Source organism: Nocardia sp. NPDC050799, from assembly GCF_040654015.1.
Lineage (GTDB): Bacteria > Actinomycetota > Actinomycetes > Mycobacteriales > Mycobacteriaceae > Nocardia.
The window spans coordinates 55764-111353 of the sequence record NZ_JBFAHF010000012.1 but is presented as its reverse complement, the minus strand read 5'-3'; the positions used below and the strand labels follow the sequence as shown (position 1 = coordinate 111353).

Here is a 55590-nt window from a genome sequence, read left to right as displayed (position 1 = left end):
ATATCCCGCAGGATTTCCATGGCCGCCTCACCGGTTTCCCGGCGGTGCCGCGCGGCTACCCGCCCGCGAGATGGCGGAGCGCTGCGCGAGTCCGCTTCCGGTTTCGCCTGGGCCGGCGGGCGGTCGGCGGTGCGCGGCGGGACCGTCCGTGGGGGTATCTGGTTCTCCGAGGGTGCGGCAGAACCCGGCCGAGGGGAGCTGGGCGCGGTGGGACTCCAGGGAGTACCGGTAGCCGCACGCGAGGCCTCGGCCCGCGCCGCCGCCGGTTTCGACGAGCCCGGCCCTGTGGTGGGACCTGCGTCGATGCCCCAGAGTACGGAGATCCCCGGTGCGGACGCCCATGGCAGGGCGAGCGTGGGTGGCTGTTCGAGCGATTCCTCGCGCGACTCGGGCACGCGGTCGCCGGAGCGCGGCTCAGCGGATTCCCCCTGCGGCGGCTCGGCTTGCCCGCGACCGGCCGGCTCCGGTCCGGATCCCACCGGCTCCGGTCCGGATTGCACCGGCGGCGGTTGATCCGTGCCGTCGGCGGCCACGGTCGCCGCATCGTTCGTGGCGCGCGATTCCGGGTCGCCGGTCGGCGAATTCCCGGCCGGCCGGCCCGAGACGGGGGACTGCGGATCGGACGAGGCGACTCGATCCGGGGTGTTCGGAGCGAAAGTGCGGGCAGGGGGCGCCGTCGTAACCGGGACCGAACCGTTGGTGCCGGGCCGGGCCGGAGCCGCATCCCGCACCTGTGTTCCGCCGGTCCGATCCGCCTCCGTGAACGTTTCGGCGGCCGCGTGGAGACCGGCGCTCATCGCGCGGGCGCTGTTCACCAGGTCCTCGAAACCCGCCATACTCTGTTCGGTACTCGGTAGGTAGCCTTCGGCGAAGGCATTGCCGGGCTTGTCACCACCCCAGCACTCCCCCTCCTGGGCGAAGGCCGCCTTCAACTCGGTCACCATCCGAGCCGTTTCGGCGGCCACCTGGTCCAACTCCGCCGCGGAGGCATGCAGTGCGTCCGGATCGAGCCACAGCGGCTGACTCACTCGATCACCCTTCCGCGCGGCTCACCACAATTGCGACCAGTGTGCGGGAGCCGGGGTTGTCGCCGCATCTCGCGCTCTTCCTGATACTGGCAATACAGCACCACCTGCGCAGATGCACTCACCACCGGACCGCGCCGCAGAGCTGCCCGACGTTCGCGGTGCGGCGGGCGCGTCCCGAACACATCCGGTGACCGACCCGCCGCCGCGGCCCGCCCATGTACCCAACGGGGGTAGAGTAATCCACGACCGGCACGGAGCCGGTCGTGGACGCGATACTCGGGAACGGAGGTGTGCCGATGACCATCACCGCACCCGCCGGAACCGCGGCGGCCGGGCACAACCGCCGGAACCGCGGCGCCATGATCATGGTCGTCCTGGCCGCGCTGGCGTTGCTGTCGCCCCTGCTGCACTGCGACCTCGTCCCGGCGGCGGCAGCGCACGCCCGAGCGCACGAGGCCGTGGCCGCCGCCGGGCACCACGTGCACACCGGCGATCCGGCCGATAGCCACTGCACAGCCCACGCGGTTCACTGCGTATCCCAGGTTGTGCTCCCCGCGCGTATCCCCGATCCGTCCGTCCTCGTACCCGTGGTGACACTGACACTCACCACGGCGGTCGCGGTCGCGGTCGCGCCCTCCAACGCACGCTGGATCCGGGGACCCCCCACCGGTGCGCTCGCCGCCGGTGGCCGCGAGATCCTCACCCACTTCTGTATCGCCCGGCGCTGATCGGCCCGCGTCGGCCGGTTCCCACGGGGCCGGCCGGCGTCCGCTGCCGACCATCCGCCGCCGGGTCCGCGGGGACCCGATACAGAAAGCGACAGTCATGAACAACGTGGTCCTGCCCGAACGGGCGGTGCCGATCGCCGCCGGAATCGTTTCGACGCCCGGCACCGCCCTGACGCCTCCGGCCCTCGTCGGGAACACGCCGGTGCTGTGGGTGGGTGCCCCGCTGGCTCCCGCCGGGCATGGATTCTGGGCCAAACTCGAGGGCAGCAATCCCGGCGGGATGAAGGACCGGCCCGCCCTGCACATGGTGCGGCGCGCCCGGGAGCGCGGCGATCTCACGCCGGGGGCGCGGATCGTGGAGTCCACCAGCGGCACCCTGGGGCTGGGTCTGGCACTGGCCGGAGTGGCCTACCACCACCCGGTCACCCTGGTCACCGATCCCGGTCTGGAGCCGATCGTGGAACAGTTGCTGACGGCCTACGGGGCCACCGTCGATGTGGTACCCGCGCCGGACCCGGTCGGCGGCTGGCAGCAGGCCCGCCGCGACCGAGTGGCGCGGATACTGGCCGCGGAGCCTGCGGCGTGGTGCCCGGACCAGTACAACAATCCCGATAATGTGGCCGGGTACGAGTCGCTCGGCGTGGAACTGATCGAACAGCTGGGTGGCGTGGACGTGCTCGTCTGCGCGGTGGGCACCGGCGGTCATTCCGCGGGGGTGGCGCGGGTGCTGCGCCGGTTCGACCCGAACCTGAAACTCATCGGCGTGGACACCGTGTCCTCCACCATCTTCGGGCAACCGGCGGGGCCGCGACTCATGCGCGGGCTCGGATCCAGCATCTATCCCGCCAACGTCGACTACGCCGCGTTCGACGAAGTCCACTGGGTCGCCCCGGCCGAAGCCGTATGGGCCTGCCGGACCCTGGCCACCACCCATCACGCCACCGGCGGCTGGAGTGTCGGCGCGGTGGCGCTGGTCGCAGGCTGGGCGGCCGGACAGTTCGACGCGGACGTCCAGGTCGCCGCGATCTTCCCCGACGGCCCCCAACGCTATTTCGACACTGTCTTCAGCGACGAGTACTGCCGCGCACACGGTCTGCTCGGCGGGGCGCCACCGGCCGGGCCGGTCACGGTGTCCTCCCCGTTCGAGGCGGAGTTCCGGTCCTGGACCCGCTGTGCGACCGTGGTGGATCCGCGCGGGCGCACCGCGTTCGACGGAGTCCGCGCATGAACACTCTCACCACCTTCCGCAGCTTCGAAACCCCGGTGCGGCTGCTGATGATCAACCAGTTCGGCATCAACCTCGGCTTCTACATGCTGATGCCGTTTCTGGCCGGGTATCTGGCCGGCCCACTCGGGCTCGCCGCGTGGGCGGTGGGACTCGTGCTGGGGGTGCGTAATTTCTCCCAGCAGGGCATGTTCCTGATCGGCGGAACCCTGGCCGACCGGCTGGGTTACAAACCCCTGATCGTGGCCGGGTGTCTGCTGCGCACGGGCGGTTTCGCACTGCTGGTGTTCGCCACCGGCCTGCCCGCACTGCTGGTCGCCTCGGCCGCCACGGGGTTCGCCGGGGCACTGTTCAATCCGGCGGTCCGCGCCTACCTCGCCGCCGAATCCGGGTCGCGCCGGGTGGAGGCCTTCGCGCTGTTCAATATCTTCTACCAGGCCGGAATCCTCGCGGGTCCATTGGTCGGAGTCGCGCTGCTGACCCTCGATTTCCGGGTGGTCGCGGCCGCGGCCGCCCTGGTGTTCGCCGTGCTGACCGTGGCCCAACTGCTGGCGCTGCCCGCCGGACCCGCGCTGCCCGCACCGGCCCGGGTTCCGGTGCGGACGGCGTGGGCGGGTGTGCTGCGCAACCGGCGGTTCGTGGCGTTCTCGGTGGCGATGATCGGTTCCTACATCCTGTCTTTCCAGATGTATCTCGCGCTCCCGCTGCAGGCGGAGCTGATCACCGGAGACGGCGCGCAGTGGCTGGTCTCCGCACTGTTCGTGATCTCCGGGGTGATCGCGGTGGCCGGCCAATTGCGGATCACCGCCTGGTTCCGGAAGCGCTGGGGCACCGGACGCGCCCTGGTCGCGGGGATGACGATCCTGGCCGGCGCCTTCCTACCGCTCGCCCTGGTTCCCGTCCCGGCGCGATTCGGCACCTGGGCCGCGGTGGCCGCCCTGCTGGCCGCGGCGGCCCTGCTGGCCGTCGGGACCGCCGCGGTGTTCCCGTTCGAGATGGACACGGTCGTCACGCTGGCCGAAGACCGCCTGGTGGGCACCTACTACGGCTTCTACAACAGTGTGGTCGGGATCGGCATCCTGATCGGCAATCTCGCCACGGGCGCCGTGTTCGGAGCCGCGCGGGCGGCGGATGCCGAGGTGCTGATCTGGGTCGGGCTCGCCCTGATCGGAGCCGTCTCGGCCGTTGCCCTGGCCCGCCTCGGCCGGACCGGGGCCGACCGTGCCGGCACGGCGGAACCCACCACATCCGGCGGTGCCGGGGCGGCACTGGCAGAACCCGGCTCCCACATCTCCGGATCGGCCGCCCGCAGCACCTGAGTTCCCGGCCGAACCGAGGGAAGCTCTCGGCGGCGGGCCGATCAAGCGGGCGCTCGGCCGGGCGCGGCCAGATGGGTACCCGCATACGGGCCGGGGTCCGGGCGCAACGGCATCACCTCTCGCCTCGTCACGCTGAGCGGACGACCCGAGATCGACCACGGCAACGCGACCGGTTTGTCGGCAGCAGCCCCTGTGCCCGAATCGATACCTCGGCACGGTCCGAGGTGAGCATCGCCGAGCCGGGCGGAGTTCGGTGGCGGCAATCGGCCTTCATGGGCCGGGTGGGGTTCGGCCACCATCGCACTGGGGCTGCAAGGGTCACGGTTGCGGCACGGTTCCGGCTCCGCCACGCGGGCCCCGCCCCCGAGCGCCCACTGCAGCCATTGCCTCCCACCTGCGGTGATAGCTACGATCAATCAGCTCGCACGGGTGGGAACTCGACCGAACGGAGGCGAACATGAGGCCACAAGCGCGTCGCCGGGGCTCTCGACTTCTCGGTGCGATCATCGGGGGCATCGCCCTCTTCTTCGCAGTCGCGGCGCCGGCGTCCGCTCTCCCCCGGACCCAGCCGACCCCGGTCGCCGACAGCCCGAGCCCCCAGGCCGATCTGCACAGCTCTTGCGAAGACCCCGGCGGGGCCGGGCACCTCACCGGCGGTACAGCGGTCTACTGCTCGCCCATCTCGAACTCCGGCACCTTTGCGTGGTCGTACTACGCCGACCCCCTGCCGGTGGAGCCGAACAACCGCCCCTACACCTGTGACAACGCCAGTTGCGAGTACGAGGACGGATCCACCGTGCCGGGGCATCGGTGCGGAATACAGTGCGCCGAACCGCCCACCACCGGTGATCTGGCGCCCCACCTCGCGGCGCGCCCTTGAACGACTCCATCGCGCTGCTGTCCGGCCGGCCGAGCGTGGCGCCGAGCCTGCCGATCCCACCGGGCCGCCGGAGCGTGGACTGCTATCGTGAACGGGAAATCCTCGATTACAGAGAGATCGACCATGGTTGGTGAACTCGACATCTCCGGAGCCACCCGGCTCTGACGGCCACCAGTAGGGCGCATCGGGCGCCGCTGTAGTGGCCGTTCCGTCGTTCACTTTTCCTTCTTCGGGGCAGCGTTACGCGCCCGAACGGCAATCGAGGTCTCTCCTACATGTCCGAATCATTCATCGTCTGTTCGAACCTGTCGTTCTCCTGGCCGGACGACACCGTGGTGTTCACCGACCTGTCCTTCAGCGTGCCCGGCGGCCGCACCGGCCTGGTCGCGCCCAACGGTGCGGGTAAGAGCACGCTGCTCCGCTTGCTCGCGGGTGAGCTGACACCCGGGGCCGGCGGCGTGTCCGTCGAGGGCGTACTCGGTTATCTCCCGCAGACCCTGCCGCTCACCGGCGAGATGACGGTCGCCGAAACCCTGGGCATCGCACCGGTCCTGGCCGCGCTGAACGCCGTCGAGTCCGGGGACACCGCCGATGAGCATTTCACCACCATCGGCGCCGACTGGGATATCGAGGAACGCACCCGGGCCCAGCTGGAACGCCTCGGTCTGGGCGAGCTGACGCTGACCCGGCGGTTGCGCACCCTCAGCGGCGGTCAAGTGGTGTCGCTGGGTCTGGCGGCCCAGCTGCTGCGACGACCCGATGTATTGCTGCTCGACGAGCCGACCAACAACCTGGATCTCGCGGCCCGGCATCGGCTCTACGATCTGCTGGCCGACTGGAAAGGCTGCTTGCTGCTGGTGAGCCACGACCGGGCCCTGCTGGATCGAATGGATCGCATCGCCGAATTGCACGCGGGTGATATCCGCTTCTACGGCGGAAATTTCACCGAGTACGAGGAGTCGGTCCGCGCCGCGCGCGAGGTCGCGGAGAAGCACATCCGCAATGTCGAACAGGAGGTCAAGCGCGAGAAGCGGGAACTCCAGCAGGCCCGGGAGCGCGCCACCCGGCGGGCGAACAACGCGGCCCGGAATCTGGGTAACGCGGGGTTGCCGAAGATTTTCGCCGGAACCATGAAACGCAATGCCCAGGAGTCGGCCGGGCGCGCGAACGAAACCCACGCCGCCCGGGTCGACGCCGCGAAGAACCGGCTCGATTCGGCCGAGCGCGCGCTGCGCCCGGAGCAGCGGATCACCCTGCAGCTACCGGACACCGATGTCCCGGCCGGGCGCACCGTATTCGCCGGTGCAGGGATCCGCTACCGCTTCGGCGAGCAGGAGGTCTTCACCGGCGACGGCGCGGATCTGACGATTCGCGGGCCCGAACGGATCGCGCTGACCGGGCCGAACGGTGCGGGTAAATCCACCCTGCTGCGAATCGTGCACGGCGAACTGGCGCCGGAAAGCGGTTCGATCGCCCGGGCCGAGGGCCGGGTCGCCTATCTGTCGCAGCGGCTGGACCTGCTCGACCTCGATCGCACCGTCGCCGAGAACCTGGCCACGTTCGCCCCGAACCTGCCCACACCGCAGCGGCTGAACCTGCTGGCGCGGTTCCTGTTCCGTGGTTCCCGGGTCGATCTGCCGGTGGGCGCGCTCTCCGGCGGTGAACGGCTGCGCGCCACCCTGGCCTGCGTGCTGTTCGCGGAGCCGGCACCGCAGTTGCTGCTGCTGGACGAACCGACCAACAACCTCGACCTGGTCAGCGTCGGGCAGCTCGAAAGCGCGCTCGATGCCTACCGGGGCGCGTTCGTGGTCGTCAGCCACGACGAGCGGTTCCTCGCCGAGATCGGGGTGCAGCGCCGGCTGCGGTTGGCCGACGGCCGCCTGCACGAGGTCGCCGGGCCCGTGGCAGGCGACTGAGCCCCGATCCTCCCGCTCATCGCACCGAGCGGGAGATCCTGTTACACCACGATGCGCTCGAGGCTGCCCGATTCCATGGCCACCCACAGCGCGCCGTCCGGCCCGACCGCCACCCCGTGCGGTTCGGCGCCGGGTAGTTCGGTTTCGGTGATCACGCCGTCGGTGGTGATGCGGCCGAGCCGCGTCGCCGCCCATTCGGTGAACCACAGCGCCCCGTCCGGACCCGTGACGATGGCATGGGGGCGGGCCGCGCGGTCCGGAAGCGGGAACTCGGTGATCGTGCCGTCGGTCCCGATCCGGCCGACCTGCCCGCCGCCGATTTCGACGAACCACAGCGCGTCGTCGGGGCCCGCGGTGATGCCGACCGGCATGGCACCTTCGGTCGGTAGCGGGTACACGGCCGTGGCGCCGCTGCCGGGCTCGATCCGGCCGATCGCATTGCCCTGATTGAGGGTGTACCACAGCGCCCCGTCCGGGCCGGTGGTGATCATCGAGGGCATTCCCGACACGGCGAACCTGGTCAGCTCACCGTCCACGGTCAGCCGCCCGATGGCGTCGTTCTGCAATTCGGTGAACCACACGGCGCCGTCAGGGCCTGCGGTGATGCCGTACGGAGATCGCGCCGGGAACCAGGTCGCATCACCTTCCCCAGCGATGCGGCCGATCCGGTCACCGCGGAATTCGGTGAACCACATGGCGTCGCCGGGTCCCGGCACGATCACGGTCGGCTGTCCGTCGGAGGGGTCGAGTGGGAAGGTCCGGACCGCACCGTCGAGATATCGGCCGAGGGCGCCCTCGGCCGCCATGGTGAACCACAGGGCGCCGTCCGGGCCGGTACTCAGCCCGTACGGCGATCCGGAAACCCGAACCACTCGCACTCCTCCTCGTACTCCCGCCCGACTCGGCGCGAGTCGGGCGGTGCTCCCCGCGCGACTCGGCGTGGTGCCCGCCGGGCCGCGGGAGCGCGGTACGACGTATCAGGCGGAGGAGACCTGAGCCTGCCACATCCAGTGCAACTGTTCGAGCCGGGCCGCGATCGTGATGAACAGATCCTGGGTCACCGGGTCCGCTTTCTCGGTGCTGTCGATGCGCTCACGCAGGCGGCCGATGACCTTGCTGAGATTCTTGACGATGGAGTCGATGACATCGGTGTCCTGCTGCCAGCCGTCGGGGAACTCGAGGCCGGCGGCCTCCTTGGCGACGGTCGCGGCACGGCCGTCCGGGCTGACCCCGATGGAGGTCGCGCGTTCGGCGGCGTCGTCGGTGAACTCACGGGCCGCGGTCACCAGCTCGTCCAGCGCGAGGTGGACGGAGCGGAAATTACGGCCGAGGACGTTCCAGTGGGCCTGCTTGGCGATCAGCGATAAATCGATGAGGTCGACGACGGTGGCGCGCAAGGCCTCACCGGCGACGTGCTGCTGTTCCGGGTCGAGGGTGCTCTTGATGGGGACGTTCATCGTCGAATGCCTTTCTTCTCGTTCGCCGGACACGGGCCGACTACCCGGTCGTCCGCGGTCGAATCAGCCACCGGTACGGGTGTGCGCGATCCCACTGGACGGGGTGGGCGCCACGTTTCACCGCCATGGGCCCGGGTAGGTCGCGGGCCAGATCGCAATCCGCGTATACGGAAGGAGCAGGTATGGGCCGGCAGCACAATCTGACAGGGCGACGAGTCGCTGTTCTCGCCGCCGACGGGGTGGAGCAGGTGGAGCTCGTGCAGCCACGATCCGCGGTCGAGGACGCCGGGGCGAGCACCGTGCTGCTGTCGCTGAAACCCGGGCAGATCCAAGCCATGAACCACGATGTGGAGAAGGGCGACACCTTCGACGTGGACCGGGTCGTCGGCGAATGCAGCCCCGACGAATTCGACGCGCTGATTCTGCCGGGCGGTACCACCAACCCCGACAAACTTCGGCAGGACGAGTCGGCGGTGGCCTTCGTCCGGAATTTCTTCGCCACCGGTAAACCGGTCGGCGTCATCTGCCACGGCCCGTGGACGCTGGTGGAGGCGGATGTTGTGCGGGGCCGCACGCTCACGTCCTATCCGAGCGTCCGGACCGATATCCGCAATGCCGGCGGCGTGGTCGTCGACGAGGAAGTGGTGAACGACCACGGGCTGGTGTCCAGCCGCAACCCCGGCGACCTGCCCGCGTTCTGCGCGAAGATCGTAGAGGAGTTCGCGGAGGGGAAACATCCGGTGCATCCGGAGGGCGCGACGGCGTCCCGCTGACCGTCCGGCGCTGCCCGAACGTCGCGCGGTAGCACCGCCGCCGCTCCCTTCCCGACCGGACGAGGATGGTGGCCGACCCACATTCGGCCACCATCGGCCGGCCCGGCGGGGGAGCACTGTCCCGCCGGGCCGGCGTCCGGCTAGATCACCCCGTGCAGCGGCGGCGGACTGCCGTGCAGCAGGGCTCGGCCGAGGTGCTGGTATTTCCAGCGGACCGGGTCGTGCAGGGTGTGGGTCCGGGCATTACGCCAGAAATGGTGCAGGTTGAGGTCGTCGGCCGCGCTGCGGGTACCGCTCACCTCGAACAGGGCGCTGGACACCTCGGTGGCCGCGCGGTCGGCCAGGATCTTGGCCGTGGCGACGGCGAGCGAGGCCTCGGCGACCCGATCCGGCGCACCCAGCGCGGCGTCCACCGCCGCACCGGCGGCCACCAGCCCGGCCTCGGCCGCGCCGACCGCCACGGCCAGTTCCCCGAACCGCTGGATGAGTAGCGGATCATCGATCGCCCGGCGCACCTGCGCCTCGAACCAGGGCCGGCTCTTCTCCCGGGCGAAGCCGGCGGCGGCGGTGAGCGCACCCCGGGCGATACCCGCGTCGATCGCCGCGTGCAGCAGCTGCGCGGCGGCGCCGTAGGCGGTGGGCCGGTCCACGGCGGCGGTCCGGGCCACCAGCTGATCACGCTCCACCACCACGTTCTCGAACGACACCGTGCCGCTGCCGGTGGTGCGCTGACCGAATCCGTTCCAGTCGTCGGCGATCCGCACGCCCGGGGTGTCGGCGGGCAGGAACGCGACGTATTGGCCGCCCGGCAGCCCGGCAGCACCCTCGGGATCGTCCAGCCTGGTCAAAACGGCCAGGAAGTCGGCGAACAGGGAACCGGTGCAGTAGTACTTGACCCCGTCGATCCGGAACTGCTGCCCGCCCGCGAGCGGGCGCACGGTGGTGGCGATATCGGCGACGGTCGCGCCGCCGCGTTCGGACTGGGCGTTCGCGATCTGGGCGCCGTCCAGGACGCCACCCAGATAGCGCCGCTGCTGGTCGGCGGACCCGGCCAGTTTCAGCAGGTTCACATAGACGAAGTGACTGTGTGGAATCTGCGCGATATTCGGATCGGCGACCGCGAGCAGCCGCACCAGCTCCGCGACCTCGCTGGGCGGCAGATCGGCGCCGCCCAGGTCCGCGGGCACGGTCACCGCCAGCAGCCCGGCGGCCGCGAGTTTGCGCAGTTCGGCGAACGGCAGGGCGCGTTCCCGGTCGCGGTCCGCGGCACCCACCGCGAATTCGGCCGCCAGTTCCGCGGCGACGGCGCGCGCCCGCTCGGCCGAGGCGATCCGGGCGGCCCCGACTGCGGTCATCGCCCCGCCACCGCTGCGGGACGTCGCGCGGCCTCCAGTTCGCGGACCAGCGGCAGCACCTTGGCCCCGAAGTACTCGATCTCCTCCTGGAAGTGCAGGAATCCGCCCAGGATCAGGTCCACGCCCAGTTCACGGTAGGCGACGATCCGCTCGGCGATCTGTTCGGGCGTACCGATCAGCTTGGTCCGGAACCCGTCGTTGTACTGGACCAGATCCTCGAAACTCGAGTCCGCCCACATCCCCTTGCCGTCCCGGGTGGCGGCGCCGGCCTGCTGTACGGCGTCCCGGAAACCCTCGACCGCGGGCTTGTTGGCCTTGTCGATGATCTCGCGGAGGGTGTCATGGGCCTCACGCTCGGTATCGCGAGCGATGATGAATCCGTTCAGCCCGAACTTCACTTCCCGGTCGTGGGCCCGGGCGACCACCCGCAGATCGTCGAGCTGCTCGGTGACGCCGTCGAAGTCCTTGCCGTTGGAGAAGTACCAGTCCGCGTGGCGTCCGCCGTTGCGGCGGGCCGCGCTGGAGTTACCGCCCTGGAACAGTTCGGGGTTCGGTCGTTCGGGGGTGTTGAGCGGTTTGGGCTTGAGCGTGAAATCGCGGATGCGGTAGAAGTCGCCGCCGTAGTTCACGTTGTCCTCGGTCCAGATCTTGCGGATCACTTCCAGGAACTCCGCGCTGCGCCGGTAGCGCTCGTCGTGTTCGAGCCACGGCTCACCGAGTGCGGTGAACTCCCCCGCGAACCAGCCCGAGACCACATTGATGGCGAACCGCCCGCCCGACAGATGATCGGCGGTGGCACCGAATTTGGCGAGTACGGCGGGATGCCACAGACCGGGATGGACCGCGGCGATCACCTTCAGCCGTTCGGTGGCGCCGAGCAGCGCCAGGCTGAACGAGGTGGATTCGTGCTGGTACTCGGCGCCGTAGGAGGCGGTGTAGCGGACCTGGGAGAGCGCGTAGTCGAAGCCGTTGCGTTCGGCGGTCTGGGCGAGCTTCTTGTTGTACTCGAAATCCCAGCCGGTGCGCTGTTCGATGTCACTGGTCACCAGACCTCCACTGACATTGGGCACCCAGTAGGCGAACCGAACCTGGTCGCTGATCTTCTCAGTAGTCATGTGGAGCCTCCTCAGGCTGATTCATGCGGCCCGCGGAGGCCGCAGCGAAGGCGGAGGTATCGCCTCATCGGAACCTCCTCGGGCTGGTACATCCGGTCGGCGGAGGCCGCAGCGAAGGCGGAGGTATCGCCTCATCGCTGCTCCCGCTGCTCGCCGTCGGCATCTGTGGTCCGGACGCCGGGCACGGCAACCCTGAGCCGGCGCGAGTCCAGTTCACCAGCGCGGTTGTGGGCGGACGAGGTTTTGAATCGGCGGGAACCTATCCCACAGGTGCGCCCGGGCCCGGCGGCCGGGACAGCCCCGTGGACCCGCACCCGAGTACCGGCGACCCGTGTCCGGTACTCGGGCTCGCGGCCGGCGGCCCGGCGACCGATGGGCCGTCGAGTCGCCGGGGTCGGTGGGCCCGTCAGGCGGTGGCTGCGGCTCCGTCGTACTGCGACCTGCTGAATCGACCGGCGGGCCGGAACCGGCCCAGTACCTGGGCCGCGTCCTCCCCGGTGACCTGGGCGATGAGCTGGTGCGCGTCCGCCACCGAGTTCACCGGGCGCGCCGCTTGCGGGCGGTGCAGTGTGCCCACGAGCGCCGACGCGAAGCGGGGGTCGGCCGCGGCCGCGCTGAAGAACTGGCCGCCGATCTCGGCGAACTCGGGGTCACTGAGGAACAGCCGGGTGACCTTGGCGGCGTCCTCGGCGCGGGCGTCGAGGAATGCCTCGTACTGCGCGGTGATCCAGGCATCGTCGAAGGCGCCGTCGTGGGTGGCCGCCGCGGCGACCAGTCGTTGCGCCTGGATGAGCCCACTCTGCGCCCCCTGCCCGGCGATCGGGTCGTAGGCTACGGCGGTATCGCCGAGCGCCGCCACCGGATGCCCGCCCGCAGTATGCCCGACCCCACGCCGGAACAGCGGCCGCACCGCACCCTTGAGCCAGGAGTGCGGATCCTCGGAAAGCACCTTCGTGGCGAGCACCTCCGGCAGGTCCCAGTCGAGGTAGTCGCGGTAGAGGTCGGTGACGATCCGGTGTGCCGATTCCGCCGAATCGGCGGCCGCGAACCGCTTCTCCCAGTCGCCGCCCGGCCGTGCCCAGCCCAGGAACGCCCAGGTCGGCCCGGCGTCCTTGTGCAGGTACGGACCCCACCAGGCCTCGCCTTCCTCGGCGACGATGGAGAACCCGCTGCGGCCACCGCCGGCCGGACTGCGGTGGGCGAACACCGACTCGTCGTGCGGGAGACCGGTCACGGTAACGGTCAGCAGGCTGCGCTGGGGCGCGTCGTAGACGGTGCGGGTCTCGTCCACCTCGAACAGCTGGGACAGCCCGCCCCGACCGGTCGCCACCAGGGTGAGATCGTTGTCGGCGGCGATCGGCTCGAGCTGTTCGGGTGTCACCGGGTCGACGACGAACCGACCGCCGCGCTCCAGGAAGGTGGTGAGCCGTTCGTCGGCCTTGAGCCGGGTGTCGACGGCGAGACCGTGGAACCCGTCGAACGCCCCGTCGAAGGCGATCAGTTCCTCGCCGCCACCGGCGACGCGGACCGTGAGACCGCTGTGCAGTGGTGCGCGGTCGAGGTAGGTGGGCAGACCGAGCGCCGCTTCGGCGCCCTGGGCCTCACCGAAGATCAGGGCGGTACCGGTGGCCGGTACTTTGTCGCGCAGGTCGCGCTGGTCCTTGTCGCTGTAGACGGTGACCGTGAACCCGGCGTCGAGCAGGCCTAGCGCCGCGGTGACGCCGGTCTGGCCGGCCCCGATCACGGCGGCCTTACGGTGGGAGGTGTGCTGTGTTGTCATAGCGCCATGGTCACGACCACAGCGGCCGGGGTGCACTATTACACTCATCGCGAATTGATGCCGAACAGCGCCGCACCGCAGCGCTTTTCGTGACATCATCGACGGTTTCCGCGGAAACGGCCCGGGTCGGGCCGCTCTACCATCCGGTACATGACCTTCGATCTCGTCCCGTTGACCGGCGACCGCGCCGCGGGGTACCGGCAGCTCACCGCGCAGGCCGCCGCGCTGCTGTCCGGCGAAGCCGACCGGATCGCGAACGCCGCCAATCTGAGTGCGCTGCTCTACCACAGTCTGCCCGAGGTGAACTGGGCCGGTTTCTATTTCTACGACGGCCGCGAGCTGGTCGTCGGGCCCTTCCAGGGCAAACCGGCCTGCGTGCGGATCGCGCTCGGCGCGGGGGTGTGCGGTACCGCCGCACGCACCCGCCGCACCCAGCTGGTCCCCGATGTGCACGCCTATCCCGGCCATATCGCCTGTGACGCCGACAGCCGGTCGGAGATCGTCGTGCCGCTGCTCGGCGACGGTGAGCTGGTCGGCGTGCTCGATCTCGACAGTCCGCGGGTCGCGCGGTTCGACGAGGCCGACCGGCGCGGACTCGAATCGGTCGCCGAGATGTTCGTGCGGTCGCTGTCCGGACCCTGATCGGCGCCACGCCGGCAGCGGCCCTACCCCCGGACCCGCTCCTGCGCCCGGCGGTGCAGGCGCCGTCGGCGCGGTGTTCGGCCCTCGGCTTCCTGCCGCACCTGCGCGACGAGGTGGTCGGGGACGAAAGGAGCGATGTCGTACCGCGATCCGATCACCAGTTTGCGCAGTACGGAGGCCAATTGCGCCTCGGTGGTGCGCACCGAGGTGCCCCGGCGGGCGGCGATGGCCCGGTCGGTCCATCCCGCGGCGGCGAGTAGCGCGACCGTGCGCTCGGCCCCGGACAGCTCGCCCCACGGTTCCCGGTCGGCGGCAGGTCCGGGTGCGGATCCGGCGCCCACGCGGCGCGCGCAGGCGGCGAGTGCTGTCGGGCGGACGCGAGGGTCGTGCAGCGCCGGCATCACAGGGGAGCCGTGAGTTCGAGATGGATCCCGTCGGGGTCGTCGAACGACAGGATCGCGATGCCGAACTGGTCCATCTCGATGACCTCACCGTGCTCGATACCCGCGGCCGCCAGTCGTTCGGCCGCGATGACGAGGTCCTGCCGGGAGTCCACCCCGAAGCTCAGATGGTCCAGGCCGACCCGCTCGGAATCGAACGAATCACCGGCGGGCGCGACCGGGCGCAGACCCAGTAGCAGGGCGCCGGCCTGGAACACGCATCCGCCGTAGAGCCGGTACGGATCGGTACGCACCTCCGGATCGTCCGGACGCCCCGGGGATTCGGCGACGATATCGAATCCGAGCACATCACGGTAGAACTCGCGGGACCGGTCTATATCGGTCACCGTGAGGCGGATGTGGTGGGGGCCGTGGGTGGCGAGGACGGGCATATGCACTCCGGAAAGGGTGTTGCGCGCTGGGCGGTGGTGAAGAAACCGACCGGCCGGCCGGTGCGTTCTCTCCATCACGAAAGCGTAGGACCGATTCACCCTGAACAGGAGTGTCGGAAACGACATATTACGTACTATTCCCGACATGGATGTGACCATTTTCGTCGTGGACGGTATCGCCGATTTCGGTTTCACCGCCCTGCTCGAAACCTTCGCCACGGCGAACGCGATGCGCACGACACTGGACGCGCCGCCGGAACCGTGGCGGGTCCGGGTCGCTTCGCTGGGTACCGAGGTCCGCTCCGGACACGGCCACACCGTGCCCACGGTCCCGCTCGGCGAACTCGCCGACAACCCCGATCTGCTGCTGATACCCGCGGTCAGCGCGCTCGAGGCCGAGGACTTGGTCCAGCTGGTCTCCGGCCCCGAAACCGCTGCCGTGCTCGATCGGATCAGAGATATACACGCTACCGGCGCCCGGCTCGGCGCCGCGTGTACGGGCACCTTCCTGCTGGCGGAGGCCGGAGTGCTGAACGGGTACCGCGCGACGACCAGTTGGTGGCTGGGCCCGAGCTTCCGGCGCCGCTACCCCGAGGTCGAGTTGGACGAGCGCGCGACGCTGTGCCGCGGTGAGCGGGTGACCACGGCGGGCGCCTCGCTGTCGCACCTGGATCTGGCGCTGTCGTTCGTGCACGCGCGCAGTCCCGCGCTCGCCGACCTGGTCGGCCGGTATCTGGCCGACGGAAACCGCCGGACCCAAGCGAATTTCTCCGTCCCCGAGGTGGTCGCCGCCGGCCATTCGATCACCTCCGGTTTCGAGCGATGGGTCCGCGAACACATCGGGGAAGGCTTCCGGATCTCGCGGGCCGCCGCGGAACTCGGTGTCACCGAACGCAGCCTCCAACGCGCCACCCAGGCCGAACTCGGCAGATCACCCCGCAATTTCGTGGACGATATCCGGCTCGAGCGTGCCGCGCACCTATTACGGACGACAGCGCTGACGGTGGACACCGTGGCGGCGAAGGTCGGCTATCTGAACGGCGGTACGCTGCGCAACCTCGTCCGGCGGCGCCGCGGTATGTCCATGGCGGAGTTCCGGTCGGCCGGGCCGATGTGGTGAGCCCGCACCGGCCGCGAACCGGCGGACCCCCGGGCTGGCATTCCGGCCGTAGATCGCCCGGGCGGCCGACTGCTACACCCGTTGAGCTGGACATATGCACCTCTGAGGTCTTCGGGCAATCCTCCCCGCCGCCGGCGTGCCGCCGCGCTCGTCGTGCGGTCGAGTGCGCATCCGCCACATTTTTCACGCATGGGCGATGAGTTCGGGAAGCGGATCGGGTCTGCCCTTTATGACCCGAATCATCACTGACAGCGCGTTCGTCGTCGTGACGAGTTCGCCGCCACAGTCGGCGCGGACAATCGACGCCGGGGCGTTCGTCACCGCCGGTCTGCCCGACGCCTCACTGCCGCGCGAGCGACTCGACATCGACCGTGACGCACCCGACCCACGACGTCTTCCGGTGATCGGATGACCACTGTCGACGTCGATGGGATCACCTTGGGCATCGAGTCGTTCGGTGCCGACGACGCGCCGCTCGTTCTGCTCGCGGGCGGGACGACGATGCTCTCCTGGCCCGACGCGCTCTGCGAGCGCCTCGCCGCCGGCGGGCACCGTGTGGTGCGCTACGACCTGCGCGATAGCGGGGAGTCGACGACGACGGACCCGGAGGCACCCGCCTACACCCTGCGCGACCTCGCCGCCGACGCGGCGGCACTGGCCGACGCGCTCGGCGGGGGGCCTGCGCACCTCGCGGGGATCGGCGTAAGCGGGATGGTCGCCCAGGTGGCCGTGCTCGACCATCCGGGCGCGTTCTCGGCGCTCACCCTGGTCGGCACCCGCGCGGTCGCCCCTGGTCCGCCCGACGATGACCTCCCCGATCATGACCAGGCGACGATGAGCAGGCTATTCGCGCGCCCGATGCCCGACTGGGCCGACCGCGAGGCGGTTGCGGAGTTCGCCGCCGCCGGTGCAGCGATCCGCGGCGACGACCCCGTCGCCGCGCGCCCACTCGCGGCACGCATCTGGGACCGCACCCCCGGGACCGCACCCCCGATCCAGATGGCCAACCAGATGGCCATGATGTTCTCCAGGCTCGACTGCACACCCCGCTGGCGCGAGCGCCTGCGCGAGATCGAGGTCCCCACGCTCGTCGTCCACGGCCGCCGCGACCGGTTCTTCCCCGTCGGCAACGGTGAGGCGATCGCGCGCGAGATCCCCGGGGCACGGCTGCTCGTCCTCGAGGAGGCCGCCACTGCGGTCCCCGATGTGACGGTCGGCGAGGTCGCCGAGGCGATGCTCACGCTCGGACAGACCACGGCGGGTGCCGCGCGGGCCCGGCCGGCACGGACTAGGTGATCAGTTCGCCGGCGACGTTGCGCGACACCTCGTCCGGTAGCACGGTGGAACCGGGCCCACCCAGCCGATAGCGTGCGCCCCGATGCTCGGGCGGGAGCCGGTCCCCGCGCTCGAACAGCGCGTTGCGCAGCGTCCCCGGCACGTACTCGGTGGGGTAGACGCCGCGTTCGGTCAGCACCGGGATCACATACCGGACGATGTCCTCGAAGGTCCCGGGCGTGACGGCGTAGGCGAGATTGAACCCGTCCACATCGGTGTCGTCCACCCATTCCTGCAGCCGGTCGGCCACCGTCGCGCCGGAGCCGACGAACACCGGCCCGATCCCGCCGATCCCGGCCCAGCGCCCGATATCGCGGACCGTCCACTCCCGGCCGTCGTCGTCGAACTCCTGGAACGCCGCCACCGCCGAACGGATCGCGTTGCTCTCCACCTCGCCGATCGGGTCGTCGAGGTCGTAGCGAGACAGGTCGATCCCCATCCAGCCCGACATGAAGACCAGTCCACCCTCCACACTGGCGTAGGACAGGTACTCCTCGTGCTTGCGGTGCGCGGCGTCGTCGGTGGCATCGGTGACGATGGTGGCCAGCGCGTAGATCCGGGCGGCGTAGCGGTCACGGCCCGCCGCCTCCAGCGCCGCCCGGATACCGGACACCGTCTGCGCGAGTACGCGTTTCGACGGGGCGGCGACGAAGATCGCCTCGGCGTTCTCGGCGGCGAACCGCACCCCGCGCGGCGAGGCACCCGCCTGGAAGATCACCGGTGTCCGCTGCGGCGACGGCTCGGACAGGTGCACACCGGGGACCGTGTAGTGCCGACCGGAGTGGCCGATATGGTGCACCTTCGCCGGATCGACGTAGATATTGCGTTCCGGGTCGCGGACGACCGCGTCGTCCTCCCAGGACCCCTCCCACAGCTTGTAGAGCACTTCCAGGTATTCGTCGGCCTGGTCGTAGCGGTCGTCGTGGTCGAGCTGATCGTCGGCCCCGAAATTCCGCGCCGCCGAGGGCAGATACCCGGTGACGACATTCCAGCCGATCCGGCCGCCGGTCAGATGGTCCAGCGTGGACAGCCGGCGGGCGAACGGATACGGATGCTCGAACCCGGTGCCGGTGGTGATCCCGAAGCCGAGATGTTCGGTCACCGCCGCCATCGCCGAGACCAGCAGCAGCGGATCGGCCACCGGGATCTGGGCACCGTTGCGCAGCGCCGCGCGATCGTCACCGCCGTAGACGTCGTAGGTGCCGAGCACATCGGCGATGAACAGGCCGTCGAACCGCCCGCGCTCCAGCAGCGTGGCCAACTCCGTCCAGTAGCCGAGTTCCTTGTACCGGTGCGACCGGTCGTCGGGATGCCGCCACAGTCCGGGAGACTGGTGGGCGACACAGTTCATATCGAAGGCGTTGAACCGGATCCGCCGGGCCATCACACCGCCCCTTCCGGCTTGCGCTCCCCCGCGCTCCAGGCGAACGGCAGCGCAGTGCCGTTCAGCAGGTGGTCACCGATGGCCCGGGCCTTCTGGATGGCCGGGTTGTGCACCGAGATGGTGCGCGCGTTGCGCCAGTGCCGGTCCAGCCGCAGCCCCTCCGAGGTGATGGACGCGCCGCCCACCTCGAACAGCTGCGTCGTGGCGGCCAGCACGGTATCGATCACCCCGAGCTGCGCCTGGGCCGCCGCCAGTTCGGCGTCGATCAGACCCTGCTCCTCGGTGGCTCCGGCGGCGAGCACCTCGTCGAGTACATCGGCGACGGCCAGCACACTGGCCCGGGCACCGAACGCCGCGGCCGACAACCGGCCGATCACCTGCTGCACCAGCGGATCGTGGCGGGGCAGATCGGCCGCGGAATGGGTGTAGCCGCGGCGCCGGGCGGCCACCCATTCGCGGGTGTCGCGTTCGGCCCGCTGCGCGATACCGGCCAGCACGGCGAGCTGGAACAACTGCAGGTAGGAGGTCGAGTAGGTGGCACCCGCGTCCCCGTAACCCGGGCCCAGGACACGGTCCGGCGCGATCGCGACATCGGTGAACTCGGTGGTACCGCTGGCGGTCAGCCGCTGCCCGAAACCGTCCCAGTCGTCGTGCTGGCGCACCCCCGGGGCCTCGGCATCCACCAGCACACTGACCCGTTCGCCGTCCCGGTCGGCGGCGACCAGGATGTGGTCGGCGTACAGCGATCCGGTGCTGTAGTACTTCGTCCCGTTGAGCACCCAGCCGTCCCCGGACTGTGTCAGCCGGGTCCGGTACCGGTCCACCGCGCCCACGCCGGGTTCGGTGATCGCGTTTCCGACCAGCGTCCCCTGCGAGATCTTGCGCAACCACTCCGCGCGCGCCGGCCCCGCCTCGGCGAGCAACTGGTCCTCGGCGAACACGAAATGCACCCGCAGCGCCTGCGGCAGGTTCGACTCGGCGGCGGCCAGTTCGATCAGCTGCCGGAACAGTTGCCGCACGCTCGCGCCGTACCCGCCGTATTCGACCGGCACCCGCAGCGCGCCGAACCGCGCCGCGCGTAACCGGCGCACTTCGTCGTGGGCGAGCCGGCGGTCGATCTCGCGCTCGACCGCGCCCGCCGCGATATCGGCGTAGATCGGCGCGAACACCGCGTCCAGATCGGCATCGGAGACAGGTTGTGCGGTGGAAGTCATCAATCCACGATCACCGACCCCGCACTCCCCCTCACCGGTTACACGCAGCCAGATCGAAACACTCGCGGCAAAAAATCCCGCCGATTCCAACCGGTGACACCGCGCCCGCGGCCGGTCAGGATCACAGATCGGCCCGGCGAGGAGCTCGGCCACCGCACTGTCCGCTCCAGAGCCCCTCGAAGGAGATTTCCGGTGAGTCTGTCCTTCCACTGGTTCCTACCCACCTACGGCGATTCCCGCGGCCTGATGGCCGGTGGTCACGGCACGTCCATGTCCGGCGACCGGCCCGCCTCGCTGCGCTACCTGAACCAGATCGCGGGCGCCGCCGAGGAGAACGGCTTCGAGGCGGTCCTCACCCCGACCGGCGCCTGGTGCGAGGACGCCTGGCTGGCCACCGCCATGCTGGTGGAGACCACCGAGACCCTGAAGTTCCTGGTCGCGTTCCGGCCCGGACTGGTGAGCCCGACCCTGGCCGCCCAGATGGCCGGCACCTACCAGCGGCATTCCCGGGGCCGGCTGCTGCTCAACGTGGTCACCGGCGGCGAACCGCACGAACAGCAGGCGTTCGGCGATTTCCTGGACAAGGAGCAGCGCTACGAGCGCACCGGCGAATTCCTGCACATCGTGCGCGAACTGTGGGAGTCGCGGGAACCGATCAGCTTCGAGGGCAAACACCTCCAGGTGCGCAACGCCCTGCTCAACAACCACCCCGACCCGGTGCCCCCGGTGTTCTTCGGCGGTTCCTCCGCCGCCGCGGGCCCGGTCGCCGCGCAATACGCCGACACCTACCTGACCTGGGGTGAACCGCTGGTCGCGGTGGGCAAGAAACTGGAATGGATCCGCGGCCTGGCCGCCGAACGCCACCGCACCCTCGACTACGGCATCCGCCTGCACGTCATCACCCGCGACACCTCCGAAGCCGCCTGGGCCGAGGCCGACCGCCTGCTCCAAGGCATCGACCCGGCCGATATCGAACGCGTGCAGGCCAATCTCGCGCAGAGCGAATCCGAGGGCCAGCGCCGCATGCTCGAACTGCACGGCGGCCGCACCGACCGCCTGGAGATCGCCCCCAACCTGTGGGCGGGCGTCGGCCTGGTCCGCGGCGGGGCGGGCACCGCGCTGGTCGGGTCGCACGAAGAGGTCGCCGAACGGCTCGTCGAGTACTCGCGGCTGGGTCTCACCCACTTCATCCTGTCCGGCTACCCGCACGTCGAGGAGGCGTACTGGTTCGGCGAGGGCGTGCTGCCGATCCTGGAGAAGAAGGGCCTGTGGCGCCGGCCGGTGGACCGGCCCGTCGCGGCCACCGGAACCCCGTTCGCCACCGCCTCCACCAGCTGAACCACCCTCTCACCAAAACATATTCATCCCCGCGTGCGCGGGGAGCACATGGCCGGACTGGTCTTCGAGTACCTGGTTCTATCGGGTATCTGTGACGTCATCTGTCGGTGAATGTCGGCGTCGGGGTGGATCGGGAGATGTTCGCATCGGCGAATTTCGGCGTCGCGGTTCTGGTGGGTTGACCTCGAGGGAGCTCGAGGTTGAATACTGCGTGGCATGAGTTCGAGTAACAGCGCAAAGCCCACCGCGACCGAGGGCACGCCGCCCCTTTCGATCGACGACGAGCGTGCCATTCGTGATCTGGTAGCTCTCGCTGACCGTTCCCAGGCCGACGCCGCTGTACTCCCCGGCCTGCACACCGACACCACAGCGATCGTCAACTTCTACGGCCGCCGACTCCTCGGGCGCGACACCTTCGAGACGGCGATGAGCGCGGCCCTGGGCAGCGGGCTCGGAGCTATCCGCACCAGCGTCGAGGTAGTCGACATCCGACCACTCACTGCCGACGCAGCCCTCGTCAGTTGCATCAAGAGGGTGTACGACGAGCGTCCGGATGCTGGGCAGATCCCGCCGACCATCGGCGCCCTGACCTACGTGACCGTACGGACCTCTACCGGGTGGAAGATCGGTCTGGCACAGACAACCCCCATTGTCTCGGACTGACAGGCGGGCGCCGGCTGCCCCACAGCCCAGGTCTGCCGCGCAGTTACGATCGGCTCGACGGAGCACCCTCTGTGGTGACGTCACTTTTCGCCGTCCCAGCCGAGTCCTCGGCCTCCACAACCGACTTCGGACTTCACCGATAACTGATGTCGGAATTCGGTGATACAACCAAGTACCGGGACAGGGGCTCATCCCCGCGTGCGCGGGGACCACACATCCTGATCAGGGTCTTTCCACACGAACCCTCTCATTTTCATTTTGTCGAGCTACCGAGAAGCAATTGACAGTGCAAGAGGCCCAAACTACGATTAGCCAACTCCGAGCAGCTGTTCGAGCGCTGGTCGACTCAGGAGCGATGGTGATCACTTACACGACCCTCATGGGTGTTGCAGCCGGTCTCGGCATGATTCTGCTCTGCACTCTCGGATATCACCTGTACAAACAAGAGAGTCTGCCGACCTTCGATGGCTGGGCGTTCTCGTTCGCCGCCCTCGGCGGAATCCTGACCGTACTCGGCGGTCATATGACCCTCACCTGGCCGCTGCAGTCACCGGAGCGGTTCAAGAACTTCATGTTCGGAGAGCCGCTCCTGCTGTTCGGGGTGCTACTGATAGCCGGCGCGGTCCTTCTCCGGCGTAACGGACCGAATCTCCTGGAACTGCGCCGAAATGGGAACGGCAACAAGGAATTCGACTCCTACCTACTCGCCCTTCTGCGGCCGGTCGTGTGGATAGTATTCGCCATGGGCCTGGTGCTGGCAGCCTGTACCGTCGCTGCTTTCCAATACGATGTATTCGCGACAGCTCCGCAGCAGGAGCCGCTTTTCGGCACAGGCCCGATGAAAAATTTTCTCAGCGTGGCCCTCTGCCTGTTGTACGCACTACCAGCGGTAGCGTGCCTGCTGGTTCCCTTTGTCTTCTATACCCGTAATCGCCCGGCAATGGCAGTCAGTGGAATCGCCTTGTTCGTTTCCGGCGCAGGCTGGCTTGCCACAGCGGTCCTTGTCTACTACACGCATATCGGTATGGACTTCAATTTCCGTTCCTAGTACTCCAGCCCGACACAGCCCTCACGAGAAGGAGCGTGCCGTGAGTGGCACAAGCATCCGGACAGAGCCTGCTCCTGCCCACCGCTCGGTGTTGAGCTACTGGCCCATCGCGCTGGGACTGGCAGCTGCGATATTCCAGATCGTGACCGGCGTCGACGCCGAGGCGGTGGCCATCACGGTCGCCGTTGCCGCCAGCTGTTACTTGGTCGCTGCAGCATTCGGTAGGCCGTGGACCGCTTGGGCGGCGATTCTGGGCGGCTCGATAATCATCGTCCTCAGCGAGATCGCCGGAATCGAATGGTGGTTGGGACTCGCAGGTTTCGCGGCTCTACTACTCGGGATCGGTGTCTTCCGCAGGGTTCCGGCGCCGGTCCTCACCGCCCAGAGCCTCGCCATGGTCGGATTCGGTGGGATAGCAGTGGTCGCCGTTCTGGTGTCACCGCGCCTGGGCTCGGCCCTGGCCGGTATCGCACTGGCAACTCACGCGCTGTGGGATTACCGCCATTGGCGCCGCAACGATGTGGTCCCTCGGTCCTTGACGGAGTTCTGCATGGTGCTGGATATCCCTTTCGGGATCGCAGCCATACTGCTCGCCTTCACCGGGTGACCATCTCCCAGCCCACCGCCCCGACGAACGGCCGGCTTGCTGCCGGCGTTCGTCGCCCGAGCAGTGCCGGATATGCGCCGACGCGCCCGTAAGGTACTCACTGCCTCGTCGGTAAGCTGGGCCGCGTTGTCGTCCCGTGGCCGTTCTCCCGCAGGAGCGAGATGACCGCCACGAAGCCGTACTTCTCGAATGGCCGACAGCGGTGTCGTCCCGATCTGTATCGACCGGTCGCCGTGACCGTACTTTCCGGAAAGGTGGACACCGTGCACTCGCCGATTGCCGACTATCTGCAGGAAGTGCTCGACACTGTCCGCGACGACACCGGCGGGGAGGTCGCCGGCTATATACCCGAACTCGCCGCCGCGGACCCGGAGGTGCTCGGTATGGCGGTGTGCACGGTCGACGGACGTGTCTATACCGCGGGCGATGCCGACGTCGAATTCTCCATCCAGTCCATCTCGAAACCGTTCGCCTACGCGGCGGCGCTGGCCGATCGCGGCTTCGCCACGGTCCGTGCGGCGGTCGGCGTCGAACCGTCGGGCGAGGCATTCAACGAGTTGTCGCTGGAGGCCGAATCGCGCCGGCCCAAGAATCCGATGATCAATGCCGGTGCGATCGCCACCCATCAACTTCTAGCCGGCCCGCACGCGACCGTCGCGGAACGGTTCGAGCGGGCCCGGAGTTTTTTCTCGACGCTGGCCAACCGCACCCTCGAACTGGACGAACGCGTCTGCGCCTCCGAACTGGCGACCGCGGACCGCAACCTCTCGATCGCGCATATGCTGCGCAACTACGGGATCATCGACGACGACCCGCATGAGGTCGTCGAAGGCTACACCCGGCAATGCTCGATCAAGGTGACCGTGCGGGATCTCGCGACGATGGGTGCGGCGCTGGTCAACGGAGGCGTGCATCCGCAGACGGGTGAACAGGTTGTCACGTCGGCGATCGCGCGCGAAACCCTGGCGGTGATGGCCGCTGCCGGTATGTACGACTCCGCCGGTGAATGGTTCACCCGCGTCGGGATCCCGGCCAAGAGCGGGGTGGCCGGCGGCCTGCTGGGCGCACTACCCGGTCAATGCGGGATCGGGGTCGTCTCGCCCCGCCTCGACCGTCACGGCAACAGCGTGCGCGGAATCAAGGCCTTCCATCGGCTCTCCGATGATATGGGCATGCATCTGATGGAGTCCGAGCCCCACGGATCCACTGCGCTGCGATCCACCACGGTCCGGGACGGCGAAACATGGTTCGCCCTACAGGGCGCCGTTCAGTTCATCGGCGCCGAATCCGTACTCGCCGCCTTCCAGAACGACACCACCGCCACCGGCACCCTCGTCCTCGATCTGAGCCGGGTGGACCGGATCACCGATGTCGGCCGCCGGATGCTCCTGGAGGGACTTCGCCGGTTCCGACTCGACGGCCGGGAAGTGGTTCTCGTCGACCCCGAAGGCAGACTCCCGAACCCCGATCTGGGCGACGGCACCTACCCCACCCCCCGTACGGCGCCGGCCCGCAGCCGGTAGGTGCCGCGAATCAGCGACCATCCCTGTGTGCGCGGGCAACCGTGTCCAGCGAACCCTGCACATTGCGTCGGATGGGGCGCCCTTGTGGCCCCAGGGTGCACTCGACGGCCGGCGCAGCCCCGCCTCTCGATGGACGGCAGAGCGTGCGCGTCAGTCGTCGTCCAACGACTTGTGGTAGTCGGTTTCGGCCCAGGCTTTCCATAGAACCGGGTGAGCGCCGGGACCGCACTCCTCGCTCCATCGAACGGTCGATTCGGGACGCATCCGTTCCTCCCCGCGGTACAGAATGCGCAGGTTGGTACACAGCCCCGCCATACCGGCGGTCGCCGGGCCCACATCGGTGTTCACGCATTCCACGTCGACACGACTACCGATCGCGACCGATGAGCAATTCGCCCATCCCGGTGGTTCCGCCTGCGCGACGCCCGCACCGGCTGCCGCCGACACCGCCACCATGGCGACACCGGAAACGACCGCGCCCACAATCGGAAGACGCCTGAAAATTTTGTCGAATTCGAACAATTGCGCTCTTTCCTCCCTGCTGAAAGCTATCGCGGGCAATTCGATCACATGTCGAAACCACTTTTCAGCGGCAGGAAGGCAGCCGCTGGAGAAGAACCGGCGCCGCGATGAAACAGAACCCCACGATTACCCTCACCACCGTGACCACCTCCCAGCCCACTTCCCGGACCGCCCCCGGCACCGCCGTCGCGGATGCCGTCCGCGAGGACATCCTCGCCGGCCGGCTCTCCCCCGGCGACCGGCTGCGCGAAGTGGACCTGGCCGAACGCTTCGGGGTCTCCCGGGTCCCCGTCCGCGAGGCGCTGTCGCAGTTGCAGAGCGAAGGCTTCGTAACGCTGGTGCGGTATCGCGGGGCGACCGTATCGGCGCCGTCGGGGTCGGCGGCGCGGGAGCTGGTGCAGATCCGGCGGGGGCTCGAGGTGCTGGCCGCGCAGCTGGCCGCGCGCGCGAAGGGTGGACCGGTGGCCGCGGAACTGGCGCAGGTGGTGGAGCTGGGCCGGTCGGCCGATCTCAGCCATGCCCACGAGGAGTTACCGCCGCTGATCCTGCGGTTCCACACCCTGGTCGCCGAGGCGTCGGGTAATCAGCAGTTGCGGGCCATGCTGGAGCAGATCCTGGAGCGGGTTTCCTGGATTTTCGGGCAGCGGCTGGAGAGCCGCACACATATCTCGTGGAGTGACCACGCGGCCATCGCGCAGGCGATTCTCAACGGGTCGCCGGTGCAGGCGGGGTACCTGATGGACGAGCACATCGCGCGGGACGAGGAGCTGCTCGCCGATATGGACGCCGAGGCGGCCCCGGGCTGAGCCCGCGGATCGCGAGCGGGCCGACGGCCGGACCGATCGGTACCAACGAGAAGGTTTGTATACAAGAATCAGGATCCCCTTGCGCGATCTTGCATAATTCACAACCCCGGAACGTCGAGCAACATCAGCGAAACAGTATTTGTATACAAATTCTGTGTTGCTTGTTTCTTCTGCCCGAGGCCAGGTCCCATGTCCACAGACGCTGCCCCAACTCAGTCGCCGCCGCTGGCTCCACCCGCTCGCCTATCGTTTTGGCGCACATCACTTTTCGGCATCCAGCATGTGCTGGTCATGTACACCGGCTGCGTCGCGGTCCCGCTGGTCTTCGGCGCGGCCCTGGGGCTGGACACCTCCACCATCGCCACCCTGGTGAACGCCGATCTACTGGTCGCCGGTGTCATCACCCTCGTGCAGGCCCTCGGTATCGGGAAGCTGCTCGGGGCCCGGATGCCGGTGGTGGCGGGGGCCTCGTTCACCGCGGTGACGCCGATGATCCTGATCGGCGAGGAATACGGGCTGTCCGCCGTGTACGGCGCCATGATCGCGGCGGGGATCTTCGGCATGCTGGTCGCGATCCCGTTCTCCAAACTGGTCCGCTTCTTCCCGCCGATGGTGCGGGGCGCGGCGGTCACCATGATCGGGCTGTCGCTGATCGGCAAGGCCGTATCCATGACCTTCGGTGACGAACCGGCGGGTGGCGCGCCACTGGCGCTGGCGCTCGGGGTGGTCGTGATGATCGTCGTGCTGATGCGTTACGGCCGGGGCCTCGTCGCGCAGTCCGCGGTTCTGATCGCGCTGGTGCTGGGCACGCTCGCCGCCGCCGCGCTCTCGCTCACCGATTTCAGCGCCGTCGGCACGGCCGCCTGGTTCGGACTGCCCGACCCATTCCTGTTCGGGACCCCCACCTTCCCGATCGCCGGGATCATCTCGATGTGCCTGGTGATGCTGGTGATCTTCACCGAGTCCACGGCCTACCTCATGGCCACCGCCGACCATCTCGGCCGCCCGCTGGAACCGGACCGGCTCGCCCGCGCCCTGGGCGCCGACGGCGCTTCGGCGGTGCTGGGCGGCTTCCTGACCTCGTTCCCGGACACGATCTTCGCGCAGAACGTGAGCCTGGTGCGGATGACCGGGGTGTCGAGCCGCCGGGCGGTCGCCGTCGCGGGCGGTCTGCTGGTGGCGCTCGGATCGGTGCCCAAGATGGGCGAAGTCGTCGCCAATCTGCCGGGCGCGGTGATCGGGTCGGTGAGCCTGGTCATGTTCGCGACCGTCGCCGGGGTCGGCATCGCCACGCTGGCGCGGGTCGACTATTCGCGCAACGACAACCTGCTGGTGGTCTCGCTGGCCATGGGCATCGGCATGATCCCGGTGGTCGCGCCGGAGGTTTACGAGGGGCTCCCGTCCTCGGTCCGCATCATCGCCGGTGGCGCGATCACCAGCACGGTCATCGTGGCGTTCGTCCTCAACCTCGTCTTCAACCACCTCACCCCCGCCCGCACCCCGAAGGAGACCGCCGCATGACCGGCATCGCCCTGCTGACCGTGCCCACCACGAATCCCGGCGACACCCGGCCCTTCGAAGTACTGACCGGCAGCGGCTTCCGCACCGACGATCTCGTCTCGGTGATCGGCAAGACCGAGGGCAACGGCTGCGTCAACGATTTCAGCCGCACCCTGGCCACCGCCGTCTGGGAGCCACGGATCCCGGAGGCCGCGGTCACCGTGTTCTCCGGCGGCACCGAAGGGGTGCTCAGCCCGCACGTGAACATGTTCGTCCGCGATGAGCGCCGCCACGCCGGGTTCGATCGCGGCCTGGTCGCGGCGGCCCGCCGCAGCCGGGTGCTGGATTCCGGGGAGATCGGCCGGGCCGAGCAGGTCGATACGGTCACCGACACGGTGGGCAAACTGCTCGCCGAACTCGGTGTCACCCCCGCCGATGTCCATCTCGTACTGGTGAAATGCCCGCTGCTCACCTCCGACAAGATCACCGCGCTGCACGCCGCGGGCCGGACTCCGGTCGCCACCGACACCTACGCGTCGATGGGCTGGTCGCGGGCGGCGAGTTCACTGGGTATCGCGGTCGCGCTGGGTGAATGCGACCGGGCGACCGCGCTGCGTGCCCTGGCCGGCGAAGCCGATGTCTGGTCGGCCCGGGCCTCCGCCAGCGCGGGCGCCGAACTGGACGACTGCCATGTGCTGGTGGTCGCCGAGAGCCCCACTGCCGCCAACCCCTTGCGCGCGCTGCACGGGCAGATGGCCGACGCGATCGACCTGGCCTCGGTCCAGCGGCTGCTCGCGCAGGTGGCGGCGGCCGGCGGCACGGTGCGGCAGATCTTCGCCAAGGCCGAAGCCGATCCGAGCGGTTCGGTCCGCGGGCTGCGCCACACCATGCTCACCGACTCCGATATCAACGCCACCCGGCATGCCCGCGGCGCCGTCGGCGGCCTGCTGTCGGCCCTCAAGGGCGACGGTGCGGTGTACGTCTCGGGTGGCGCCGAGCACCAGGGGCCGCCGGGCGGCGGCAGCGTCACCGTGATCTACGAACTCCCCACCCCCGAAGGGACCGATGCGCCATGACCACCACGACGCTGGCCGAACCCGAGAAGAACTGGGAGATCGAGGAGTTCGAGAACGTGCCGGTGCCCACCGACCGGCGGCGCGGCCTGGGCTCGGTCTCGGCGGTCTGGTTCGGTTTCCCGATGGTGCTGACCTGCGCCATCTTCGGGGGACTGATCGTCTATTCGCTGGGCTTCCGGCTCGGACTGCTCGCCATCGCGGTGGGCAATATCTGCATGATGCTCTATGTCGGCGCGCTGAGCGTGCTCGCCGGGCGCACCGGTAAGAACTTCGCGCTCTCGGCCGCCGCAACGTTCGGCAAGGCGGGGGCCTTCATTCCCTCCGCCTTCCTGGCGACCGTGGTGATCGGCTGGTTCGCGTTCCAGACCGGTATGGCCGGCGCGATCCTGCACGACACCCTGGGCTGGCCCGAGCAATTGACCGCCCTCGCTGCCGGGCTCGGCTTCATCGCGGTGACCCTGCTCGGTATCCGGGCGCTGTCGGTGATCGGCATGATCGCGGCGCCGGTGTACATCGTGCTGGGGCTGGTCGCGATCGGACTCGCGGTCGCCGACGGCGGCTCCTCGCCCACCTCCTATCAGGGGCAGGCCGGCGCGGCGGCGATGAGTTTCGGGGCGGCGGTCACCCTGGTCATCGCCTCCTTCATCGACTCCGGCACCATGACCGCCGATTTCACCCGCTGGTCCCGCAACGGCCGCGAAGCCTTCCTCGCCGCGGCCTCGGCCTTCCCGGTGGGTAATTCGATCGCCCTGGTGATCGGCGGACTCGTGGTCGCCCTGGGCGGCAGCGCCGACCCCGCCGCCGACGGCGGGAACTTTCTCGGGCTCCTCGTCGACCACGGTGGGCTGCTGGTCCCGCTGGCCGTGGCGTTCGTGTTCATCAACCTGGGTTCGGTCTGCGCGCACTGCCTCTACAACGGCGCGGTCGGCTGGAGCCAGCTCTCCGGCGGCCGGATGCGGCGGCTGACCCTCGTCCTCGGCGCGGTCGGCGTGGTGCTGGCGGTCGCGGGTATCTGGTCGTATTTCGAACAGTGGCTCAACCTGCTGGGTGTGATCGTGCCGCCGATCGGCGCCGTGGTCATCCTCGATCAGCTGGTCCTGCCCCGGTTCGGTCTCGGCCCGCGCGACCGCCGCGCCCGCTGGCACCGGCCGGCGTTCACCGCCTGGACCGGCGGCGCGGTCGCCGCCTTGCTCACCCATCGATTCGCCCCGTGGCTGTCGGACGCCGTCATCGGTTTCGCCGCCGCCGCATTGATTCTCACTCTCGGCGCGGCCGTCACCGCGCGACGCGACAAGGAGCTCACCGCATGACCACGACCACTGTGGACGCCGCCCCCTACACCTGGCCGTTCGACGGCCGGATCGACCCGGCCCGCACCGCGCTGCTGCTCATCGATTGGCAAACCGATTTCTGCGGTCCCGGCGGCTACGTCGATCAGATGGGCTACGACCTGTCCCTCACCCGGGCCGGCCTGGAACCCACCGCCCGGGTCCTCACCGCCGCCCGCGATCTCGGTCTCACGGTGATCCACACCCGCGAAGGCCACCGCCCCGACCTCTCCGACCTCCCCGCCAACAAACGCTGGCGGTCCGCGCAGGTCGGCGCCGAGATCGGCAGTGTGGGCCCGTGCGGGCGGATCCTGGTGCGCGGTGAACCGGGCTGGGAGATCGTGCCCGAGGTCGCGCCGATCCCCGGGGAACCGGTCGTCGACAAGCCCGGCAAGGGCGCCTTCTACGCCACCGATCTCGACCTGCTGCTGCGTGGTGCGGGGATCACCCACATCATTCTCACCGGCATCACCACCGATGTCTGCGTGCACACCACCATGCGCGAGGCCAACGACCGCGGCTACGAATGCCTGATCCTCTCCGACTGCACCGGGGCCACCGAACGCACACATCATGAGGCGGCCTTGAGCATGGTCACCATGCAGGGCGGCATCTTCGGCGCGGTCGCCACCTCCGACCAGTTGCTGGCCGCCCTCGGAAAGCAGTCCGTCACCGCATGAGAGTCGTCCTGATCCACGGTGTGGCCACCGACAGCCGGGTGTGGGCGGACACGATCGCCGCCCTCGGCCCGGCCGTCGAGGTCCACGCCCCCGACCGCCCGCAGTCGGGCGATATGGACACCGAGATCGCCGCCCTCGCGCCGCTGTGCGCGGGGGCGCTCGTGGTGGGGGTCAGCGGCGGCGCGACCCTGGGCCTGGAGTTGGTCGCCCGCGGTGTCGAATTCGCCGGGGCGCTGCTGCACGAACCGGCGGCCGGGTCGCTGGCGCCGGGCTTGCTCGACGAGGTGGCCCGGGCGTTCCGGCGGCAGGGGGTGGCCGGATTCGGCGGGGCTCTCTACGGTCCGTGCTGGACACCGGAACTCACGACGGCCGCACCGGACACCGTCGCCGGAGAACTCGCGATGTTCCGCGCGTTCGAACCCGGGCCGGTGGGCCGCTCGGCGGACCGGATCACGCTGACCGTGGGCCAGTATTCGTCGCCGGCCCGGCACCGATCGGTCCGCGATCTGGGCACGACCTTCGGTATCGAGTGGCGGGTCTTCTCCGGCGCCGGCCACGCGGCACACCTGGAGATCCCCGGCCGGTTGGCGCACTGGGTCCGGCGGCGCTGCGGCGCCGACCTCGGCTCGTACTGCCTACCCCCTTTCCCGTGAACGGCAGAAGATGAAACGAATAGTTATACGCTATTTTTTCGGCCGCGCGGGCCGAGTCCGGCCCGACCGGACCGGGGCCCGATCCCGTTTGTGCGCGCCGCACGAGAGCGCGCCGATGTTTCATGGCGCCGGCCCATAGGCGACGCCGCCGGGCCGCCTTACGATGGCAGTGCCAGGTCCGATCGGGCACGTGCCGCGCTTCCTCGTTCGTGCGATGCCGCTGGGGACTGCGGCACCGATCGGAGTTCGAGATGTTGTGCGGTGGAGAGACACGATGCCGGTGAAAGCCCAACAGGCCGGCCGCTGAATCTCCCTCGAACCCCCACCGGTTCATTCCACACCGAATCATCGCGAAAGTACGACTCACCAATGCACGTTCAGCTGTATCGCGCGCCCGGAATTGGATGCTCGTCGGTCCACGGCTGCGCAGAAGGTTCCCGGACCGCCGTGCGGCGCCCGCCGCGCACCACCCCGAGGAGAGGGTGATCGTGCGGCCACAGCCCGCCTCGGGCGCATCGTGCCTGCCCACGGCTACCGAGTTGCTGTACGCGGTCGGCGGCCGGCGCGCCGAGGGGCCGGTGTGCAGCCTCGCGTCGGCACTGTCGGAGTCCTATCGGCTCGAAGCGGGGCTCGCCGGCATCCGGCTGCAATCGCGCCGGCGGACGCTGGTCGCCGAGATCGACGCCTGGAGTTCGCGGCATCTGCCCGCGCCGACCGCGGGGGTTCGCGTCTACGAACGCACCCTCGGTGAACTCATCGATGTGATCGCCGCCGGCGCCGCTCGCGCGTTCCATCTGCTGCGCCACGACGACCCGGCCGGTGAGCTCATGCACTTCGAATGGACCCGCCTCGCGGAGTTGCAGCTGATCTACCGCGATCTGGTGCACGATGTCGAGAGCGGCCGCTGCTGTCTCCCGAGCGAACAGCACCTCCGGGTGGTCGGCGAACGGATGCCGTACCAGCTGCCCGTCGGGACGGGAAAGTCGAAGTGAGTGGGGCGGACCGGGACATCCCCACCGGACTGGGCACGCTCCGCGTCCGGATCACCGGGACCGGGCCGGCGATGCTGCTGTGGCCCAGCCTGCTGATGGACCACGCGCTCTGGGACGGCCAGGTCGCCTATTTCTCCCCGCGGTTCACCACCGTCGCCGTCGACCCGCCGGGCCACGGCGCGAGCACCCCGCTGGACCGGCCGTTCACCTTTGGGGAATGCGCCCAAGCCCTACTCCAGGTCCTCGATACGCTCGAGCTCGGCCGCGCGCACATCGTGGGTAATTCCTGGGGCGCCATGATCGGCACCACCTTCGCCGCGCTCTATCCCGAGCGCGTGCTGACCGCCGTGCTGATGAACGGCACCGCCTCGCCGGCCGGGCCGCGGCAGCGCCTCGAATACGGCGCGCTACTCGCGCTCGCGCGCGTGCTGGGTGGATTCCGGGGGCCGCTCGTGCACGCCGCGCTCGCCGCGTTCCTGGGTCCGGAGACCATGCGGAGCCGGCCGGAGGTGGTCGAGCAGGTGCGGCGCACGGTGCGCGCCAACGATATCGGGTCGGCGGCGCACGCGGTGCGCAGCGTGGTCGTCCGCCGTCCGGACCAGCGCGACCTCGCCGCCTCCATCCGCACGCCCACACTGGTGGTCGGCGGCCGGCAGGATTCGACCTTCCCGCCCGCCGAGGTCGAAGAGATGGCGCGCGCCATCCCCGGTGCCGAGCTGTCGTTCCTGGAGGATGCCGCCCATCTGGTGGCCCTCGAAGTACCGGACGCGGTGAACGCCCTGGTCGACGACTTCCTCCGCCGGCACGCACCGCACGGCTGAACCCGGGCGCCCGGCCGCGGGCGGTCACGGACGGCCGGCTGTCCGGTGTTCACGGTATGGACGGGCGACATCCCGACCGCGTTACGGCGCCGGGTCGTCGCGCAGCGGCGCCGACTGCGCCGTACGTCCCTCGGTGGCGGGATACACCTCCCATCCCTTGACGGCCGCACGAACCTCGCCACAATGACGGGAAACGGCCGTGGCGGGTCCACGTCCCGTCAGCTGCTCCCGCTGGGCACCGTCCGCCGCCGCACAGCTGCCTGGATCAACGCCCGCGCCCCCTCTCCCGTCTCCGACTGCCGGGCCAGGATGTCGAACGCCCGCCCGTACACGTCGATCTCGCGCGGCTGGGTGATGGTGAGTTCGGCGGCGGTCCCCTCGACCATGACCAGCCGGTTGTCGAACATGGCGAAATTCGTCGAGACGACCAGCGCTTCGGCGGTGAACGGAACGATTCCGATGGTCACGCGGGGCATGCCGATCAGGGAGGACAGCCGGTCGAGCTGGCCGATCATCACCGCATCGTCACCGACCGTGGTGTAGAGGGCCTGCTCGGCGATCAGGAAGTGGAACAGATGGTCGCGCTGGTACAGGATGCGTTGCCGTTCCATGCGCTTCGACACGGCGTTCTCGACATCGTCGGGAATGCGGTGGAATTCGATACCGCGACGCAGTTTGGCGGCCGCGTATTCCGCTGTCTGGAGCAGCCCGGGCACGATCTGCGGTTGGAAATCGCGGATATGGGCGGCCGCCGCCTCCAGTTTCAACGATTTCTGTTGCCGGCGGCCGAGGCCGGTGCCGAGGATCTTGCGCCATTCGAGGTAGGCGACCTCGATGGTGTTCGAGGTGGCCAGCAGATCCGGTAGCTGGTCCTCGGCGCCGCAGTGGCGGCAGTACGCGCGGATATCGTCGTCGGAGGGTCTGATCCGGGCGAACTCGATCTTGCTCACCTTGGATTCGTGCCAGCCGCAGAGTTGCGCGAGTCTGCGGTTGGTGAGGCCGGCCTGGCGCCGCAGCTCCCGCAGCCGTGCCCCGAGAGCTTCTCGCGCGTCGTGCACTTCGTTCATCTGTCGACATATTCCGTGTAGGGCGTTGCCATGTCCCAGAGCCGGTGCTTCACACACCGGGCGTACTGGATGATCCCCCGGTCGGTCGTCACCGCGAGACCGGAGGGTTTGCCGTGCTCGTCGACCAGGTTGTAGACGACACGATCGTCATCGATCAGCCACCAGTCGTCCGAGGGCACGTCGCCGGCCAGATGCCGCGGGACGTACCGGATATCCTCGCCCGCGTCGGTATTGGTGCCGGTCACCGAGAGCAACCAACGGTGATAGTCGCTGTGCGGCACCGACACCACGCGGACCCGTCGTACCGTGACCCCCCGGCCGGTGGTCTCCCGGATCAGCGTGTTCCACCGATTCTTCGGATCGTCCGGTAGCGCGGGCCGGCCGTCCAGGAAGCGACCGAGCCGGCAGGTTTCGGCCGGGACAGCGTAGACGTCGCGGACTTCGAGATGGAATGCCTCGGAGACGCATTCGCGGAAGAGCGCGGCCCAGTCCGGCGGCTCATGCGGAAGATAGCGCACCGTAGAACGTCCTTGTGGTCTTCGGGACTTCGATCGCGACCTCGTCGGGTGCCAGATCGAGCTGCTCCAAGATCTCACGCTCGGCGACCGGCCGGCCGGCGAGAGTGAACGTTCCCCGGCCGGTATCCTGCATGGGCGCGCCGATGAAGGTATCGGGTTCGGCGTAACCGAGCAGTAGATGCGGGATCTCGACGGTCGCCGGTCTGTCCGTCTCCCATCCCTGCACCAGATAGCTTCCCTGATCGGTCGTGTACAGACTGGGGCATCCACCGAGATCCGAGCCCCCCTTACCGAGAAACCGCAGACGCATACTTCAACCCCTGTTCGATGGTTAGCACGAGTTTTCCCGCACTTCGTACATGATGCACTTCTCCGCTGAGACCAGAAAAAGAGTGCAGCGTAGTTGTGCAAACTTGTGCTCACTGCTCGCCATGATCGGCCTGCACTCCTTAACGTCGAGTCAACCGTCGCGCCCGATAACCGTGCCGGGAAGCAGTTGTGCGGCCGGGCCTTACGACCAAGGGGTGAGCATGCGATTCGAGGTGAAGGTGAGCAGATACGGGGACCGGTGGCTCATCTCCGCACCTGCGTTCGGCATCCGCAAGATCGTGGACGAGGAGTCGGCCATCCTGAGCGAGGCCTACCGGCTGATCGCCCGATGCGGCACCGCGCCGGGCGATTTCGAGGTCGAGCTCATACCGGGTGGGAGTCCCGAAATCACTGCGGTGGGCAACGATCCGGCCGGGCCCGTGAATGCTCACGGTACTCACCGTTTTCCTCGCGGTGCGTCGGTACACGAGATCCGGACCGGTCTCCGGCGCACAGACGAACCGCGGGTCGACGACGGCTTCTGACCCGGACGCCGGGGTTCTAGAGTCGTGGCATGGGATTTCGGGACGACGACCGTGCCGTAGCCGTCCGCGACATCGTGGCCGGGCAACTACCCGACTACCGAATCGGCACGGTGGCGCTGCTCGGGGAGGGGGAGGACAACCTCGCCTACGAGGTCAACGGCGAGTTGATCGTGCGTTTCACCAAGGAACCCGATCCCGAGAGCCGAGCCGCGCGGGTGACCGATGAAGCCGCTCTCCTCGGCGCCGTCGCGAAGATCTCGCCGCTGCCGGTTCCCGAACCGTGTTTCCGGGTTCCCGAGCAGGGTTGCCTGGCGTACTTCGAACTCCCCGGCCGACCGCTGATCGATCTGCCCGCGACGCAGCGATCGGCCCGGGTACGACCGATCGCCGCGGAGCTCGGTCGATTCCTCGCCGCGCTGCACGCCGCTCCTGTCGACCGGATGGCCGACCTGGTGGGCACCGACGATGAGCCGAAGGAATTGTGGCTCGCGGAGGCCACGGAGACCTACGAGACAGTCGCCGACGCAGTTCCCCACGGGCACCGCGCGGCGGTGGAGGCGTTTCTCGGAACAACGCCCCCGGCGGATCGCTATGGCCTGGTGTTCTCCCACAATGATCTCGGGATGGAACATGTTCTCGTGGAACCGGTTTCGGGAACGGTTACCGGCGTCATCGATTGGAGCGACGCCGCGATCGTCGACCCGGCCTACGATTTCGGCCTCGTCTACCGCGACCTCGGCCCGGCCGCCCTGGACACGGCGTTGGACAATTACCGGCCCGATGCCCACGACGTGCGGGCGATCCGGGCACGTGCCGCCTTCTATGCCAGGTGCAGCGTGCTGGAGGATATGGCCTATGGGCTCGAGCACGGACTGCACAAGTATCTCGGCAAGAGCCTCACGGCATTGACGTGGCTGTATCCGCCTCGGGTCCCACCGCCGCTGTGAGACGGCCTCTGCGCGAGATCAGGCCGAGCTGCCCGCGGGCTCGCCGGGCCGGTTCCATAGCGTGGCCCGGTGGCGGCGTGGACGAGGAGGCCGCCCGATGACGGCGAACGACAGCGGGCGGACGGTACACGCCGGTGACCGCGACATGGCCCTGAGACGGCACCGGCCCCGAATACCGGCCGGGCTCGCCAGTTCCGGAAAACCGACGAATCGCGGTTCACTTTCCGCTATCGTCGCGGTCGCCGGGCGATTGCCCGGCGGGGGCCGGTGACGCGCACATGTCACGGGCCCCGGCTCGGCTCGGCGGTCGTCCCGGCGATCGCTTCGTTCCGTAGAGGAGCAGTATGTATCCCGGCGCGCATGTCGATAATTACCCGGATAAACCAGCCGTTATCGTCGCCGAGACCGGCGAGACGCTGACCTATCGGGAGTTGGAGGACAACTCCGTCCGGCTCGCCCGGCATCTGCACGCCGCCGGATTGCGCCGCGGCGATCATGTCGCGTTGCTCTCCGGTAACGACCCGAAGGTCTACGAAGCCTACTGGGCAGCTCTGCGATCGGGGCTTTACATCACCGCCGTGAACCGGCATCTGTCGCCGGCCGAGATCAGCTATATCGTCGACGACTGCGGCGCGAAGGCGCTGATCGCGTCCGCCGGTCTGCGCGAAGCGGCCGAGGCGATCGTCGAGCAGACACCCGGAGTGGAGATCCGGCTGGCCTTCGGCGGCCCGGTCGAGGGCTACGAGTCCTACGAGGACGCACTGGCCGCCCAGCCCCCGCAACCGCTGCCCGACCAGCCGCGCGGCGCCGATATGCTCTACTCCTCCGGCACCACCGGGCGGCCCAAGGGCATCAAACAGCCGCTCTCGGACCAGCAGGTCGGTGATCCGCCCGGTGACCCCTACACCGCCGTCTTCGGCCCGCTCTACGGTTTCGACACCGAATCGGTGTACCTGTCGCCCGCCCCGCTCTACCACGCCGCACCACTGCGGTTCGGCGGTGTCGTCCAGGCCCTCGGCGGCACTCTGGTCGTGATGGAGCGGTTCGATGCCGAGCAGGCCCTGGCCGCGATCGAGCGCTACCACGTCACACACAGCCAGTGGGTTCCCACCATGTTCGTCCGGATGCTGAAACTCGACGAGGCCGTCCGCTCCCGCTACGACGTCTCCAGCCTGCAGGTCGCCGTGCACGCCGCCGCGCCCTGCGCCGTCGACGTGAAGCGCGCGATGATCGAATGGTGGGGTCCGGTGCTCTACGAGTACTACGCCTCGACCGAGGCCAACGGCGCCACCTTCATCGACAGCGAGCAGTGGCTGCGCAAACCGGGTTCGGTCGGGCCGGCCGGTATGGGCTCGATCCGGGTCTGCGGAGACGACGGCGCGGAACTGCCGGCCGGCGAGATCGGCACGATCTATTTCGAACGCGACGAACTCCCCTTCGCCTATCACAACGACCCGGCGAAAACCGAGGCGGCGATCCACCCGGACCATCCGACCTGGACCACCACCGGCGATATCGGCTACGTCGACGCCGAGGGCTTCCTGTTCCTCACCGACCGCAAAGCGTTCATGATCATCTCCGGCGGGGTGAACATCTACCCGCAGGAAATCGAGGACGCACTCGCCCTGCATCCCTCGGTGCTCGACGTCGCGGTGATCGGAATCCCCGACGAGGAGATGGGCGAATCGGTGAAGGCCGTGGTCCAACCGGCGCCGGGCGCCACCCCCGGTCCGGAACTCGCCGCGGAACTGCGCGATTACCTGCGCGAGCGGATCGCCCACTACAAGGTGCCGCGCGGTATCGACTTCGCCGCCGAACTGCCGCGTACGCCGACGGGGAAGCTGGTCAAGGGCAAACTTCGCGCCCAATACCTCTGAGCTGTGTAATCGGCGGCGCCGACCGGGGTCCTCGTGCCCCCGGTTCTTCCCACCGGCCGCTGGACGGTCGGATGCACAGCGCCGACCGGGGATGTTTGTCTTGCTGCCACCGGGAAACACGGCGGGCAGGAGGACTGAGCGATGACCAACGATGCGGAGAAACGCTGGTCCGACGAGGGAAACTTCCGGCGGGCCGTGCGCTACGCGCTCGTCGTGCTCGGGGTCGCGGCACTGGTCTGCGCGGCCACCGCCGTCTGGGCGGCGACCGGGCGGTGCCGTGGCACCGACGCACTGCTCTGCGACACCGCCGCCCAGACCGCTGTGCTCTTCGGGCCCGGTCTGGTGCTGCTCGCGGGCGGTATCGGCGCCTTCGTGGAGACCATCCGGGTCTGGCGACGGGGCGGGCCCTGGCCCATCTGGCAGGGAGCGGGCTGGTTCCTCTTCTCGATCACGCTGTTCTACCTGGGAATCGGCGCGAGCACCGTCCCCGCGGATTGACCGGCGGCCCGCACCGCCGGGCACATCTCCGGCCCTGGTGAGGGCAACCGCCCGGTAGCCCTGCTATCTCCGCGGCACCTGTGGCAGACTTTCCAGGACTGCTCGGACTACGGCCGCTCGACGACCGTGCGCGGAAGGTGATGCGGGAATTGAGATCGCGATGGACCTGATCGCCATCGAGGGCCGGGTGGCCGCGGACCGGCTCACGGCGCGGGACCGAACACCGGAGGCAGAACTTCAGCTGGCCACCACCCTGTGTGAGCTCGCCTCGGCCTATCTGGCCACCCAGACCGACGGTTCGGTGCGCAACCGGGTGGCCGGCGCGCTGGAGCCCGCGCAGGAAGCGGTGATGATCCGGCTGCGCTGGTTCACCTCCGGTCATGTGTCCGCGGTGTTCGCCAACCAGGTCCAGGACACGCTGCGGTTGCTGGAACAGGCCGCCCGTGCCATCGGTCATCGTGAACTGGCGACCGCCACCATTCGCGACGCCTGCAACGCCTACACCCGGGTGGCGCACGACTATCCGAACGTCGCGGGTGTCTGCGCGGACGGCCTGTCGAAATGCGGTGTGTGGCTGTGCCGGCTGGACCCGGGCGCGGCCGTGGTGGCCACCGACGAGGCGGTCCGCATCCGCGCCACCCTGTTCGAGGCCGATCCGGAACAGTCCCGGAAATACCTTGCCACCCTGAACACTCTGCTGCGCACCCTGATGGTGGGCCGGCAGCGTAAGCAGGCGGTGGCCATGTATCGCGAACGCTATACCGCGCTCACCACCGCGGCCATGGCGTCGCAGCTGCGGAACCTGAAGATCGAGGAGATCGGTTTCACCGCGAAAACGCAGGCCGCTCTGCGGAAGCTGGAATGCCGGACCCTCGAACGCGCCGGTTACCTGACCCAGCAGCAGATCCTGTATCAAAGCGCCGGGGATCTGGCCACGATCGAGGAGATCAACTGGCAGCTCGCGCTGGTCGGGCTGAAACCGCTGGTGGCCGGGGCGATGCCGGACCAGCCGGCCAAACCGGTGGAGATCGGCTCCTCGTTCGGGGCGTTGAGCGTGCTGTGCTCGGCACCGGATGCGCTGGAACAGGTGCGCGACGCGATCGTTGCCGCGTTCACCGCGGCCGGCGCCGAACCGGTGGATATCAATACCGCCTACGGCGTGGACAAGGCGCACTGGGGCACCCGGGATCCACAGCTGAACGCCACCACCGAACTCGGTGAGGACATCGTCCTCATCGAGCGCATGTCGGGCAGCTGGGTCGCGGTGAAGAGCCTCAAATGGGAGCTGACGCCGGTGGCGAAGAACCCGCTGGCGCTGTCCCTGTCGCAGCAGTGGCCGGTGATGAGTGTGACGAGCACCGAGCACCTGGCCTACGAGTTGTGCTGGTACGAGCAGGGGTCGGCCACCCAGTACGCGGCGCTCGGCCGGCCCGCCGAACCGGTCGCCCTGGACACGCCGCTGGCACCGTTGGATTTCGGCAAACTCGCCGACTACGGCGCGGACTACGCCTCGGAGACCCAGATCCGTTCCGCGTTCGGTAATGCCACCATGTTCGCCAAACTCACCGAGCTCCCGGCCAGTGGTATCCGGCAGGCCGCCGAGGCCCAGCCGCTCGCCGGATACGGCGAACGGGTGCTGTGTTTCCGGGTCGCGGGCGCGAACCGCGCGGCCACGACGGGCAGTGGCAACCGATCACGAGCGATTCCCGAATAAACCGTAACGTCCCGGCTTCGATACCCGAAAAGAATGCCTGGTGAGAGTAGTAGTTTTCGAGACTGAAACGTATTGCTTTCGCTAATGTCTGGTACCGGAGTACGACGCATTGCCGGGAGACCGCAGTGCCGGGATAGTTGGGCGGTGAGCCGGCGGCGATGATGCTGTTCGCGCGCATCCCCGGGAACGAGTTGATCTACTGTGTCCAAGCGGCTGCCTCTCCCCGAGTTCGCATCGACTTCCCGTTCCACACCACCGAGTCGAACGCGCGGCCGCGTCGGTATTCGGACCCGTCTGCTCGCCATAGTGCTCATCACCAGCATCACGCTGCTCACGGTCGCCATCGCCGCCGCGGGCTATCTGGTGAAATCCGGTCGGCAGGCGCAGGAATGGGCCGACCTGGCCAGTAGCACCACCACCCCCGCCATTCTGATGGTGCAGGGTCTCGAAGAGGAACGGCGGCAGTCGCTGCTGTATCTGGCGGGCGATCCCGCGGCCGCGACCGCGCTCGCGGACGCACGGAAACGCTCCGATATCGCGCTGGCGGAGGTCACCGCCAAGGGCGACGCCGCCCAGCGGCTCGATCCCGACGGCTCGGCCGGCCAGATCGAGGGTTACCGCAAACTTTTCGAAGCCGTACCGAACCTGCGCGCGGCCATCGACGCGCGTGCGATCCCGCGGGAAGAGGCGTTCGGGTTCTTCAGCTCGGTGATCGATACCATCATCGGGGCGTCGGTGCTGGCGGCCCGGGTCGCGCCCGACGCCGGTGTCGGTATCGCACTCAACTACGGTGTCGAACCCCTGCGGGCGGCCGAGGCATTGTCGAAGGCCGACACTCTCGGCGCCGTCGCGGTGACTCTCGGTGAGCTCACCGACGCGCAGCTGGTGGAATTCAACCGGCACGTCGGTGAATTCCGCGGCGAGGTCGCCTATTCCGCCACGGTGCTCAAAGGCGACCGGCTGGCCCAGTTGCAGGCCCTCACCGCCTCACCGGCCTGGCAGCAGCTGATCGCCGTGCAGGACGCCGTCATGCTGCGCGGGACGGTCTCGGCCGGCGACTCGGAGACCGATGACTCCACGACCGGGCGCACCGGTACCCGTACCGGTTCCGGCTACAGCACCACCGAAGAGTCCACCGAATCCGATACGCCGGTCCTGCCGTTGACCGTCGCGGACTGGCAGCGGGTGTCCGGCGAGGTCGTGGCCGCCCTGCTGAAACTCTGGGAGGGACAGAGCGCCGACGCCCACGCCACCGGTCGCGCCCAGGGCGCCGATACCGCCAACCGCTCGCTGGCCGGCGGCGCCGCGGTCCTGGGTATCACGGCGCTGGCGTTCCTGGCCGCGCTCGTGCTGGCCAACCGGTTCATCGCGCGGATGCGCCGCCTGCGCGACGACACCCTCGAACTCGCCGACCAGCGGCTGCCCGACATCATGGACCGGCTCGACCGCGGCGAGAACATCGATTCGGCCGCCGAGGTCGCGCGCCTGGACTTCGGTACCGACGAACTCGGCGAAGTGGCCGACGCGTTCAACCGCGCACAGGTCGCGGCGGTGTCCGCCGCGGTGGCCGAATCCAAGACCCGGGCCGGCTTCCATACCGTGTTCCTCAATATCGCCCACCGCAACCAACTGGCCGTACACCGCCAGCTCGCCCTGCTGGACAAGGCCGAACGCCAGGAGGAGAACGCCGACCAGCTCGAACTGCTGTTCCAGCTGGACCATCTGGCCACTCGCGCCCGCCGGCACGCCGAGAATCTCATCGTGCTCGGCGGTGAGCAGTCGGGTCGCCGCTGGCGCAACCCGGTCCCGCTGTGGGAACTCATCCGCGGCGCGGTCGCGGAGAGCCTCGACTACACCCGGATCCACACCGGACGGGTACCCGATGTGCTGATCGCCGGTAAAGCCGTGGCCGACCTGATCCATCTGCTCGCGGAGCTGATGGACAATGCCACGGCGTTCTCGCCGCCGGAATCCCAGGTCGAGGTATCGGCCTCCGTCGTCGGCCGCGGGGTCGCGGTCGAGGTCGCCGATCAGGGGCTGGGGATGACCGCGGCGGAGATCGCCGAGCGCAACGCCCTGCTGGCCGCACCACCGGATTTCGGCGTGGCGGCACTCACCGGCGATACCCGTCTCGGCCTCTTCGTGGTGGCCACCCTGGCGGCCCGCCACGGTGTCACGGTGCGTTTGACGGATTCCGTGTACGGCGGCATCAAGGCGATCGCGCTGATCCCGACCGCACTCACCGAATCCGGCGGCCCGGCCCGGCCCGGCCGTCCGGCTCTCGAGCCCACGGCGGCCGCCACCCCCGGTACCTCCGCCAACGGGTCTGCCACACAGGCCGCCGCCCCCGCACCGCACCGGCCCGCCGATCCGCAATCCATGACCGTGATCTCGCAGCCCCGCCCGGACGAGGGTGCTCGCCCGAGCCTGCCGCGCCGGCAGCGGCAGTCCGCCGAAGCCGATACGGGGGTCATCCCGGTCGTCGATATGCCGCGCACCCGCACTCCCGAGCAGGCCCGGAACCTGATGGCCGCCATCGAGAGCGGCTCCCGGTCCGGCCGCCGCCCCGATACCGATTCGCCCACCACCGCTCACCCTCCAGAAGAAGGCAACGATGACCACTCCCCCGCGCACTGACCTGAGCTGGCTGCTGGAAGAGCTGGTGGGCGGGTTGCCGGACGCCGAATCGGCGGTCCTGCTGTCCACCGACGGACTGCTGATGGGCCATTCGACGGGTCTGGAGCGCACCGAGGCCGAACGGTTCGCCGCGATGGCGTCGGCCTTCCACAGTCTGGCCCGCAGCGCCGGCAGCCATTTCAGGGCCGGCGGTGTGTGCCAGACCGTGGTCGAACTCGATCGTGCGGTCCTGTTCATCACCGCCGCCGGCGGGAACGCCTGCCTCGCGCTGCTGGCCACCGAATCCGCGAATATGGGCATGGTCGCGTTCGAGATGAACCGAACCGTCCAGCGGGTCGGCAGCCATCTGGCCGTCGACTCACGCCCGCGGCCGAACGGGGCGAGACAGCCGTGAACGGGCCGCGCGAACCCTGGGAGGAAGAGGAAGCCGGTCCGGTCGCACGGCTCTATGCGATGACCGGCGGCCGGGGTCGCACCGCGCGCGGCGAACTCACCCTCGACACCATGGTGGTCGACGTCGGAGCCGGCTTCGCGCCGCGGCGGACCGATCCCGAATACGTCGAGATCGTCCGGTTCTGCCGGGTACCGCAATCGGTGGCGGAGGTCTCGGCGCAGTTGCGGATTCCGCTGGCCATGACCAAAGTGCTCGTCGGCGACCTGATCGATGACGGCCGGCTGGCCGTGCGGGCTCCCGCCGAGACCACCGACAGCGCGGCGGATCTCGGTCTGCTGCGGACCATCGCGAACAGCCTGCGGGGTGGTTGAGACCGGCTACCACGAGCGCCACCGCCCCTACCTCGCAACCCAGGTTTCGAATGATCTCCCTGCAACATTTCGGCGGCTTCTGTAGCCGCGCTCACACCGATACCCCGAGCCCCGCTCGGTGAGACCGGTCTCCGGTAGGCGCCCGGCTTTCGCTATGGTCTGGACGAGAGCTGATGCATTGCCGGAGAAAGGCAATGCCGAGAACATTGGGTGACGCGCCGGTCACCGCGGTGTCGCACTGGCGCACGCCCGGAACGGGTTGATCTATCGTGGCTGTTCGGCGGCATCTGCCCGAAGTACTGGTGCGGGCGTTCCGTTCCGGCGCAGACGCGACTCGCGGCCGGCTGGGCATTCGCGCCCGCCTCCTGTCGATCGTGCTGATCACCAGCGTCACCCTGGTCGTCGTCGGGGTCGGCGCGGCCGGATATCTGGTCAAATCCAGTGTCACCGCGACGATCTGGGCCAATCTGATCAGTGGCACCACCACCCCGGTGATCTCGATGGTGCAGACCTTCGAAGAGGAGCGCCGGCTGTCCCTGCTGTATCTGGCCGGCGATCCGAGTGCGGCCGGCACCCTGGTCGACGCGCGGAAGCGCTCCGATACCGCCCTCGCCGCGGTGATCGCCAAGGGCGAGGCGGCCCAGCGCCTCAACCCGGACGGATCGGCCGCCGAACTCGAGACCTTCCGCCCGCTCTACAACCGGGTACCCGGTGTGCGCACCGCGATCGACTCGCGCGCGATGCCGCACGCCGAGGCGTTCGAATTCTTCAGCACCGTGATCGGCACGATCCCCAAGGCGTCGATGGTCGCGGCCCGGGTGGCGCCCGACGCCAAACTCGGTATCGCCCTCGGCTACGGTGTCGAGCCGCTGCGTGCCGCCGAGGCCCTCTCGCAGGCCGACACCCTCGGTGCCGTCGCCCTCACCCGCGGCGAACTCACCACCGAGGAGTTGCTCGAGTTCACCCGCTACACCGGCGAAGTCCGCTCGCAGGTCGCCTATTCCGCCACGGTGCTGACCGGCTCGCGGCTCGACCAGCTGCGGGCCATCACGGATTCACCGGACTGGCAGCAGGTGACCGCCATGCAGGACGCACTCATCCTGCGCGGTCCTGTACCCGCCGCGGACGCCACGGCGGAGATCTCCGAGTCCGGCTACGACTCCGAACAGTCCACGGAAACCGAGCCCGCTCCGCTACCGATGACGGTGCCCGCGTGGCAGGATGCCTCGGTGCGGGTGAGCGCGGCTCTGTTGAGCCTGTGGGAGAGCCAGAGTCGCGATGCCCATGCCATCGCCCGGTCCGAGGGCACCGATACCGCCGGGATCTCCCTGATCGGCGGTATCGCGGTGCTGATCGTGACGGCGGTGGCGCTGCTGGCCGCGCTCATCGGCGCGAACCGGTTCATCGCGCGGATGCGCCGCCTGCGCGACGATACTCTGGAACTGGCCGATGTTCGTCTGCCCGATCTCATGCGGCGCCTCGACGACGGGGCCGAGATCGATACCGCCGCGGAGGTGGCCCACCTGGACTTCGGCACCGACGAGCTCGGCGAAGTGGCCGACGCGTTCAACCGCGCACAGGTCGCGGCGGTGTCCGCCGCGGTGGCCGAGTCCAAGACCCGTGCGGGGTTCCGCACGGTCTTCCTCAATATCGCCCACCGCAACCAGCTGGCCGTACACCGCCAGCTCGCCCTGCTGGACAAGGCCGAACGCCAAGAGGAGAACGCCGACCAGCTCGAGCTCCTCTTCGAACTCGACCATCTGGCCACCCGCGCCCGCCGGCACGCCGAGAACCTCATCGTGCTCGGCGGTGAACAGCCGGGCCGCCGCCGGCGTAAACCGGTTCCGCTGTGGGACCTGGTCCGGGGTGCCGCGGCGGAGAGCCAGGACTACACCCGCATCCACACCGGCCGGATTCCCGATCTGAAGATCACCGGCCCGGCCACCGCCGACCTCATCCACCTGCTCGCGGAGCTGATGGAGAACGCGACGACCTTCTCGCCGCCGGAATCCCGCGTCGAGGTGTCGGCCGCCGTCGTCGGCCGCGGCGTCGCGGTCGAGGTCGCCGACCGCGGTCTGGGTATGTCGGCGGCGGAGATCACCGAGCGCAACGGCCTGCTGGCCGAACCACCGGATTTCGGGGTGGCCGCGCTCACCGGGGAGACCCGTCTCGGCCTGTTCGTGGTGGCCACCCTGGCGGCCCGCCACGGTGTCTCGGTGCGGCTGGCGGATTCGGTCTACGGCGGGATCAAGGCCGTGGTGGTGATCCCGGCCGCGCTCATCGAGACCGTGGGCGCCACCGAACCGCCCGCCGAGCCCGCCTACGCCGCGACGACCACTGCCTCCTCCCCCGGCACCGCGACCGGTGACAGCGCTCCCCCGCAGCCGCAGGCCACCGCCGCGCCGCCGGTCGCCACCGCACCCGGTGACGGCACCCGTCCCGCGCTCCCGCGCCGACGCCGACAGCTCGCCGAACCGGAGGGCGCGGAAACGCCGGTCACCGAGGAGACCCCGCGGACGCGCACACCGGAACAGGCTCGCAATCTGATGGCCGCCATCGAGGGCGGCACCCGGTCCGGACGCCACCCGCGTCCTGATCCGACCGCGGCCGATCGGCCCCGACAGGAAGGCGACGATGACAACTCCTCCGCGCACTGACCTGAGCTGGCTGCTGGAAGAACTGGCGAGCGGATTGCCGGACGCCGAATCCGCGGTCCTGCTGTCCACCGACGGACTGCTGATGGGCCGCTCGGCGGGACTGGATCAGACCGAAGCCGAGCGATTCGCGGCGATGGCGTCGGCCTTCCACAGTCTGGCCCGCAGCGCCGGCAGCCATTTCAAGGCCGGCGGCGTCTGCCAGACCGTGGTCGAACTCGACCGTGCGGTCCTGTTCATCACCGCCGCCGGCGCCAACGCGTGTCTGGCGCTGCTGGCCACCGAATCCGCGAATATGGGCATGGTCGCGTTCGAGATGAACCGAACCGTCCAGCGGGTCGGCAGCCATCTGGCCGTCGACTCGCGCCCGCACCCGAACGGCGCGCCGCAGCCGTGAACGGCCCGCACGACGACGACTGGGACGAGGAGGACGCCGGTCCCGTCGTACGCCTCTACGCGGTGACCCGGGGCCGGGGTCGCGCCTCGCGTAGCGACCTCACCCTCGACACCATGGTGGTCGACGCCTCGCCCGGGCTGGCCTCGCGGCGGACGGAACCGGAGTACGTCGATATCGTCCGACTGTGCCGGGTCGCGCAATCGGTGGCGGAGGTGTCGGCGCAACTGCACGTTCCGCTCGCGCTCACCAAGGTCCTCATCGGTGATCTCGTCGACGACGGCCGCCTGCTGGTCCGCGCCCCGGCCGAGACCGGCGACACCGCCGATCTCGGCCTCCTGCGGACCATCGCGAACAGTTTGCGCGGCGGCTGAGCCGAACCGATCAGGTCAGCCGGGCGGCCAGCCGTTTCGCGTTCATATGGGCGATCGCCTCGATCGACACCATCGGGTTGACCCCGGAGGATGTCGGGAAGCAGGACGCGTCGGCGACGACGATGTTCTTCACGTCCCAGGTGGCGCCATCCGGGTCGGTCGCCGAGATCTCCGGCGAACCACCCATCCGCGCCGAGCCCATGATGTGTAGGGCGCCGAGCGCGCACTGTCCGGGCCCGTAGCCCGCGGTGCGGCAGGCGGCGGAGAACTCCGCGTGCGACCCCCGGACGCCGGGTTCGTAGGAGATCCCGGCCTGGTGCCCGGAGAAGATGCGCCGCGCCCCGGCGGCTTCGAGAATGCTCGCCGCGCCCTCGATCCCGGTGTGCAGATGCCCGGCGTCGTAGTCGGAGATGCGGTAGTCGACGGTGGGGTGCCCGTCGCGGTCCACCTTCACCACCCCGGAATCACGATCGCGGGTGATGATGCCGATCGCGTTCGAGCGGCCGAAGTCCAGCATAGTGGTGCGATGGTTCGCGGCGCCGCGCCAGCTCATGAACCCGGTCGACAGCCCCGGATGCAGCGGCCCGGTCTCGTAGATGACGCCGTATCCGTGGCCGTCCAGGTCCGCGTGCCGGCGGCAGATACGGGTCTGCAAACCACCTTCCCAGGGTCGGATCTCCTCGTCGAACACCCCGAACACCGCCGCGGCCGGATGCAGCCGCAGATAACGGCCGATGTTCTTGTTCGCCAGCCCCGAGCGCTTCAGCAGCGCCGGGGTCTGGATCGCGCCCGCCGCGACCACCACGGCCCGGGCCCAGATCTCGAATTCGATACCCGTCGTGGTGCGCGCCGACACCGATTCGGCTTTACTCTCGCGGACCGCGATCCGCCGCACATCGGCGTCCACGATCAACCGCGCGCCCCGCGCGGCGGCATCGGCCAGCCACGTCTTGGTGACCGACTGTTTGGCCCCCACCCGGCAGCCGTTGCCGCACCGGCCGCATTCCACCCCGGCATCACAGGCGTCGGTCACATTGCGCGGGAGCGGGTCCACCGCCCAGCCCAGCGCCCCGGCACCGCGTTCCAGCACCCCGTCACGCGCCGAGAGGATCGAGCGGCGTTCGTTCACCCCGAGCCGGCGCACCACCGCGTCCAGCGATTCGCTGAACTCCGCCTCGCCGAACTGCTTCGCGCCGACCTCGGCCCACTCCTCGCGCACACTATCGGGTGTCGGCAGCGAGGTACTCCAGTTGACCACCGTCCCGCCGCCCAGACAGGTTCCCGCGACCAGCGTGATCTGCCCTTCGGCCGAGGCCGACGGTCCCGGCGCGTACAGCTGTTGCAGCCCGGCGAGTTCGCCCGCGCCGAAATCCTTGTCGTCGTAGTAGCCGCCGCGTTCGACGACGATCACGTCGAGTCCCGCTTCGGCGAGCACGGCGGCCGCCGTCCCACCGCCCGCGCCCGACCCGACGATCACCACATCACAGGTGAGTGTGCCGGGTTCGGTGATCCGCTGCGGCGCCAGCGCGGGCTGTGGTGCGGTCGGCAGCGGTCCGGGCGGTCCCGGGTAGCCGATCTCCTTCCACAGCGGGTGGAATCCGGTGGGTCCCGGCGTGACGTTGTAGGCGAGCAGCGACGCCTGTTTCAGCGCCTGGAAAACCGCCCGGACCGCGCCGAGGCGGGAGTCACCGAGCCGCAGCAGCGCCCGCTCCCGCTGTTCCTGGGACAGCGTCGAGAATCGTCGCGGCCCCCGCCCGGTGAGCAGACCGGTCACGGGGGAATCCCATATGTCCAGCAGCGTGGCCAGCTGCTTGCCCTCGGCCTCCCGAGGATTGCGCCCCAGCAATTCGAACACGGTGTCCACGGCACCGATTTCGGTCGCCGACGGCAACGTGAGACCGTCCCCCGGCACGAACGTATCGCAGATCGTCCCGAGCGCGGCACGTTGCTTGGCTGTCGCCTTCATACCCATCCGCCTTTCAGATTGCCGAAGTTCTATCACGGAGCGTGAATCACCGCTTACAAAAGTGGATAAATCGCAGCGTGAACACCGCAAATATCCCGGAACTCTGATTCACTTCGACCGGCGGCTCGGCAGCGGTCGATCGCTCCCCCAGGAACGAACGGCCGGCCGGGCGACGAGGAGTCCCGCCCCGGCCGGTCCGGATCACCGCTCATCAGTGCGGGCCGGCGAGCCGGGCGAGCACGATGCCGGCGACGATCATCGACAGTGCCAGCGCCCGGCCCACGCTGAGCGGATCCTTGTGGACGATCACACCGAGGCCGATGGCACCCAGGGCGCCGATGCCGGTGAACACGGCGTAGGCGGTGCCGACGGGCAGGGTGCGCATCGCATATGAGAGCAGGTATACAGCGACAGCGGCGAGCCCGAAGCACAGCAGCGTGGGCAGCACCCGGGTGAAGTTCTCCGTCGGTTTGATGCTCTGCGACCAGGCGATCTCGACCACTCCCGCGAGAGCTAGTACCAGCCAGCTCATTTCAGTACCCCTTACCGAGCCTGCGAGCGGTGTCGAGGGCGCGCGCATACGACGCATCGTGTTCGCCGCGCAGCCGCGACAGCGCTGGATCCTGACGCGAGTTGGCCAGCTCGGCGTTGATGAAAACCGTGTCGGTCACGGCGAAATGACCCGCGAAGAAGTCGCGTAGATAGCTCTCCTGATAGTCGAGGGCGGCCTTGGGCATACCGGGCGAGTAGGCGCCACCACGGGCGGTGACCACCACGAAACGGCGCGGCGCCAGCGACATCCGCGGAAAGGTCACCTGATCGAGCCACGCCTTGAGCGCCGCCGGAATGGAATAGTTGTACATCGGGGTGCCGATCAGCACGATATCGGCGGCGAGCAGGTCGGCCAGCAGCGGATCGACGGTCTGCCACGCCGCGGCTTGGGCAGGGGTGCGTACCAGCGTGGCGAGCCGGTCGAGGTCGGTGTCACCCGCGGCGAGAACCGCGTCGCAGATCTCGGTCCAGCCGGCATCGATGAACGGCACCGGGTCGGCTGCCAGATCCCGGTACACATAGCCCGCGCCGGGATGTTCGAGGCGCCAGGAGTCCGCGAACGCCGCGCTCACCTCCCGGCTGATCGAACGGGTGCGCGCGCTTGCGTCCAAGTGCAACAAAGTGGGCATGATGAAACCTCCAGATAAGTGGACATTGCGTCCACTTGATGGATCGTAGAATCAAATGGACTTAATGTCCACTTATTGCATTAGAGTGCTGGGATGGATATTCGCGTCGACCTGCTCACGGCACCGGCGCCCGGTGGTGGCGAACGAGCGGACGCGGCGCGCAATCGGGCGAAGATCCTCGCCGCGGCGGCCGAACTGTTCACCGTCCGCGATCCACGCGCGGTAACCATGGACGACGTCGCGAAGGCGGCCGGCGTGGGGCGCGGCACGCTGTATCGCCGCTATCCGGATATCGGCGCCATCGCCACGGCCCTGCTGGACGACCATGAACGAGCGCTCCAGGAACAGTTGCTCGGCGGGGCACCACCATTGGGTCCCGGCGCACCCCCGGCGGAGCGGCTGGCCGCCTTCTACACGGCCATGATCCAACTGCTCGATGCGCACGCCGATCTCGTATTGGGCGCGGAGGGCGGTGACGCGCGGTTCGCCACCGGCGCGTACGGGTTCTGGTCGGCACATGTGCGGGCACTGCTGGTGGCAGCGGGGGTGGCACGACCCGACCCGCTCGTCGACGTCCTACTCGCCCCCGTGGCCGTGGAGGTCTATCGGCATCAGCGCGAGCAAGGCATCGATTCCGCGCAGATCCGAAGCGCGCTCACCGAACTCGCCCACGCCGTCGTCACGTCCGCTGCCGACTGACCCGCGTACCCGCCGGCCGCACCCGGATCTCGTCGTCGAGGACTCGCGGTGTCCGTTCGCCGAGTACGTGCGAGGGGAGCGCCGGGTCGACGGTGGCGGCCCGGAAGGGCCCGCCGTCAGAACAGCGTCATGGGCTCGGCGTCCGCCGGATCCGGCAAGAGCTCGAGTTCGGGCACCAGTCCGCGGACCTCGTCGTGGAACCGCCGCGCGAGATCCCGGGACGAAGCGTTGTCCGGAGTGTGCAGGAAGACCGTCGGCGACCGCCCCTCGCGTAGCCATTCCGCCGTCCGCTCGACCCAGGGCCACCAGCCCGCGACCGTGACCGCATGGTCGTCGCGGCCGTGGTAGCGGACGATCGGCGCGGCCGTCAGCGCCGTTATCCGGCGCGGCAGCCGGGGTTTCTTGGATCGGGCCTCGAATTCGGCCGGACTCGCGGCGGGCGCGGCGAACAGCACAGTGGTGTCGAACGGCACCCATTCGGCACCGACCCGGCCCAGCACCCGCTCCAGTTGCGCGGCGGCACCCGCGTCCGTGAAGAACTCCGGATGCCGCACCTCCACCGCGAGCGGCAGCGCCGCGGGCAGCCCACGGAAGAACATCGCCAGCGCACCCAGGTCTCCGGGCCCGAACGAGGACGGCAGCTGCACCCACAGCGCATGCATCCGGGACCCGAGCGGTTCCATCGTGTCCAGGAACTGCCGCAACTCGGCGTCCACCCCGGACAGCCGGCGCTCATGGGTGAGGGTTTTCGGCAGTTTGATCACGAACCGGAAATCGGGATCGGTCTGCTCCGCCCAGTTCTCCACGGTCCGCCGGGCCGGAACCGCGTAGAACGTCGTATTCCCCTCCACCGCGTTGCACCACTGCGCGTACCCGCGCAGTTTGTCACCGCGGACCGGCCACGCGGTATGCGTCCACATGGCGCAGCCGACGTAGAGCTTCAACGTTTCAGCCCGTGCATCCCCGCCACGACCTTCTCGATCACCGACGCCGGCAGCAGCCGCCGGAGCAGGAACACGACCGGCGCGCGACTCCCCCTGGCGTACAGCGGTTTCGGCTCGTCCGCCTCGATCGCTCGCAGAATCGTCTCGGCCACCTGCTCCGGTGATATCCCGGCCCGCTCGTTGCGATCCAGATGCGTGATCATCGTGTCGAATTCCGCCGCGTACACCGAATCCGGCGCGATGTACTTCGTCCGCCGCTCCCCGATCCCGGTGGCGATGGATCCCGGTTCCACGGTGCTGATCCACACCCCGAACGGCGCCGTCTCCAGCCGCGCCGCATCCGCGAACCCTTTGATCGCCGCCTTCGCCGCCACATACGACGACCGATACGCCAGCGGGAAACTCGCCAGCATCGACCCCACCATGACGATCCGCCCGTAACCCCGCTCCCGCATCCCCGGCAGCACCAGCTGCGCCAGCCGGACGGCCCCGAACACGTTCAACTGGAACAACCGCTCGATCGCCTCGATCGGCAGTTCCTCGAGCGGCCCCGACTGGCTCTCCCCCGCATTGTTGACCAGCACATCCACCGGCCCCAGGTCGGCGCCGAACCGCTCGATTCCCGCCTGATCGGTCAGATCGAGCGCGCGATACTCCACCCCCGCCACCCGCACCGAGTCCGCGATCGTCTCCGGATTCCGGCTGGTCCCGATCACCCGATATCCCCGCCCCACCAGCAGCGCGGCAGTCGCCCGGCCGATCCCCGAGGACGCTCCGGTCACCAGCGCGGTCTTGGCCATACGACACCTATCCTCGACAATCCGTGGTCAACCGGGTGAGGCCACCCGATTCGCCAATCTAACGGACCCGCGCGAAGCCCGGGCGGGTGCCGCCGACGCCCGCCCGGGCCGGAACATGTCTTCCCTCACCGTGCGGCCCGGACCGGCGAGCCGGGAGAGGGAATCGAGCCGTCGGCGTGGCGCTGCGCTCGGTCGGCAGCCGGATGCGGGTGACACCACCGGCTCGCCGGAATATGTCCAATAGGCTGGCGACTGTCCGTGGGTGCCAGGAGAGGATCGCATCGTGCAGAGTGAATTGTTCGCCGCCGAGAACACGGCGCAGCCCGCCACCGCTCCCGGCCTGACCGCGCAGAGCGCCAAATCCCTGAAATACGCGGTGAACGGTGAATGCCTCGCTCGGCAGGGCTCCATGGTGGCCTTCCGCGGGGACCTGCGGTTCGAGAAGAAGGGCCAGGGTGTCGGGAAGTTCCTGCAGCGCGCGCTCACCGGTGAAGGCGTGCCGCTGATGACGGTCCGCGGGCACGGCGAGGCCTGGTTCGCGCATTTCGACCGCAACTGTTTCACCGTCGACCTGGCCCCGGGCGACGCACTCACCCTCAACGGCCGCAATGTCCTGGTGTTCGATTCGAGTCTGCACTACGACATCCGCATGGTGCAGGGCGTCGGGATGACCGGCGGCGGACTGTTCAACTGTGTGTTCTCCGGGCAGGGACGGCTCGGCCTGGTCTGCGCGGGAACGCCGATCATTATTCCGGTGCATCCCCAGTCCCCTGTTTTCGTCGATACCGACGCCGTGGTCGGCTGGAGCACGAACCTGCAGACCTCGCTCAACCGGTCGCAGTCGTTCGGATCGATGGTGCGCGGCGGCTCCGGCGAGGCGTTCCAGCTGCGGCTCGACGGTGAAGGTTTCGTCATCGTCCAGCCCAGCGAAGCCTGACCGATACCCGGACGCGAGCCAACGCTCACGGCTCCGAAGCGGCCCGCAGTCGTAACAAGTGCGGGTGGTTGGCATCGTCCAGCGCCAACGCCGCGGTCCACAGCGAGACATCCAGACCCGCGGTGATACGCCAACGATCCGGCGTGCTCGCGGGCAGGTGGATACGCACCGGGCCCAGTTCCCTCAGGTGCCGCCCGACCACGGCCCACCACTGTCGGCCCCGCGCGTCCGCGATCGCGGCCACGATGAGGTCGTCGGCGCCCGGTAGCTGTTCGGCCGCCGCACGGACCTGCTCGGGAATGTGCCGATGCTCCGGCCGATCGGTGAGTTGATCGGCGAATACGACGAATACCAGACCGAATCCGAACATGTCCGGCCCGAGCAGCCGGCGCAGACCCGCCGCGCGCAGATGGATCGGATTGCTCTCGCCCTCGCCCCGTTCACCCGCAAGATCCACGGCGGCGCATTCCGCGTCGATGGCGTGGCCGTCGAAACGGAACCCGTACAGCATCGGCATCAACGCGGTGGGCAGCGACAGCAGGTAGCGAGCGGTGATCTCGTCGACCGACTCCGGATCGGGATAGCGGATCAGCGTCATCCGTGGACCGCCGCGGCCAGCCGGGACCACAGATCGTGCCGGACGGCGTCCCACAGCGACGCCAGCTCAGGGCACCGCTCCCGCATCTCCGCCAGATCCGGCGCCCCCGAGACCGGCATCCGGCTACCGGAAGCATCACGCACCTCGACGACCCGGACACAATCCCGGTCGAGCCACCACAGCACCCGCCGGCCGTCCAACTCGGTACAGCGCACGCCCCGCGGCACACCGATCAGCGCCGGGCGCCGCTCGGAACCCACCTCGGAGAGTGCCCGCGCTCGTCCCGCGCGATGCGCGGACTCGTCGTGATCCTGTCGTCCTGCCCTGGTCAGCGGGCTTCCGTGTTGCTCGGCCATATGGTTATGTTGCTGCCCGCACGCCGCGTCCGTACGGCTCAGCGACACAGCAGAATTCAGCTCATCCGTACATCCAGACAACAGTCCGGTCGACCGAGCGGCGTCGTCCGGAACGGACCGCCACCTGGGCCGTTCCGGACCGATCTGGGG

General features: G+C 69.0%; 57 protein-coding genes (1 of these 57 cut by a window edge). 36 read left to right on the top strand and 21 right to left on the bottom strand.

Features of this window, described 5'->3' with window-relative positions:
* A protein-coding gene (locus AB0H42_RS15040; protein ID WP_357055444.1) for a hypothetical protein crosses the window boundary here: on the bottom strand, nt 1–1028 show its 5' portion. 661 nt of this gene lie to the left of the window's left edge; only the first 1028 of its 1689 coding nucleotides appear in the window; the start codon lies at nt 1026–1028; its stop codon lies off the left edge, out of view.
* 296 nt (nt 1029–1324) lie between these two features.
* On the opposite strand from AB0H42_RS15040, the gene AB0H42_RS15035 reads away from it, so the two are divergent.
* The 5 genes from AB0H42_RS15035 to AB0H42_RS15015 all read left to right on the top strand — a co-directional run bounded on the left by AB0H42_RS15035 (nt 1325) and on the right by AB0H42_RS15015 (nt 7096).
* Nucleotides 1325–1756 (top strand): hypothetical protein, encoded by a 432-nt coding sequence (locus tag AB0H42_RS15035; RefSeq protein WP_357055442.1) that lies wholly within the window; start codon nt 1325–1327, stop codon nt 1754–1756.
* A gap of 97 nt (nt 1757–1853) precedes the next feature.
* Complete coding sequence (locus AB0H42_RS15030) at nt 1854–2984, top strand: PLP-dependent cysteine synthase family protein (RefSeq protein ID WP_357055439.1); 1131 nt, start codon at nt 1854–1856, stop codon at nt 2982–2984.
* Nucleotides 2981–4300 carry an MFS transporter gene (locus AB0H42_RS15025; protein WP_357055436.1) on the top strand — a complete coding sequence of 440 codons (1320 nt, stop codon included), beginning with the start codon at nt 2981–2983 and terminating at the stop codon, nt 4298–4300. The genes AB0H42_RS15030 and AB0H42_RS15025 overlap by 4 nt, the downstream gene beginning before the upstream one ends.
* Before the next feature lie 457 nt (nt 4301–4757).
* Nucleotides 4758–5180, top strand: coding sequence for a hypothetical protein (locus AB0H42_RS15020; protein ID WP_357055433.1), 423 nt, complete (start codon nt 4758–4760; stop codon nt 5178–5180).
* Between the two features lie 275 nt (nt 5181–5455).
* Entirely contained in the window at nt 5456–7096 is a 1641-nt protein-coding gene (locus AB0H42_RS15015; protein WP_357055430.1) for an ABC-F family ATP-binding cassette domain-containing protein, read from the top strand.
* A gap of 41 nt (nt 7097–7137) precedes the next feature.
* Here the strand turns inward: AB0H42_RS15015 and AB0H42_RS15010 are convergent, their stop codons facing one another.
* Nucleotides 7138–7974, bottom strand: coding sequence for a virginiamycin B lyase (locus AB0H42_RS15010; protein WP_357055427.1), 837 nt, complete (start codon nt 7972–7974; stop codon nt 7138–7140).
* A gap of 99 nt (nt 7975–8073) precedes the next feature.
* Entirely contained in the window at nt 8074–8553 is a 480-nt protein-coding gene (locus AB0H42_RS15005) for a DNA starvation/stationary phase protection protein (RefSeq protein ID WP_357055424.1), read from the bottom strand.
* A 182-nt stretch (nt 8554–8735) separates the two neighbouring features.
* Between AB0H42_RS15005 and AB0H42_RS15000 the strand changes: the two genes are divergently transcribed.
* Nucleotides 8736–9326, top strand: a complete 591-nt coding sequence (locus tag AB0H42_RS15000) for a type 1 glutamine amidotransferase domain-containing protein (RefSeq protein WP_357055421.1) — start codon at nt 8736–8738, stop codon at nt 9324–9326.
* Between the two features lie 140 nt (nt 9327–9466).
* Here the strand turns inward: AB0H42_RS15000 and AB0H42_RS14995 are convergent, their stop codons facing one another.
* The 3 genes from AB0H42_RS14995 to AB0H42_RS14985 all read right to left on the bottom strand — a co-directional run bounded on the left by AB0H42_RS14995 (nt 9467) and on the right by AB0H42_RS14985 (nt 13576).
* Nucleotides 9467–10681: an SfnB family sulfur acquisition oxidoreductase gene (locus tag AB0H42_RS14995; protein WP_357055418.1), complete on the bottom strand. Its 1215-nt coding sequence runs from the start codon at nt 10679–10681 to the stop codon at nt 9467–9469.
* Nucleotides 10678–11796: a dimethylsulfone monooxygenase SfnG gene (gene sfnG, locus AB0H42_RS14990; RefSeq protein WP_357055416.1), complete on the bottom strand. Its 1119-nt coding sequence runs from the start codon at nt 11794–11796 to the stop codon at nt 10678–10680. Before sfnG ends, AB0H42_RS14995 begins: the two co-directional genes overlap by 4 nt.
* A 406-nt stretch (nt 11797–12202) precedes the next feature.
* Nucleotides 12203–13576, bottom strand: a complete 1374-nt coding sequence (locus AB0H42_RS14985) for a styrene monooxygenase/indole monooxygenase family protein (RefSeq protein WP_357055413.1) — start codon at nt 13574–13576, stop codon at nt 12203–12205.
* Between the two features lie 150 nt (nt 13577–13726).
* On the opposite strand from AB0H42_RS14985, the gene AB0H42_RS14980 reads away from it, so the two are divergent.
* Nucleotides 13727–14218, top strand: a complete 492-nt coding sequence (locus AB0H42_RS14980) for a GAF domain-containing protein (protein ID WP_357055410.1) — start codon at nt 13727–13729, stop codon at nt 14216–14218.
* Nucleotides 14219–14241: 23 nt separating this feature from the next.
* Here the strand turns inward: AB0H42_RS14980 and AB0H42_RS14975 are convergent, their stop codons facing one another.
* On the bottom strand, nt 14242–14619 hold the full coding sequence (locus tag AB0H42_RS14975; protein ID WP_357055407.1) for a helix-turn-helix transcriptional regulator: 378 nt from the start codon (nt 14617–14619) through the stop codon (nt 14242–14244).
* Entirely contained in the window at nt 14619–15050 is a 432-nt protein-coding gene (locus AB0H42_RS14970; protein WP_357055404.1) for a VOC family protein, read from the bottom strand. Before AB0H42_RS14970 ends, AB0H42_RS14975 begins: the two co-directional genes overlap by 1 nt.
* A 145-nt stretch (nt 15051–15195) precedes the next feature.
* Here AB0H42_RS14970 and AB0H42_RS14965 point away from each other — a divergent pair, with 145 nt between their 5' ends.
* The 3 genes from AB0H42_RS14965 to AB0H42_RS14955 all read left to right on the top strand — a co-directional run bounded on the left by AB0H42_RS14965 (nt 15196) and on the right by AB0H42_RS14955 (nt 17466).
* Complete coding sequence (locus AB0H42_RS14965) at nt 15196–16170, top strand: helix-turn-helix domain-containing protein (RefSeq protein WP_357055401.1); 975 nt, start codon at nt 15196–15198, stop codon at nt 16168–16170.
* A gap of 196 nt (nt 16171–16366) precedes the next feature.
* Nucleotides 16367–16582 carry a hypothetical protein gene (locus AB0H42_RS14960; RefSeq protein ID WP_357055398.1) on the top strand — a complete coding sequence of 72 codons (216 nt, stop codon included), beginning with the start codon at nt 16367–16369 and terminating at the stop codon, nt 16580–16582.
* Nucleotides 16579–17466, top strand: a complete 888-nt coding sequence (locus AB0H42_RS14955) for an alpha/beta hydrolase (RefSeq protein WP_357055395.1) — start codon at nt 16579–16581, stop codon at nt 17464–17466. Before AB0H42_RS14960 ends, AB0H42_RS14955 begins: the two co-directional genes overlap by 4 nt.
* On the opposite strand, the gene AB0H42_RS14950 is transcribed toward AB0H42_RS14955, so the two are convergent.
* Together AB0H42_RS14950 and AB0H42_RS14945 are read right to left on the bottom strand one after the other, a co-directional pair.
* On the bottom strand, nt 17459–18889 hold the full coding sequence (locus tag AB0H42_RS14950) for an LLM class flavin-dependent oxidoreductase (RefSeq protein ID WP_357055392.1): 1431 nt from the start codon (nt 18887–18889) through the stop codon (nt 17459–17461). The two genes, AB0H42_RS14955 and AB0H42_RS14950, sit on opposite strands and share 8 nt — an antisense overlap.
* The gene (locus AB0H42_RS14945; protein WP_357055389.1) at nt 18889–20103 is read right to left on the bottom strand and encodes an acyl-CoA dehydrogenase family protein; all 1215 of its coding nucleotides are present in this window, start codon (nt 20101–20103) and stop codon (nt 18889–18891) included. Before AB0H42_RS14945 ends, AB0H42_RS14950 begins: the two co-directional genes overlap by 1 nt.
* A 192-nt stretch (nt 20104–20295) precedes the next feature.
* Between AB0H42_RS14945 and AB0H42_RS14940 the strand changes: the two genes are divergently transcribed.
* The 5 genes from AB0H42_RS14940 (at nt 20296) to AB0H42_RS14920 (ending at nt 25282) form a co-directional block, all read left to right on the top strand.
* Nucleotides 20296–21441 (top strand): LLM class flavin-dependent oxidoreductase, encoded by a 1146-nt coding sequence (locus AB0H42_RS14940; RefSeq protein ID WP_357055386.1) that lies wholly within the window; start codon nt 20296–20298, stop codon nt 21439–21441.
* 216 nt (nt 21442–21657) lie between these two features.
* Nucleotides 21658–22104 (top strand): SgcJ/EcaC family oxidoreductase, encoded by a 447-nt coding sequence (locus tag AB0H42_RS14935; protein ID WP_357055383.1) that lies wholly within the window; start codon nt 21658–21660, stop codon nt 22102–22104.
* A 358-nt stretch (nt 22105–22462) separates the two neighbouring features.
* Nucleotides 22463–23152 carry a DUF981 family protein gene (locus AB0H42_RS14930; RefSeq protein WP_357055380.1) on the top strand — a complete coding sequence of 230 codons (690 nt, stop codon included), beginning with the start codon at nt 22463–22465 and terminating at the stop codon, nt 23150–23152.
* A 40-nt stretch (nt 23153–23192) separates the two neighbouring features.
* Nucleotides 23193–23759 carry a hypothetical protein gene (locus AB0H42_RS14925; RefSeq protein ID WP_357055377.1) on the top strand — a complete coding sequence of 189 codons (567 nt, stop codon included), beginning with the start codon at nt 23193–23195 and terminating at the stop codon, nt 23757–23759.
* Between the two features lie 263 nt (nt 23760–24022).
* Nucleotides 24023–25282, top strand: coding sequence for a glutaminase (locus AB0H42_RS14920; RefSeq protein WP_357055374.1), 1260 nt, complete (start codon nt 24023–24025; stop codon nt 25280–25282).
* A gap of 150 nt (nt 25283–25432) precedes the next feature.
* Here AB0H42_RS14920 and AB0H42_RS14915 read toward each other — a convergent pair whose 3' ends face one another.
* On the bottom strand, nt 25433–25765 hold the full coding sequence (locus AB0H42_RS14915) for a hypothetical protein (RefSeq protein ID WP_357055371.1): 333 nt from the start codon (nt 25763–25765) through the stop codon (nt 25433–25435).
* A 179-nt stretch (nt 25766–25944) separates the two neighbouring features.
* Here AB0H42_RS14915 and AB0H42_RS14910 point away from each other — a divergent pair, with 179 nt between their 5' ends.
* The 8 genes from AB0H42_RS14910 (at nt 25945) to AB0H42_RS14875 (ending at nt 33660) form a co-directional block, all read left to right on the top strand.
* Complete coding sequence (locus AB0H42_RS14910; protein WP_357055368.1) at nt 25945–26610, top strand: GntR family transcriptional regulator; 666 nt, start codon at nt 25945–25947, stop codon at nt 26608–26610.
* A 189-nt stretch (nt 26611–26799) separates the two neighbouring features.
* Nucleotides 26800–28131 carry a nucleobase:cation symporter-2 family protein gene (locus tag AB0H42_RS14905; RefSeq protein ID WP_357055365.1) on the top strand — a complete coding sequence of 444 codons (1332 nt, stop codon included), beginning with the start codon at nt 26800–26802 and terminating at the stop codon, nt 28129–28131.
* On the top strand, nt 28128–29186 hold the full coding sequence (locus tag AB0H42_RS14900; protein ID WP_357055362.1) for a ring-opening amidohydrolase: 1059 nt from the start codon (nt 28128–28130) through the stop codon (nt 29184–29186). Before AB0H42_RS14905 ends, AB0H42_RS14900 begins: the two co-directional genes overlap by 4 nt.
* Nucleotides 29183–30496, top strand: a complete 1314-nt coding sequence (locus AB0H42_RS14895; protein WP_357055358.1) for a cytosine permease — start codon at nt 29183–29185, stop codon at nt 30494–30496. Before AB0H42_RS14900 ends, AB0H42_RS14895 begins: the two co-directional genes overlap by 4 nt.
* The gene (locus AB0H42_RS14890; RefSeq protein WP_357055355.1) at nt 30493–31194 is read left to right on the top strand and encodes an isochorismatase family cysteine hydrolase; all 702 of its coding nucleotides are present in this window, start codon (nt 30493–30495) and stop codon (nt 31192–31194) included. Before AB0H42_RS14895 ends, AB0H42_RS14890 begins: the two co-directional genes overlap by 4 nt.
* Nucleotides 31191–31847, top strand: coding sequence for an alpha/beta hydrolase (locus AB0H42_RS14885; protein ID WP_357055352.1), 657 nt, complete (start codon nt 31191–31193; stop codon nt 31845–31847). The genes AB0H42_RS14890 and AB0H42_RS14885 overlap by 4 nt, the downstream gene beginning before the upstream one ends.
* A gap of 404 nt (nt 31848–32251) precedes the next feature.
* A complete protein-coding gene (locus AB0H42_RS14880; RefSeq protein WP_357055350.1) occupies nt 32252–32839 on the top strand; it encodes a hypothetical protein in 588 nt (195 codons plus the stop codon).
* On the top strand, nt 32836–33660 hold the full coding sequence (locus tag AB0H42_RS14875; protein ID WP_357055347.1) for an alpha/beta fold hydrolase: 825 nt from the start codon (nt 32836–32838) through the stop codon (nt 33658–33660). Before AB0H42_RS14880 ends, AB0H42_RS14875 begins: the two co-directional genes overlap by 4 nt.
* Before the next feature lie 218 nt (nt 33661–33878).
* Here AB0H42_RS14875 and AB0H42_RS14870 read toward each other — a convergent pair whose 3' ends face one another.
* The 3 genes from AB0H42_RS14870 to AB0H42_RS14860 are packed head-to-tail and all read right to left on the bottom strand — an operon-like array spanning nt 33879 to nt 35555.
* Entirely contained in the window at nt 33879–34727 is an 849-nt protein-coding gene (locus AB0H42_RS14870) for a helix-turn-helix transcriptional regulator (RefSeq protein ID WP_357055344.1), read from the bottom strand.
* Nucleotides 34724–35245 carry a DUF6879 family protein gene (locus AB0H42_RS14865; RefSeq protein ID WP_357055340.1) on the bottom strand — a complete coding sequence of 174 codons (522 nt, stop codon included), beginning with the start codon at nt 35243–35245 and terminating at the stop codon, nt 34724–34726. The genes AB0H42_RS14870 and AB0H42_RS14865 overlap by 4 nt, the downstream gene beginning before the upstream one ends.
* Nucleotides 35226–35555: a hypothetical protein gene (locus tag AB0H42_RS14860; RefSeq protein ID WP_357055337.1), complete on the bottom strand. Its 330-nt coding sequence runs from the start codon at nt 35553–35555 to the stop codon at nt 35226–35228. The genes AB0H42_RS14865 and AB0H42_RS14860 overlap by 20 nt, the downstream gene beginning before the upstream one ends.
* 214 nt (nt 35556–35769) lie before the next feature.
* Between AB0H42_RS14860 and AB0H42_RS14855 the strand changes: the two genes are divergently transcribed.
* From AB0H42_RS14855 to AB0H42_RS14805, 11 genes are all read left to right on the top strand, one after another.
* A complete protein-coding gene (locus AB0H42_RS14855) occupies nt 35770–36099 on the top strand; it encodes a hypothetical protein (protein ID WP_357055334.1) in 330 nt (109 codons plus the stop codon).
* A gap of 29 nt (nt 36100–36128) precedes the next feature.
* Nucleotides 36129–37046 (top strand): phosphotransferase, encoded by a 918-nt coding sequence (locus AB0H42_RS14850; protein ID WP_357055331.1) that lies wholly within the window; start codon nt 36129–36131, stop codon nt 37044–37046.
* A gap of 344 nt (nt 37047–37390) precedes the next feature.
* Nucleotides 37391–38923, top strand: a complete 1533-nt coding sequence (locus tag AB0H42_RS14845; RefSeq protein WP_357055328.1) for an acyl-CoA synthetase — start codon at nt 37391–37393, stop codon at nt 38921–38923.
* Between the two features lie 141 nt (nt 38924–39064).
* The gene (locus tag AB0H42_RS14840; RefSeq protein ID WP_357055325.1) at nt 39065–39421 is read left to right on the top strand and encodes a hypothetical protein; all 357 of its coding nucleotides are present in this window, start codon (nt 39065–39067) and stop codon (nt 39419–39421) included.
* Nucleotides 39422–39581: 160 nt separating this feature from the next.
* The gene (locus AB0H42_RS14835) at nt 39582–41135 is read left to right on the top strand and encodes a hypothetical protein (RefSeq protein ID WP_357055322.1); all 1554 of its coding nucleotides are present in this window, start codon (nt 39582–39584) and stop codon (nt 41133–41135) included.
* Nucleotides 41136–41441: 306 nt separating this feature from the next.
* On the top strand, nt 41442–43772 hold the full coding sequence (locus AB0H42_RS14830; RefSeq protein WP_357055319.1) for a nitrate- and nitrite sensing domain-containing protein: 2331 nt from the start codon (nt 41442–41444) through the stop codon (nt 43770–43772).
* The gene (locus AB0H42_RS14825) at nt 43750–44166 is read left to right on the top strand and encodes a roadblock/LC7 domain-containing protein (protein WP_357055316.1); all 417 of its coding nucleotides are present in this window, start codon (nt 43750–43752) and stop codon (nt 44164–44166) included. The genes AB0H42_RS14830 and AB0H42_RS14825 overlap by 23 nt, the downstream gene beginning before the upstream one ends.
* Nucleotides 44163–44537 (top strand): DUF742 domain-containing protein, encoded by a 375-nt coding sequence (locus AB0H42_RS14820; RefSeq protein WP_357055313.1) that lies wholly within the window; start codon nt 44163–44165, stop codon nt 44535–44537. The genes AB0H42_RS14825 and AB0H42_RS14820 overlap by 4 nt, the downstream gene beginning before the upstream one ends.
* 269 nt (nt 44538–44806) lie before the next feature.
* On the top strand, nt 44807–47194 hold the full coding sequence (locus AB0H42_RS14815; protein ID WP_357055310.1) for a nitrate- and nitrite sensing domain-containing protein: 2388 nt from the start codon (nt 44807–44809) through the stop codon (nt 47192–47194).
* Nucleotides 47172–47588: a roadblock/LC7 domain-containing protein gene (locus tag AB0H42_RS14810; RefSeq protein ID WP_357055307.1), complete on the top strand. Its 417-nt coding sequence runs from the start codon at nt 47172–47174 to the stop codon at nt 47586–47588. Before AB0H42_RS14815 ends, AB0H42_RS14810 begins: the two co-directional genes overlap by 23 nt.
* Nucleotides 47585–47959 (top strand): DUF742 domain-containing protein, encoded by a 375-nt coding sequence (locus tag AB0H42_RS14805; protein ID WP_357055305.1) that lies wholly within the window; start codon nt 47585–47587, stop codon nt 47957–47959. The genes AB0H42_RS14810 and AB0H42_RS14805 overlap by 4 nt, the downstream gene beginning before the upstream one ends.
* A 10-nt stretch (nt 47960–47969) precedes the next feature.
* Here AB0H42_RS14805 and AB0H42_RS14800 read toward each other — a convergent pair whose 3' ends face one another.
* From AB0H42_RS14800 to AB0H42_RS14790, 3 genes are all read right to left on the bottom strand, one after another.
* Complete coding sequence (locus AB0H42_RS14800) at nt 47970–49925, bottom strand: GMC family oxidoreductase (RefSeq protein ID WP_357055303.1); 1956 nt, start codon at nt 49923–49925, stop codon at nt 47970–47972.
* A gap of 211 nt (nt 49926–50136) precedes the next feature.
* Nucleotides 50137–50457 carry a multidrug efflux SMR transporter gene (locus tag AB0H42_RS14795; protein WP_357055301.1) on the bottom strand — a complete coding sequence of 107 codons (321 nt, stop codon included), beginning with the start codon at nt 50455–50457 and terminating at the stop codon, nt 50137–50139.
* A gap of 1 nt (nt 50458) precedes the next feature.
* A complete protein-coding gene (locus AB0H42_RS14790) occupies nt 50459–51106 on the bottom strand; it encodes an NAD(P)H-dependent oxidoreductase (protein WP_357055298.1) in 648 nt (215 codons plus the stop codon).
* 93 nt (nt 51107–51199) lie between these two features.
* Between AB0H42_RS14790 and AB0H42_RS14785 the strand changes: the two genes are divergently transcribed.
* Nucleotides 51200–51805, top strand: a complete 606-nt coding sequence (locus AB0H42_RS14785) for a helix-turn-helix domain-containing protein (protein ID WP_357055295.1) — start codon at nt 51200–51202, stop codon at nt 51803–51805.
* 116 nt (nt 51806–51921) lie between these two features.
* On the opposite strand, the gene AB0H42_RS14780 is transcribed toward AB0H42_RS14785, so the two are convergent.
* Nucleotides 51922–52749: a DUF72 domain-containing protein gene (locus AB0H42_RS14780; protein ID WP_357055292.1), complete on the bottom strand. Its 828-nt coding sequence runs from the start codon at nt 52747–52749 to the stop codon at nt 51922–51924.
* A complete protein-coding gene (locus tag AB0H42_RS14775) occupies nt 52746–53549 on the bottom strand; it encodes an SDR family oxidoreductase (protein ID WP_357055289.1) in 804 nt (267 codons plus the stop codon). Before AB0H42_RS14775 ends, AB0H42_RS14780 begins: the two co-directional genes overlap by 4 nt.
* Nucleotides 53550–53832: 283 nt before the next feature.
* Here AB0H42_RS14775 and AB0H42_RS14770 point away from each other — a divergent pair, with 283 nt between their 5' ends.
* Complete coding sequence (locus AB0H42_RS14770) at nt 53833–54486, top strand: AIM24 family protein (protein WP_357055286.1); 654 nt, start codon at nt 53833–53835, stop codon at nt 54484–54486.
* 25 nt (nt 54487–54511) lie between these two features.
* On the opposite strand, the gene AB0H42_RS14765 is transcribed toward AB0H42_RS14770, so the two are convergent.
* Nucleotides 54512–55084 (bottom strand): hypothetical protein, encoded by a 573-nt coding sequence (locus AB0H42_RS14765; RefSeq protein WP_357055283.1) that lies wholly within the window; start codon nt 55082–55084, stop codon nt 54512–54514.
* Nucleotides 55081–55440, bottom strand: a complete 360-nt coding sequence (locus AB0H42_RS14760; RefSeq protein WP_357055280.1) for a hypothetical protein — start codon at nt 55438–55440, stop codon at nt 55081–55083. The genes AB0H42_RS14765 and AB0H42_RS14760 overlap by 4 nt, the downstream gene beginning before the upstream one ends.
* Nucleotides 55441–55590: the final 150 nt, after the last annotated feature.

Excerpts from the sequence above, each read along its gene's own strand:
- AB0H42_RS15035 (WP_357055442.1), top strand. The coding sequence starts at position 1,325 with ATGACCATCACCGCACCCGCCGGAACCGCGGCGGCCGGGCACAACCGC.
- AB0H42_RS15030 (WP_357055439.1), top strand. The coding sequence starts at position 1,854 with ATGAACAACGTGGTCCTGCCCGAACGGGCGGTGCCGATCGCCGCCGGA.
- AB0H42_RS15025 (WP_357055436.1), top strand. The coding sequence starts at position 2,981 with ATGAACACTCTCACCACCTTCCGCAGCTTCGAAACCCCGGTGCGGCTG.
- AB0H42_RS15020 (WP_357055433.1), top strand. The coding sequence starts at position 4,758 with ATGAGGCCACAAGCGCGTCGCCGGGGCTCTCGACTTCTCGGTGCGATC.
- AB0H42_RS15015 (WP_357055430.1), top strand. The coding sequence starts at position 5,456 with ATGTCCGAATCATTCATCGTCTGTTCGAACCTGTCGTTCTCCTGGCCG.
- AB0H42_RS15005 (WP_357055424.1), bottom strand. The coding sequence starts at position 8,553 with ATGAACGTCCCCATCAAGAGCACCCTCGACCCGGAACAGCAGCACGTC.
- AB0H42_RS15000 (WP_357055421.1), top strand. The coding sequence starts at position 8,736 with ATGGGCCGGCAGCACAATCTGACAGGGCGACGAGTCGCTGTTCTCGCC.
- AB0H42_RS14995 (WP_357055418.1), bottom strand. The coding sequence starts at position 10,681 with ATGACCGCAGTCGGGGCCGCCCGGATCGCCTCGGCCGAGCGGGCGCGC.
- sfnG (WP_357055416.1), bottom strand. The coding sequence starts at position 11,796 with ATGACTACTGAGAAGATCAGCGACCAGGTTCGGTTCGCCTACTGGGTG.
- AB0H42_RS14985 (WP_357055413.1), bottom strand. The coding sequence starts at position 13,576 with ATGACAACACAGCACACCTCCCACCGTAAGGCCGCCGTGATCGGGGCC.
- AB0H42_RS14980 (WP_357055410.1), top strand. The coding sequence starts at position 13,727 with ATGACCTTCGATCTCGTCCCGTTGACCGGCGACCGCGCCGCGGGGTAC.
- AB0H42_RS14975 (WP_357055407.1), bottom strand. The coding sequence starts at position 14,619 with ATGCCGGCGCTGCACGACCCTCGCGTCCGCCCGACAGCACTCGCCGCC.
- AB0H42_RS14970 (WP_357055404.1), bottom strand. The coding sequence starts at position 15,050 with ATGCCCGTCCTCGCCACCCACGGCCCCCACCACATCCGCCTCACGGTG.
- AB0H42_RS14965 (WP_357055401.1), top strand. The coding sequence starts at position 15,196 with ATGGATGTGACCATTTTCGTCGTGGACGGTATCGCCGATTTCGGTTTC.
- AB0H42_RS14960 (WP_357055398.1), top strand. The coding sequence starts at position 16,367 with ATGAGTTCGGGAAGCGGATCGGGTCTGCCCTTTATGACCCGAATCATC.
- AB0H42_RS14955 (WP_357055395.1), top strand. The coding sequence starts at position 16,579 with ATGACCACTGTCGACGTCGATGGGATCACCTTGGGCATCGAGTCGTTC.
- AB0H42_RS14950 (WP_357055392.1), bottom strand. The coding sequence starts at position 18,889 with ATGGCCCGGCGGATCCGGTTCAACGCCTTCGATATGAACTGTGTCGCC.
- AB0H42_RS14945 (WP_357055389.1), bottom strand. The coding sequence starts at position 20,103 with ATGACTTCCACCGCACAACCTGTCTCCGATGCCGATCTGGACGCGGTG.
- AB0H42_RS14935 (WP_357055383.1), top strand. The coding sequence starts at position 21,658 with ATGAGTTCGAGTAACAGCGCAAAGCCCACCGCGACCGAGGGCACGCCG.
- AB0H42_RS14905 (WP_357055365.1), top strand. The coding sequence starts at position 26,800 with ATGTCCACAGACGCTGCCCCAACTCAGTCGCCGCCGCTGGCTCCACCC.
- AB0H42_RS14900 (WP_357055362.1), top strand. The coding sequence starts at position 28,128 with ATGACCGGCATCGCCCTGCTGACCGTGCCCACCACGAATCCCGGCGAC.
- AB0H42_RS14895 (WP_357055358.1), top strand. The coding sequence starts at position 29,183 with ATGACCACCACGACGCTGGCCGAACCCGAGAAGAACTGGGAGATCGAG.
- AB0H42_RS14890 (WP_357055355.1), top strand. The coding sequence starts at position 30,493 with ATGACCACGACCACTGTGGACGCCGCCCCCTACACCTGGCCGTTCGAC.
- AB0H42_RS14885 (WP_357055352.1), top strand. The coding sequence starts at position 31,191 with ATGAGAGTCGTCCTGATCCACGGTGTGGCCACCGACAGCCGGGTGTGG.
- AB0H42_RS14880 (WP_357055350.1), top strand. The coding sequence starts at position 32,252 with ATGCTCGTCGGTCCACGGCTGCGCAGAAGGTTCCCGGACCGCCGTGCG.
- AB0H42_RS14870 (WP_357055344.1), bottom strand. The coding sequence starts at position 34,727 with ATGAACGAAGTGCACGACGCGCGAGAAGCTCTCGGGGCACGGCTGCGG.
- AB0H42_RS14860 (WP_357055337.1), bottom strand. The coding sequence starts at position 35,555 with ATGCGTCTGCGGTTTCTCGGTAAGGGGGGCTCGGATCTCGGTGGATGC.
- AB0H42_RS14850 (WP_357055331.1), top strand. The coding sequence starts at position 36,129 with ATGGGATTTCGGGACGACGACCGTGCCGTAGCCGTCCGCGACATCGTG.
- AB0H42_RS14845 (WP_357055328.1), top strand. The coding sequence starts at position 37,391 with ATGTATCCCGGCGCGCATGTCGATAATTACCCGGATAAACCAGCCGTT.
- AB0H42_RS14840 (WP_357055325.1), top strand. The coding sequence starts at position 39,065 with ATGACCAACGATGCGGAGAAACGCTGGTCCGACGAGGGAAACTTCCGG.
- AB0H42_RS14835 (WP_357055322.1), top strand. The coding sequence starts at position 39,582 with ATGGACCTGATCGCCATCGAGGGCCGGGTGGCCGCGGACCGGCTCACG.
- AB0H42_RS14825 (WP_357055316.1), top strand. The coding sequence starts at position 43,750 with ATGACCACTCCCCCGCGCACTGACCTGAGCTGGCTGCTGGAAGAGCTG.
- AB0H42_RS14810 (WP_357055307.1), top strand. The coding sequence starts at position 47,172 with ATGACAACTCCTCCGCGCACTGACCTGAGCTGGCTGCTGGAAGAACTG.
- AB0H42_RS14800 (WP_357055303.1), bottom strand. The coding sequence starts at position 49,925 with ATGAAGGCGACAGCCAAGCAACGTGCCGCGCTCGGGACGATCTGCGAT.
- AB0H42_RS14795 (WP_357055301.1), bottom strand. The coding sequence starts at position 50,457 with ATGAGCTGGCTGGTACTAGCTCTCGCGGGAGTGGTCGAGATCGCCTGG.
- AB0H42_RS14790 (WP_357055298.1), bottom strand. The coding sequence starts at position 51,106 with ATGCCCACTTTGTTGCACTTGGACGCAAGCGCGCGCACCCGTTCGATC.
- AB0H42_RS14785 (WP_357055295.1), top strand. The coding sequence starts at position 51,200 with ATGGATATTCGCGTCGACCTGCTCACGGCACCGGCGCCCGGTGGTGGC.
- AB0H42_RS14775 (WP_357055289.1), bottom strand. The coding sequence starts at position 53,549 with ATGGCCAAGACCGCGCTGGTGACCGGAGCGTCCTCGGGGATCGGCCGG.
- AB0H42_RS14765 (WP_357055283.1), bottom strand. The coding sequence starts at position 55,084 with ATGACGCTGATCCGCTATCCCGATCCGGAGTCGGTCGACGAGATCACC.
- AB0H42_RS14760 (WP_357055280.1), bottom strand. The coding sequence starts at position 55,440 with ATGGCCGAGCAACACGGAAGCCCGCTGACCAGGGCAGGACGACAGGAT.